This window comes from Hydrogenophaga sp. PML113 (assembly GCF_001777155.1).
Classification (GTDB): domain Bacteria; phylum Pseudomonadota; class Gammaproteobacteria; order Burkholderiales; family Burkholderiaceae_C; genus Hydrogenophaga; species Hydrogenophaga borbori.
The window spans coordinates 1-53152 of record NZ_MIYM01000016.1 but is presented as its reverse complement, the minus strand read 5'-3'; the positions used below and the strand labels follow the sequence as shown (position 1 = coordinate 53152).

Annotated in this window: 63 protein-coding genes (1 of these 63 cut by a window edge); 37 read left to right on the top strand and 26 right to left on the bottom strand. The window is 71.3% G+C overall.

The annotated features are described in order from the left end of the window. Positions 1-271 carry the beginning of an alpha/beta hydrolase gene (locus BHU06_RS20565; protein WP_070401094.1) on the bottom strand. The gene continues 1499 nt to the left of window position 1, outside the view, so only the first 271 of its 1770 coding nucleotides appear in the window; it begins with the start codon at positions 269-271; its stop codon lies beyond the left edge, outside the window. Between the two features lie 168 nt (positions 272-439). On the opposite strand from BHU06_RS20565, the gene BHU06_RS20560 reads away from it, so the two are divergent. The 10 genes from BHU06_RS20560 to BHU06_RS20515 all read left to right on the top strand — a co-directional run bounded on the left by BHU06_RS20560 (position 440) and on the right by BHU06_RS20515 (position 8543). After that, positions 440-1429: a zinc-dependent alcohol dehydrogenase family protein gene (locus tag BHU06_RS20560; RefSeq protein ID WP_070401093.1), complete on the top strand. Its 990-nt coding sequence runs from the start codon at positions 440-442 to the stop codon at positions 1427-1429. Positions 1430-1545: 116 nt separating this feature from the next. Further along, the gene (locus BHU06_RS20555) at positions 1546-1977 is read left to right on the top strand and encodes an Hsp20/alpha crystallin family protein (RefSeq protein WP_070401092.1); all 432 of its coding nucleotides are present in this window, start codon (positions 1546-1548) and stop codon (positions 1975-1977) included. Continuing rightward, positions 1974-3476 carry a bifunctional aminoglycoside phosphotransferase/ATP-binding protein gene (locus BHU06_RS20550; protein WP_070401091.1) on the top strand — a complete coding sequence of 501 codons (1503 nt, stop codon included), beginning with the start codon at positions 1974-1976 and terminating at the stop codon, positions 3474-3476. The genes BHU06_RS20555 and BHU06_RS20550 overlap by 4 nt, the downstream gene beginning before the upstream one ends. Positions 3477-3560: 84 nt before the next feature. Beyond that, on the top strand, positions 3561-3914 hold the full coding sequence (locus BHU06_RS20545; RefSeq protein ID WP_070401090.1) for a hypothetical protein: 354 nt from the start codon (positions 3561-3563) through the stop codon (positions 3912-3914). A gap of 383 nt (positions 3915-4297) precedes the next feature. After that, positions 4298-5308 carry a thiamine pyrophosphate-dependent dehydrogenase E1 component subunit alpha gene (locus BHU06_RS20540; RefSeq protein ID WP_254668209.1) on the top strand — a complete coding sequence of 337 codons (1011 nt, stop codon included), beginning with the start codon at positions 4298-4300 and terminating at the stop codon, positions 5306-5308. Positions 5309-5330: 22 nt separating this feature from the next. Then, complete coding sequence (locus tag BHU06_RS20535) at positions 5331-6389, top strand: alpha-ketoacid dehydrogenase subunit beta (RefSeq protein WP_070401089.1); 1059 nt, start codon at positions 5331-5333, stop codon at positions 6387-6389. After that, on the top strand, positions 6386-6655 hold the full coding sequence (locus BHU06_RS20530; protein ID WP_070401088.1) for a lipoyl domain-containing protein: 270 nt from the start codon (positions 6386-6388) through the stop codon (positions 6653-6655). Before BHU06_RS20535 ends, BHU06_RS20530 begins: the two co-directional genes overlap by 4 nt. A gap of 3 nt (positions 6656-6658) precedes the next feature. Next, positions 6659-7354 carry a hypothetical protein gene (locus BHU06_RS20525; RefSeq protein WP_070401087.1) on the top strand — a complete coding sequence of 232 codons (696 nt, stop codon included), beginning with the start codon at positions 6659-6661 and terminating at the stop codon, positions 7352-7354. Further along, a complete protein-coding gene (locus BHU06_RS20520; protein ID WP_070401086.1) occupies positions 7351-8004 on the top strand; it encodes a BON domain-containing protein in 654 nt (217 codons plus the stop codon). The genes BHU06_RS20525 and BHU06_RS20520 overlap by 4 nt, the downstream gene beginning before the upstream one ends. Before the next feature lie 65 nt (positions 8005-8069). Further along, a complete protein-coding gene (locus BHU06_RS20515) occupies positions 8070-8543 on the top strand; it encodes a phasin family protein (RefSeq protein ID WP_070401085.1) in 474 nt (157 codons plus the stop codon). A 25-nt stretch (positions 8544-8568) separates the two neighbouring features. Here BHU06_RS20515 and BHU06_RS20510 read toward each other — a convergent pair whose 3' ends face one another. The 5 genes from BHU06_RS20510 to BHU06_RS20490 form a co-directional block, all read right to left on the bottom strand. After that, positions 8569-9036 (bottom strand): DNA-binding transcriptional regulator, encoded by a 468-nt coding sequence (locus BHU06_RS20510; protein WP_070401084.1) that lies wholly within the window; start codon positions 9034-9036, stop codon positions 8569-8571. A 91-nt stretch (positions 9037-9127) separates the two neighbouring features. After that, positions 9128-9682, bottom strand: a complete 555-nt coding sequence (locus tag BHU06_RS20505) for a dihydrofolate reductase family protein (protein WP_070401083.1) — start codon at positions 9680-9682, stop codon at positions 9128-9130. 54 nt (positions 9683-9736) lie between these two features. Beyond that, positions 9737-10585 carry a CoA ester lyase gene (locus tag BHU06_RS20500; protein WP_070401082.1) on the bottom strand — a complete coding sequence of 283 codons (849 nt, stop codon included), beginning with the start codon at positions 10583-10585 and terminating at the stop codon, positions 9737-9739. After that, positions 10582-11817 carry a CaiB/BaiF CoA-transferase family protein gene (locus BHU06_RS20495; RefSeq protein WP_070401081.1) on the bottom strand — a complete coding sequence of 412 codons (1236 nt, stop codon included), beginning with the start codon at positions 11815-11817 and terminating at the stop codon, positions 10582-10584. Before BHU06_RS20495 ends, BHU06_RS20500 begins: the two co-directional genes overlap by 4 nt. Beyond that, a complete protein-coding gene (locus BHU06_RS20490; protein ID WP_070401080.1) occupies positions 11810-13189 on the bottom strand; it encodes an amidase in 1380 nt (459 codons plus the stop codon). The genes BHU06_RS20495 and BHU06_RS20490 overlap by 8 nt, the downstream gene beginning before the upstream one ends. A 151-nt stretch (positions 13190-13340) precedes the next feature. Between BHU06_RS20490 and BHU06_RS20485 the strand changes: the two genes are divergently transcribed. The 9 genes from BHU06_RS20485 to BHU06_RS20445 all read left to right on the top strand — a co-directional run bounded on the left by BHU06_RS20485 (position 13341) and on the right by BHU06_RS20445 (position 22887). Further along, positions 13341-14165, top strand: coding sequence for an IclR family transcriptional regulator (locus BHU06_RS20485; RefSeq protein ID WP_070401079.1), 825 nt, complete (start codon positions 13341-13343; stop codon positions 14163-14165). A gap of 61 nt (positions 14166-14226) precedes the next feature. After that, positions 14227-14919, top strand: coding sequence for an HpcH/HpaI aldolase/citrate lyase family protein (locus BHU06_RS20480; protein ID WP_070401078.1), 693 nt, complete (start codon positions 14227-14229; stop codon positions 14917-14919). A gap of 30 nt (positions 14920-14949) precedes the next feature. Further along, positions 14950-15774: a class II aldolase/adducin family protein gene (locus BHU06_RS20475; protein ID WP_070401077.1), complete on the top strand. Its 825-nt coding sequence runs from the start codon at positions 14950-14952 to the stop codon at positions 15772-15774. A gap of 66 nt (positions 15775-15840) precedes the next feature. After that, positions 15841-16920: a TRAP transporter substrate-binding protein DctP gene (gene dctP / locus BHU06_RS20470; RefSeq protein WP_070401076.1), complete on the top strand. Its 1080-nt coding sequence runs from the start codon at positions 15841-15843 to the stop codon at positions 16918-16920. Positions 16921-16978: 58 nt separating this feature from the next. Further along, positions 16979-17521, top strand: a complete 543-nt coding sequence (locus BHU06_RS20465; protein ID WP_070401075.1) for a TRAP transporter small permease subunit — start codon at positions 16979-16981, stop codon at positions 17519-17521. Further along, the gene (locus BHU06_RS20460) at positions 17518-18810 is read left to right on the top strand and encodes a TRAP transporter large permease (RefSeq protein WP_070401074.1); all 1293 of its coding nucleotides are present in this window, start codon (positions 17518-17520) and stop codon (positions 18808-18810) included. Before BHU06_RS20465 ends, BHU06_RS20460 begins: the two co-directional genes overlap by 4 nt. Further along, entirely contained in the window at positions 18810-20210 is a 1401-nt protein-coding gene (locus tag BHU06_RS20455; protein WP_070401073.1) for an amidase, read from the top strand. Before BHU06_RS20460 ends, BHU06_RS20455 begins: the two co-directional genes overlap by 1 nt. A 9-nt stretch (positions 20211-20219) precedes the next feature. Next, the gene (locus tag BHU06_RS20450; RefSeq protein ID WP_070401072.1) at positions 20220-21971 is read left to right on the top strand and encodes a thiamine pyrophosphate-binding protein; all 1752 of its coding nucleotides are present in this window, start codon (positions 20220-20222) and stop codon (positions 21969-21971) included. Then, entirely contained in the window at positions 21964-22887 is a 924-nt protein-coding gene (locus tag BHU06_RS20445; protein WP_083293347.1) for an NAD(P)-dependent oxidoreductase, read from the top strand. Before BHU06_RS20450 ends, BHU06_RS20445 begins: the two co-directional genes overlap by 8 nt. A gap of 63 nt (positions 22888-22950) precedes the next feature. Here the strand turns inward: BHU06_RS20445 and BHU06_RS20440 are convergent, their stop codons facing one another. Further along, positions 22951-23262 (bottom strand): DUF4148 domain-containing protein, encoded by a 312-nt coding sequence (locus BHU06_RS20440; protein WP_070401071.1) that lies wholly within the window; start codon positions 23260-23262, stop codon positions 22951-22953. Positions 23263-23433: 171 nt separating this feature from the next. Between BHU06_RS20440 and BHU06_RS20435 the strand changes: the two genes are divergently transcribed. The 4 genes from BHU06_RS20435 to BHU06_RS20420 all read left to right on the top strand — a co-directional run bounded on the left by BHU06_RS20435 (position 23434) and on the right by BHU06_RS20420 (position 25522). Further along, positions 23434-23622: a hypothetical protein gene (locus tag BHU06_RS20435; protein WP_070401070.1), complete on the top strand. Its 189-nt coding sequence runs from the start codon at positions 23434-23436 to the stop codon at positions 23620-23622. Positions 23623-23652: 30 nt separating this feature from the next. Beyond that, on the top strand, positions 23653-24381 hold the full coding sequence (locus tag BHU06_RS20430; protein ID WP_070401069.1) for a B3/4 domain-containing protein: 729 nt from the start codon (positions 23653-23655) through the stop codon (positions 24379-24381). Between the two features lie 149 nt (positions 24382-24530). After that, positions 24531-25163 carry a 7-carboxy-7-deazaguanine synthase gene (queE, locus tag BHU06_RS20425; RefSeq protein WP_070401068.1) on the top strand — a complete coding sequence of 211 codons (633 nt, stop codon included), beginning with the start codon at positions 24531-24533 and terminating at the stop codon, positions 25161-25163. Then, positions 25160-25522 carry a 6-carboxytetrahydropterin synthase gene (locus tag BHU06_RS20420; protein WP_070401067.1) on the top strand — a complete coding sequence of 121 codons (363 nt, stop codon included), beginning with the start codon at positions 25160-25162 and terminating at the stop codon, positions 25520-25522. The genes queE and BHU06_RS20420 overlap by 4 nt, the downstream gene beginning before the upstream one ends. A gap of 58 nt (positions 25523-25580) precedes the next feature. On the opposite strand, the gene BHU06_RS20415 is transcribed toward BHU06_RS20420, so the two are convergent. The 8 genes from BHU06_RS20415 to BHU06_RS20385 all read right to left on the bottom strand — a co-directional run bounded on the left by BHU06_RS20415 (position 25581) and on the right by BHU06_RS20385 (position 30311). Next, complete coding sequence (locus BHU06_RS20415; RefSeq protein ID WP_070401066.1) at positions 25581-26276, bottom strand: helix-turn-helix transcriptional regulator; 696 nt, start codon at positions 26274-26276, stop codon at positions 25581-25583. A gap of 9 nt (positions 26277-26285) precedes the next feature. Beyond that, positions 26286-26630 carry an antibiotic biosynthesis monooxygenase gene (locus tag BHU06_RS20410; protein ID WP_070401065.1) on the bottom strand — a complete coding sequence of 115 codons (345 nt, stop codon included), beginning with the start codon at positions 26628-26630 and terminating at the stop codon, positions 26286-26288. After that, a complete protein-coding gene (locus BHU06_RS20405; RefSeq protein WP_070401064.1) occupies positions 26627-26965 on the bottom strand; it encodes an NIPSNAP family protein in 339 nt (112 codons plus the stop codon). Before BHU06_RS20405 ends, BHU06_RS20410 begins: the two co-directional genes overlap by 4 nt. 84 nt (positions 26966-27049) lie before the next feature. After that, entirely contained in the window at positions 27050-27808 is a 759-nt protein-coding gene (locus BHU06_RS20400) for an ABC transporter permease (protein WP_070401063.1), read from the bottom strand. Next, entirely contained in the window at positions 27805-28593 is a 789-nt protein-coding gene (locus BHU06_RS20395; RefSeq protein WP_070401062.1) for an ABC transporter permease, read from the bottom strand. The genes BHU06_RS20400 and BHU06_RS20395 overlap by 4 nt, the downstream gene beginning before the upstream one ends. Then, positions 28586-29377, bottom strand: a complete 792-nt coding sequence (locus BHU06_RS20390; RefSeq protein WP_070401061.1) for an ABC transporter ATP-binding protein — start codon at positions 29375-29377, stop codon at positions 28586-28588. Before BHU06_RS20390 ends, BHU06_RS20395 begins: the two co-directional genes overlap by 8 nt. After that, entirely contained in the window at positions 29374-29550 is a 177-nt protein-coding gene (locus tag BHU06_RS23055) for a hypothetical protein (RefSeq protein ID WP_254668208.1), read from the bottom strand. The genes BHU06_RS20390 and BHU06_RS23055 overlap by 4 nt, the downstream gene beginning before the upstream one ends. Beyond that, positions 29535-30311, bottom strand: a complete 777-nt coding sequence (locus tag BHU06_RS20385) for an ABC transporter substrate-binding protein (protein ID WP_254668207.1) — start codon at positions 30309-30311, stop codon at positions 29535-29537. Before BHU06_RS20385 ends, BHU06_RS23055 begins: the two co-directional genes overlap by 16 nt. A gap of 231 nt (positions 30312-30542) precedes the next feature. Here BHU06_RS20385 and BHU06_RS20380 point away from each other — a divergent pair, with 231 nt between their 5' ends. Continuing rightward, positions 30543-30992: an SRPBCC family protein gene (locus BHU06_RS20380; protein ID WP_070401060.1), complete on the top strand. Its 450-nt coding sequence runs from the start codon at positions 30543-30545 to the stop codon at positions 30990-30992. Between the two features lie 22 nt (positions 30993-31014). On the opposite strand, the gene BHU06_RS20375 is transcribed toward BHU06_RS20380, so the two are convergent. Then, positions 31015-31785 carry an SDR family NAD(P)-dependent oxidoreductase gene (locus tag BHU06_RS20375; protein WP_139147147.1) on the bottom strand — a complete coding sequence of 257 codons (771 nt, stop codon included), beginning with the start codon at positions 31783-31785 and terminating at the stop codon, positions 31015-31017. A gap of 108 nt (positions 31786-31893) precedes the next feature. Here BHU06_RS20375 and BHU06_RS20370 point away from each other — a divergent pair, with 108 nt between their 5' ends. After that, positions 31894-32919, top strand: coding sequence for a LysR family transcriptional regulator (locus tag BHU06_RS20370; RefSeq protein WP_083293346.1), 1026 nt, complete (start codon positions 31894-31896; stop codon positions 32917-32919). On the opposite strand, the gene BHU06_RS20365 is transcribed toward BHU06_RS20370, so the two are convergent. Genes BHU06_RS20365 through BHU06_RS20345 form a run of 5 tightly spaced genes read right to left on the bottom strand, consistent with a single transcriptional unit; the run spans position 32832 to position 36982 of the window. Then, positions 32832-33692 carry a shikimate dehydrogenase gene (locus BHU06_RS20365; RefSeq protein ID WP_070401059.1) on the bottom strand — a complete coding sequence of 287 codons (861 nt, stop codon included), beginning with the start codon at positions 33690-33692 and terminating at the stop codon, positions 32832-32834. The two genes, BHU06_RS20370 and BHU06_RS20365, sit on opposite strands and share 88 nt — an antisense overlap. A 19-nt stretch (positions 33693-33711) precedes the next feature. Then, positions 33712-35013 carry a TRAP transporter large permease gene (locus BHU06_RS20360; protein WP_070401058.1) on the bottom strand — a complete coding sequence of 434 codons (1302 nt, stop codon included), beginning with the start codon at positions 35011-35013 and terminating at the stop codon, positions 33712-33714. After that, on the bottom strand, positions 35010-35495 hold the full coding sequence (locus tag BHU06_RS20355; protein WP_070401057.1) for a TRAP transporter small permease: 486 nt from the start codon (positions 35493-35495) through the stop codon (positions 35010-35012). The genes BHU06_RS20360 and BHU06_RS20355 overlap by 4 nt, the downstream gene beginning before the upstream one ends. After that, positions 35495-36484 carry a TRAP transporter substrate-binding protein DctP gene (gene dctP / locus BHU06_RS20350; protein ID WP_070401056.1) on the bottom strand — a complete coding sequence of 330 codons (990 nt, stop codon included), beginning with the start codon at positions 36482-36484 and terminating at the stop codon, positions 35495-35497. The genes BHU06_RS20355 and dctP (BHU06_RS20350) overlap by 1 nt, the downstream gene beginning before the upstream one ends. 45 nt (positions 36485-36529) lie before the next feature. Next, the gene (locus BHU06_RS20345) at positions 36530-36982 is read right to left on the bottom strand and encodes a type II 3-dehydroquinate dehydratase (RefSeq protein ID WP_070401055.1); all 453 of its coding nucleotides are present in this window, start codon (positions 36980-36982) and stop codon (positions 36530-36532) included. Between the two features lie 154 nt (positions 36983-37136). On the opposite strand from BHU06_RS20345, the gene BHU06_RS20340 reads away from it, so the two are divergent. Both BHU06_RS20340 and BHU06_RS20335 read left to right on the top strand, forming a co-directional pair. Next, a complete protein-coding gene (locus tag BHU06_RS20340; RefSeq protein ID WP_070401054.1) occupies positions 37137-37931 on the top strand; it encodes an IclR family transcriptional regulator in 795 nt (264 codons plus the stop codon). 74 nt (positions 37932-38005) lie between these two features. Continuing rightward, the gene (locus BHU06_RS20335; protein WP_070401053.1) at positions 38006-38725 is read left to right on the top strand and encodes an MgtC/SapB family protein; all 720 of its coding nucleotides are present in this window, start codon (positions 38006-38008) and stop codon (positions 38723-38725) included. Positions 38726-38728: 3 nt separating this feature from the next. On the opposite strand, the gene BHU06_RS20330 is transcribed toward BHU06_RS20335, so the two are convergent. Beyond that, a complete protein-coding gene (locus BHU06_RS20330) occupies positions 38729-39151 on the bottom strand; it encodes a VOC family protein (RefSeq protein ID WP_070401052.1) in 423 nt (140 codons plus the stop codon). 97 nt (positions 39152-39248) lie between these two features. Here BHU06_RS20330 and BHU06_RS20325 point away from each other — a divergent pair, with 97 nt between their 5' ends. The 4 genes from BHU06_RS20325 (at position 39249) to BHU06_RS20310 (ending at position 42460) form a co-directional block, all read left to right on the top strand. Beyond that, positions 39249-39830 carry a TetR/AcrR family transcriptional regulator gene (locus BHU06_RS20325; RefSeq protein ID WP_070401051.1) on the top strand — a complete coding sequence of 194 codons (582 nt, stop codon included), beginning with the start codon at positions 39249-39251 and terminating at the stop codon, positions 39828-39830. A 125-nt stretch (positions 39831-39955) separates the two neighbouring features. Then, a complete protein-coding gene (locus BHU06_RS20320; RefSeq protein WP_070401050.1) occupies positions 39956-40579 on the top strand; it encodes a TetR/AcrR family transcriptional regulator in 624 nt (207 codons plus the stop codon). Further along, on the top strand, positions 40576-40929 hold the full coding sequence (locus tag BHU06_RS20315) for a DUF1428 domain-containing protein (protein ID WP_070401049.1): 354 nt from the start codon (positions 40576-40578) through the stop codon (positions 40927-40929). Before BHU06_RS20320 ends, BHU06_RS20315 begins: the two co-directional genes overlap by 4 nt. Continuing rightward, positions 40922-42460, top strand: coding sequence for an MFS transporter (locus tag BHU06_RS20310; RefSeq protein ID WP_070401048.1), 1539 nt, complete (start codon positions 40922-40924; stop codon positions 42458-42460). Before BHU06_RS20315 ends, BHU06_RS20310 begins: the two co-directional genes overlap by 8 nt. A gap of 119 nt (positions 42461-42579) precedes the next feature. Here the strand turns inward: BHU06_RS20310 and BHU06_RS20305 are convergent, their stop codons facing one another. The 4 genes from BHU06_RS20305 to BHU06_RS20290 form a co-directional block, all read right to left on the bottom strand. Next, complete coding sequence (locus BHU06_RS20305) at positions 42580-45732, bottom strand: error-prone DNA polymerase (protein WP_070401047.1); 3153 nt, start codon at positions 45730-45732, stop codon at positions 42580-42582. 58 nt (positions 45733-45790) lie between these two features. Next, positions 45791-47125 carry a DNA polymerase Y family protein gene (locus BHU06_RS20300; RefSeq protein WP_083293345.1) on the bottom strand — a complete coding sequence of 445 codons (1335 nt, stop codon included), beginning with the start codon at positions 47123-47125 and terminating at the stop codon, positions 45791-45793. Further along, positions 47067-47858, bottom strand: coding sequence for a translesion DNA synthesis-associated protein ImuA (gene imuA, locus BHU06_RS20295; RefSeq protein ID WP_070401046.1), 792 nt, complete (start codon positions 47856-47858; stop codon positions 47067-47069). Before imuA ends, BHU06_RS20300 begins: the two co-directional genes overlap by 59 nt. Positions 47859-48026: 168 nt before the next feature. After that, positions 48027-48458, bottom strand: coding sequence for a YciI family protein (locus BHU06_RS20290; protein ID WP_070401045.1), 432 nt, complete (start codon positions 48456-48458; stop codon positions 48027-48029). Between the two features lie 200 nt (positions 48459-48658). On the opposite strand from BHU06_RS20290, the gene BHU06_RS20285 reads away from it, so the two are divergent. From BHU06_RS20285 to BHU06_RS20260, 6 genes are all read left to right on the top strand, one after another. Then, complete coding sequence (locus tag BHU06_RS20285; RefSeq protein ID WP_070401044.1) at positions 48659-49264, top strand: TetR/AcrR family transcriptional regulator; 606 nt, start codon at positions 48659-48661, stop codon at positions 49262-49264. After that, positions 49245-49667: a cobalamin B12-binding domain-containing protein gene (locus BHU06_RS20280; protein WP_070401043.1), complete on the top strand. Its 423-nt coding sequence runs from the start codon at positions 49245-49247 to the stop codon at positions 49665-49667. The genes BHU06_RS20285 and BHU06_RS20280 overlap by 20 nt, the downstream gene beginning before the upstream one ends. Continuing rightward, a complete protein-coding gene (locus BHU06_RS20275; protein ID WP_070401042.1) occupies positions 49664-51346 on the top strand; it encodes a methylmalonyl-CoA mutase in 1683 nt (560 codons plus the stop codon). Before BHU06_RS20280 ends, BHU06_RS20275 begins: the two co-directional genes overlap by 4 nt. Before the next feature lie 5 nt (positions 51347-51351). Then, positions 51352-52545, top strand: a complete 1194-nt coding sequence (gene meaB / locus BHU06_RS22890; RefSeq protein ID WP_204744152.1) for a methylmalonyl Co-A mutase-associated GTPase MeaB — start codon at positions 51352-51354, stop codon at positions 52543-52545. Next, the gene (locus BHU06_RS20265; protein WP_139147146.1) at positions 52542-52868 is read left to right on the top strand and encodes a hypothetical protein; all 327 of its coding nucleotides are present in this window, start codon (positions 52542-52544) and stop codon (positions 52866-52868) included. The genes meaB and BHU06_RS20265 overlap by 4 nt, the downstream gene beginning before the upstream one ends. Before the next feature lie 12 nt (positions 52869-52880). Next, positions 52881-53152, top strand: a 272-nt coding sequence (locus tag BHU06_RS20260; RefSeq protein ID WP_139147145.1) for an AMP-binding protein, incomplete at its 3' end; no start/stop codon positions are given.

Here is a 53152-nt window from a genome sequence, read left to right as displayed (position 1 = left end):
TGTCCTGGGGCGCGGGCGCCACGCAGTTCTCGCACGGGCCCTGGGCGGCGCGCCAGAGGTAGTGCGCCCAGGCCTGCACCTTGTGCAGCGCGCTGGCCGACAGCTGCGCCTGCCGGGTGGGCGACACCAGTAGGTGCAGCCACCAGTCGGCCTGGGCCTGCGCCAGCGCGACCGGCGACAGCCCGTTGGACAGCCGGGCGAGCCACAGCTTGAGCGGCAGGTCCATGGGCGGCGGGCCGGTCGTCGTCGGCGGCGGGTCGTCGGTTCGCATGCCGCCATGATCGGCCCCGGCCGCCGCGTGCGCTTGCGCTATGTCAAGGGCGGCGCGGATCGGGCTTGCGCCGCGCCCGGGGGCGCCTAGCATGGGCCGGACGGGAAGCGCCGCCGCCGGGGCGCGCGCCACACCCCGCGCGGAGCTTGTCCATTGAGCGTTTCGAGCATGCGGGCCATGGCCATCGACGCCGCCACGCGGCGGCTGGTGCCGGTGCGCCGGCCCGTGCCCGTGCCTGGCCCGCGCGAGGTGCTCCTGCGCGTGCGCGCCTGTGGGGTGTGCCGCACCGACCTGCACATCATCGACGGCGAACTGCCGCGGCGCGAGCCGTCGGCCGTGCCGGGCCACGAGGTGGTGGGCGAGGTGGTGGGCCTGGGGCCACAGGCGCGGCGCTTCGCGCCCGGGCAGCGCGTGGGCGTCGGCTGGCTGGGCCGCAGCTGCGGGGCCTGCCCTTTTTGCGCCATGGCGCGCGAGAACCTGTGCGACGCGCCGCTGTTCACCGGCTACGACCGCGACGGCGGCTACGCCGAGTACTGTGTGGCCGACGAACGCTTCTGCTTTGTTCTGCCCGAGGGCGTCGACGACCTGCACGCCGCGCCGCTGCTGTGCGCGGGGCTGATCGGGATGCGCGCCTGGCGGCTGGCGGGCGGGCGCAGGCCGGCGCGGCTGGGCCTGTGGGGCTTTGGCGCCGCGGCGCACATCGTGTGCCAGATCGCGGTCGCGCAGGGACAGCAGGTGCACGCCTTCACGCGGCCCGGCGATGCGGCGGCGCAGGCCTTCGCGCGTCGCCTGGGCGCGCACTGGGCGGGCGCGAGCACCGAGGCGCCCGCGGATGGGCTGGACGCGTCGCTGATCTTCGCGCCCGACGGTGCCCTGGTGCCGGCGGCGCTCGCGGCCGTGCGCAAGGGCGGCGTGGTGGTGTGCGCGGGCATCCACATGAGCACCATCCCGGCCTTCGACTACCGCCTGCTGTGGGGCGAGCGCGAACTGCGGTCGGTGGCCAACCTCACGCGCGACGACGGTGAAGCCTTTTTCCACCTGCTGCGCGAGGTGCCCGTGCACACCCACGTGCAGGCCTTCCCGCTGGAGGAGGCGCAGGCCGCGGTGCAGGCGCTGCGTGAAGGGCGGCTGCAGGGGGCGGCGGTGCTGGTGCCCTGAGCGGCGGGCGGCCGCGCGCAGCTTGCGCCACATCAACAAGCCCCGCGCGGGCGCGGCCTACAGTGAAAGCGCGCCCTGCCGTGCGCAACCGATTCCATTACCTGATGAGGACCACCATGAGCAAACTTCGCCTGCTGGACCCGATGTTCAGCGATTCGTTCGAGAACACCATGCGCCGCTTCTTCTCCCCGGCGACCTTCGACATGGAGCCCGCGCCCCTGCTCAAGATGCGCGTGGACGTGACGGAGAACGACAAGGCCTACGAGGGCAAGGCCGACATTCCCGGCGTGAAGAAGGACGACATCAACGTGCGCATCGATGGCAACGTGGTGCAGATCGACGCCGAGGCGCGCAGCGAGAAGGAAACCAAGGGCAACGGCGACAAGGTGCTGCGCAGCGAGCGCTACCAGGGCACCATCTCGCGCACCTTCAGCCTGGCCAGCGACGTCGACGAGGCCAAGGTGGACGCGCGCTACGCCGATGGCGTGCTCACGCTGACGCTGCCCAAGAAGGCCACCGAAGGCGCGCGCAAGATCGCCATCCAGTGAGCGAGGCCGGTGCCAGCCCGCCCGACGCGCTGGCGCGCAGCGCGGCGCTGGCCCATGCCCTGGCCGCGCGCCTGGGCGCGTCGCTCATCGAGACGCACATCTCCTGGGTTCTGCTCGCGGGAGACCGCGCCTACAAGCTGAAGAAGCCGCTGCGCCTGCCCTTCCTCGACTACTCGACGCTGGCGGCCCGCCGGCGCTGCTGCGAGGAGGAGCTGCGGATCAACCGCCGGCTCGCGCCCTCGCTCTACCTGGACGTGGTGGCGGTCACCGGCGGCGTGGACGCACCCGCAATCGGTGGCGCCGGGCCCGCGATTGACTGGGCCGTGCGCATGCGCCGCTTTCCCGAGGGCGCGCTGTTCGGCGAGCGGCTGCGCGACCGGCGCCTGGGCGAGGCCGAGGTGGACGCCTGCGCGGCCCTGCTGTCGCGCTTTCACCTGGAGGCCTCGGTGGCGCGCGCGAACAGCGGCTTCGCCGGTGCGCCGCACCGCGCGGCGCTCGCCGCCGCCGCGCTGGCGGGGGCGGCGCCGGTGGTGTCGGCCGAGGAAGCGGCGCTGCTGTCGCGCTGGCTGCGCGCGCAGGCGCAGCGGCTCGCGCCGCACTGGGCCGAGCGCCTGCGCACCGGCCACGTGCGCGAGTGCCACGGCGACCTGCACCTGGCCAATCTCATCGTGGTCGATGGCGACGTCAGCGCCTTCGACGGCATCGAGTTCGACCCGGCGCTGCGCTGGATCGACGTCATCGACGACATCGCCTTCCCCGTGATGGACCTGCGCGCGCGCGGGCGGGCCGACCTGGCGTTTCGCCTGCTCAATGCCTGGCTGGACGCCACCGGCGAGCACGCCGGCCTGCCGGGTTTGCGGCACGCCCTGGTGTACCGCGCGCTGGTGCGGGCGCAGGTGGAGTGCCTCAGGGGCCACGAGGCGTCGGCCCGCCGCTACGTCGAGGCCGCCTTGCGCTGGGTGCGCCATGCACCGCCCTGGCTGGCCCTGATGCACGGCCTGCCCGGTTCGGGCAAGAGCTTTGTCTCGCAAGGCCTGCTGCAGGCGCAGGGCGCCATCCGGCTGCGCTCGGACGTGGAGCGCAAGCGCCTGTTCGGTCTGCCGGCCAGCGCCGATTCGCGCGCCAGCGGGCGGGACATCTATGGCGAGGAGGCCACGCGGCGCACCTACGACACGCTGTTCGCGCTGGCGCGCACCGCGCTGGAGGCCGGCTTCCCCGTGATCCTGGACGCGGCCTTCCTGCGCCGCCACGAGCGCGAGGCCGCCGCCGCGCTGGCGCGGCGCGCGCGCGTGCCCTGGCGCATCGTGCACTGCGAGGCGCCCGACGGGGTGCTGCGCGAGCGCCTGCGCGCGCGGCGCGGCGATGCCTCGGAGGCCGACGAGGGCACGCTGGCCGCGCTGCGCGGCGCGCAGGAAGCGCTGGGTGAGGACGAGTGGCTGCGCACCGAGATGGCCTCCCAGGCCCTGGCCCCGCCGACCGCCCCGCCCACCGATTCTTGACGGCGGTCAAGGTTGCCCGCGCCCGGTCTGCCAGACTCGCTTGCCTGGTGGGCGCCAGGGAACGATTCGATTCAAGGAGACCACATGTCCGCCATCGATCCAGCGCGCCGCCTCATCAACGCCGACCTGCGCGCCCTCATGCACCAGCGGCGCGAACGCCTCGTCGCCCGCCTCTGCCGCGAGAACCTGCCGCTCGGGCAGGCCGACGACATCGTCGAAGAAGTGGACCGCCTCGACAGCGCCATGGCCCGCCTGGAAGACCCCGGTCCCGACGCGTGCGCCCGTTGTGGCGACCCGATTTCGATCATGCGCCGGACCCTGTCGCCCGATGGCGACCTGTGCACCGCCTGCTCCCTGGTGCCCGAAAGAACCTCGCGCGGCGGACGCGAAGGCCCGGCCTCGACCTGGGACGCCGAGTTCCTGCCCGAGCTCGGGTAGGTCCGGGCATCGGTTGGGCGCCCCTGGGTGCCCAAGGGTGCTCGACGGTACCCAAGAGACGAGCGGCCGACGAGGCCAACCGCGGTCACCGGCGGGGTGGGCGCCCAACGCTGCCTGCGTCCAGGGGCGGCGAGCGCGGGTCGTGCCGCGACGGCCGGCGGGGGCGCCGGCCGCCTTCACCACCTTCGACAGCCAGGACAGCCGCCCGTGGCGCGGTTGGCGCAGCCACTGTGCGCGTGGCCCGGGCGGCCGTGTTTGCGGCGGATCAAGTTCGCCCGCGCCCCGCGGTCGGGGCAGGGCGGCGGCCTTCTTGCGCCACGTCAACTTTCCTTTCGTCGCCAGGCCTAGATTGATCGCACCCATTCAACAAGCCGGAGACCACCGTGACCAAACTGTCGCCCGACAAGCTGCTCTGGATGTACGAGACCATGCTCGTGATCCGGCGCTACGAAGAGACCCTGGCCCAGGTGTACCTGGAGGGCAAGCTGCCGCCGCATATCCAGCAAGGCCTGGCCTTCGACATTGCGTCGGGCCCCGTGCCCGGCGAGATGCACCTGGCCGCCGGGCAGGAGCCCGTGGCCGTGGGCGTGTGCGCCCACCTGAACGAGGCCGACACCGTGGTCGGCACACACCGGCCGCACCACTTCGCCATCGCCAAGGGCGTGCCGCTGGACCGCATGACGGCCGAGATCTTCGGCAAGGTCACCGGCCTGGGTCGCGGCAAGGGCGGCCACATGCACCTGTTCGATCCGGCGCACCGCTTCAGCTGCAGCGGCATCGTGGGCGCGAGCCTGCCGCCGGCCTGCGGGGCGGCGCTCGCGGCCAAGCTCACCGCCAGCCAGGCGATCGCCGTGGCCTTCTTCGGCGAAGGCGCGGCCAACCAGGGCACCTTCCACGAGGCGCTGAACCTCGCGGGGCTGTGGCGCCTGCCGGTGGTCTTCGTGTGCGAGGACAACCGCTGGGCGATCTCGGTGGCCAAGGACAAGGCCACGGCCATCGCGTCCAACGCCGAGCGCGCCAGTTCGTATGGCATCGCGGGCATCGCGGTGGAGCACAACGACGCCATCGCGGTGTACGAGGCCGCCGCCCAGGCGGTGGAGCGCGCGCGCAGCGGTGGCGGCGCCACCCTCATCGAGGTGAAGACCGACCGCTACTTCGGCCACTTCCAGGGCGACGCCGAGGTCTACCGGCCCAAGACCGAGGTGAGCGAGCTGCGCCAGCACGACCCGATCCCCGCCCTGGCCGCTTCGCTGCGGCGGCGCAAGCTGCTGGACGACACCCTGGACCACAACATCCACCAGCGCGCCGAGGCGCGCGTTGCGGCGGCCTTCGAATTCGCGCGGGGCAGCCTGTATCCGGCCGCTTCGGAGGCCATGGACCACGTATTCGCCTGAGCGGCGAGGAAGGACCCCCACCATGAGCACCCCTGAGAGCGCTGCCGCCAGCGCAGTGCGCACCCTCACCATGGCCCAGGCCATCGCCGAGGCGATCGGCCAGGAAATGGCGCGCGACCCGCGCGTCTTCGCGATGGGCGAAGACATCGGCCGCTACGGTGGCATCTTCAGCGCCACCGGCGGCCTGCTGGACCGCTTCGGCCCCGAGCGCGTCCGCGACACGCCGATCTCGGAGAGCGCCTTCATCGGCGCGGCCACCGGCGCCGCCGCCGCCGGCCTGCGACCGATCGCCGAGCTGATGTTCGTGGACTTCTTCGGCGTCTGCATGGACCAGATCTACAACCACCTGGCCAAGAACCGCTACATGTCGGGCGGGCAGGTGAAGCTGCCGGTGGTGCTGATGACGGCCATTGGCGGCGGCTACGGCGACGCGGCCCAGCACTCGCAGTGCCTGTACGCCACCTTCGCGCACATGCCCGGCCTCAAGGTGGTGGTGCCGTCCAACGCCTACGACGCCAAGGGACTGATGACCCAGGCGATCCGCGACGACAACCCGGTGATGGTCTTCTTCCACAAGGGCATCATGGGCTTGCCCTGGATGCAGTACCACGAAGGCGCCACCACCGCCGTGCCCGAGGAGGCCTACACCCTGCCCTTCGGCCAGGCGGCGGTGGTGCGCGAGGGCCGGCACGTGACGATCGTGACGCTGAGCCAGATGGTGCACAAGGCCCTGCTGGCCGCGCGCACGCTGCACACGCAGGGCATCGAGGCCGAGGTGATCGACCTGCGCACGCTGGTGCCGCTGGACACCGAGACCGTGCTGCAGTCCGTCGGCAAGACCGGGCGGCTGCTGATCGTGGATGAGGACTACCTCAGCTTCGGGCTGTCGGGCGAGATCGCCGCGGTGGTGGCCGAGAACATGGACCGCATCGCGCTCGCCGCGCCGGTGCGCCGGCTGGCGGTGCCCGATGTGCCCATTCCCTACAGCCGACCGCTGGAGCAGGCGGTGATCCCCTCGGTGACGCGCATCGTCGAGGCCTGCTGCGAGCTGGTCGATGCCAAGCTGAAGGCGGCGGCATGACCACCATCGCCCGGGGCCGCGTGGAGCTGGGCCTGCCGGCCGACCACTGGAGCGGCGTGGACGAGGGCGTCCAGGCCCTGCTGGACCGCTGGCTGGTGGCCGAAGGCGCGCGGGTGAGCGCGGGCCAGGCCGTGGCGCGCGCGGTGCTCGTCAAGAGCACGCTGGACATCGTCGCGCCGGCGGACGGCGTGCTCGAGCGCATCCTGGTGCCGTCCGGCGCGAGCTTCGCGCGCGAGCAGGCGATCGGCTGGCTCGCGCGGGGGTGAGCCATGCAGATGCCGATGGCGCTGGCCGGGGTGTCTTCGCACGCGGGCCTCTCGCTGGGGCGCTCGCAGCGCGGCGAAAGCGCCGAGGCCTTGTCGCCCTGCCGTCTGCGCGCCAGCGGTGGCGGCGCGGTGCTGCTGGGGCCCTGGCTGCTGCGCGCCGTGCTGCTGTTGCCGGCGGGTCACCCGCGGCTGCAGCCGGGTCCCGCGGCCGCCGCCCTGTGGTTTGGGGCGCTGCACCGCGACTGGCTGCGCGGCCACGGCATCGACGCCATCTGCCACGAGGGGCCGGTGGTGCCGCACTGGGCCTGCTTCGCGGGGCGCTCGCCCGGCGAGGTGCTGGTGGACGGGCGCAAGCTCACGGGCGTGTCGCAGACCTGGCGGCGCGATCGCGTGCAGCTGTGGTCGGGCACGCTGCTGAGCCCGGTGCCCTGGTCGATGCTGTGCCAGGAGTTGAACCGGCGGGCCGAGCACGCGCAGGTGCTGGCCGCCACCACCACCACGGTGCAGGCCTGCCTGGGCCACCCACCCAACGCGGCGCGCTGGGCGGTCGAGCTGGCCGCCCATCTGCGCGAGGCCGCGGCGCGGGACGCAACTTGCGCCGCATCAATGCAGGGGCCGCGCGCGCGGCCCAGACTGGGGCCTCCCGTCGAGGCCCCCATGGCCGACGGCCCCATTCGACACGAGGAGTTGTTTTCATGAAAACGGACGAGCAACTGAAGCAGGACGTGGCGGCGGAACTCGCCTGGGACCCCGCCATCAACACCACCCAGATCGGCGTGGCCGTGCGCGCGGGCATCGTCACGCTCAACGGCACGCTGGACAGCTACGCGCAGAAGCACGCGGTGGAGCGCGCGGTGCGCCGCGTGGCCGGCGCGCGTGGCATCGCGCTCGACCTGGAGGTGCGCCTGTCCCCCGGGCACGCGCGCACCGACAGCGAGATCGCGCAGGCCGCGGCGCATGCCTTGCGCTGGCATTCGCTGGTGCCCGACGACCGGGTAAAGGTCGAGGTCGAGGAGGGCTGGGTTCGCCTCTCGGGTGAGCTGGACTGGGCCTACCAGCGCGCGAGCGCCGAGCAATCGGTGCGCCCGCTCGTGGGCGTGCGCGGCGTGACGAACGACATCTCGATCAAGGCACGCGCCAACGCCGGCGAGATTTCGCGCGGCATTGCCTCGGCCCTGGAGCGGCATGCCCGGCGCGAAGCCCAGCGCATCGCGGTGGACGTGGAGGGCGGCGTGGTCACCCTCAGCGGCACGGTGGAGTCGTTGGCCGACCGGCAGGCCGCGGTCGGCACCGCCTACGCCGCCCGCGGCGTGTCGCGCGTGGTCGACCACCTCGAGGTCGCCGCCTGAGGCACGCCCCCGCGCGCCCGGCGGCCACCGCCTTTGTGCCCCCTTTGAACGATCAGGAGCCAACCATGGCCACCAAACGCCACACCACCCCCAGCGCCGCGCCGGTCGCGGCAACGCCCGAAGCGGCCTGGAACGCCGCCAGCGACCTGCCGCGCCAGCAATTGAGCCTGGCGACCGAAAGCGCCTGCGCGATGTTCCGCGGCTTCGAGGCGATGCGAAAGATCCAGGAGAGAGCGGCGCACCAGGCGCTGCAGCACTACGCGCGCGCGGCGGAAAAGCTCAAGGAGGCCAGCGAGCCCGCGCAGCTCATGCAGATCCAGGCCGACCTCATGCGCTTCGATCTCGAGAGCGCCACGCAGTACTGGCAGCAGCTGGGCGCCGCGGCCGCGGACATGCAGCGCGAATGGATGGCCTGCTACACCCACTTGGCCGACAACGGGGCCCTGGAGCGCGTGAGTTCGGCCGTGGACGGGTTTTCGGGGCTGGCGAACGGCTTCAACCCGTTCTTCCCCGTGTCTTTGCGCACCGAGGCTTCCTGAGAGGCGCGCCGCGCGCGGCGCGGGTTCAGCCGGCCGCGCCGCCGCTCGATGAGGCCAGCTGCCTGAGCACCTCACGCTTGCCCTGGCTGCGCAGCGCCAGGATGGCCGGCAGGAAGCGCGCGCGCGGCGTCACCTGGCCGGTTTCCCACTTCCACACCGACAGCGTGGAGGTGCCGAGGTAGGCGGCCATTTCCTTTTGCGTGAGGCCCAGGCGTTCGCGCTGGGCCTTCAGGCGCTCGGCGCTGAACACCGCGCGGCGCCCGCGCGGGGGCGCCTCGGCCGGCGCGTCGGGCGCGACGGTGTGCAGGGCCTTGTCGGCGCGCCGGCTGGTCTGGCGCAGCGCCACCTGCAGTTCGCGCACCTGGCGCTTGAGCGCGGCGATCTCGCTGCGGTGGCTGGCGCTGGCCTTGCGCAGAGCGTCCAGCTCCTCGCGCAACTCCTTGCGCGCGACGCGCGCGATTTCCTTCTTCAGCGAGGAAGCAAATGTGGTCATCGTCCCATCCGACGGCATTGGTGCCGAATCGCAGAATAGCGCAGGCCCGAGATGTGACCGGATGTGACGGATGCCTGGGGCGCGGCGGGTGTCAAGCCTTCACCACTTCGTAGCGCAGTTGCGCGAAGCCGGTGCCGAAGGCCTTGGCTTCCAACAGGCGCAGCGGTGGCGTGACGATGCGCCGCGGCAGCAGTGGCGCGCCCGCGCCCAGCGTGACGGAGCCGATGGTGACGATGAGTTCGTCCAGCAGCCCGTGGTCGTGGAACTGGCCGACGAGTTCTCCGCCGCCCATGACCCAGAGGTTGCGCCCGTTCGCGGCGGCGGCCATCTCGGCGTGCACCGCGCGCACGTCGCCGCGCGCGAAGCGGATGTCGGCGCCCGTCACCGTGGGCAGTTCGCGCGAGCTGAACACCCAGCAGGGTTGCGCGTAGGGCCAGGGCTGGGCGTCGGGCTGGCCGGGCTTGACGTGGTGGCGCAGCATCCATTCGTACGTGGACGAGCCCATGGCGAGCGCGCCCACGCCGGCCAGGAAGGTGCCGATGTCGGCGTCCGCCGCCTGGCCCAGCTGGAACAGCCAATCCAGGGAATGTTGGGTGTCGGCGATGAAGCCGTCGAGCGAGCTGGCGACGTAGTACTGGGTTTTCATGGCGGGGTGTGTGCGGGTCGTTGAACGGGCCCGCCATTGTCCGCGCCGCGCGGTTCAGCGGCCCGCCCGCGCCATCAGCCGCCGCGCCCGTTCCACGATGGGCTTGTCCAGCATGCGGCCCTGGTGCTGCACGGCCCCCCGGCCCTCGGACAGGGCGCGCTCGAAGGCGGCCACGATGGCCGCGGCGTCCTGGAGCTCCTGTTCGTTGGCACCGAAGGCCTCGTTGAACACGGGCACCTGCGTCGGGTGGATGGCCAGCGCGCCGGTGAAGCCCGCGTGCCGCGCCGCGCGCGCCATGCGGCCCAGCAACGCCAGGTCGCCGAACTCGGCCAGGCTGCCGACCACGCCCCAGGCCGCGCGGCCGTGGGCGCGCGCGGCCAGCGCCACGGCGTGCGCGGCGTATTGCATGGACTCCATGGTCGGCACCACGCCCAGGGCGTTGGCGTAGTCCTCGCTGCCGAAGACCACGCCGATCACCTCGTCCGGGCAACTGGCCGCGAGCTCGGCCGCGCGCAGCACCGCCGGCGGCGTCTCCAGCAGCAGCACCAGGCCCGCGCCGGCCGGGCGCAGGCGCGCGGCCACGGCGCCCACCTGCGCCGGGTCCTCGGCCTTGGGCAGGAAGACGCCGGCCAGCGGCGTGGCCAGCGCGGCCTCGAGGTCGTCGCCCAGCAGGCCGGGGTCGTTGTTGACCCGCACGAACACCGGCACGCCGTGCGCGGCGATGCGCCGCACCACGCCGGGCAGCGCGCGCCGCGCCTCGGCCTTGGCCTCGGGCGCGATGGCGTCCTCCAGGTCCACGATGATGGCGTCGGCGCCGCGCTGGTGCGCCTTGTCGACGAAGCGCTCCGACAGGGCGGGCACGAAGAGCTGCGTGCGCAGCGCGTGGGCTTGTTCGAGTTTCATGGGGCGATGAGCTTGCTGTCGATGAGTTCCTGGATGGCCGCTTCGCTCAGGCCGGCGCCGCGCAGCAGCTCCAGCGTGTGCTCGCCCAGGCGCGGCGCCGGCCGCGCCAGCCCGCCGGGCGTGCGCGACAGGCGCGGCACGACGGCGTGCATGGGCAGCGAGCCGGTGTCGGCGTCGGGCGCGCGCACCACGATGCCGCGCGCCACCACGTGCGGGTCGGTCACGATCTGGGCGATGTCGTAAACCGGGCCCACGGTGACCTCGCGTTCGCGGAAGAAGGCGAGGTTGTCTTCCAGCGTGCGCTCGCCGATGAAGCCGCCGACCACGGCGTCCAGCGCGTCCACGTGGGCCAGCCGGTCGGCGTTGGTCCGGAAACGCGGATCGTCGATCAGCTCGGCGCGGCCGATGGCGCGCAGCAGGCGCTCGGTCATGCCCTGGGTGGAGGCGGACAGGGCCACCCAGTCGCCGCCCTTGGTGCGGTAGATGTTGCGCGGCGCGGTGATGGAGGTGCGGTTGCCGGTGCGCGCGGGCACCTGGCCGCTGACGTGGTGGGCGGCGGCGTCGGGGCCCATGATGGACAGCAGCGGCTCCAGCAGCGACAGGTCGATGACCTGGCCGGCGCCACCGTTCGTTTCGACCTCGCGCACGGCGGCGGCCACGGCGAAGGCGCCGTACAGGCCGGCCACCATGTCGGCCAGGGCCATGTTGGGCAGCATGGGCGGCGCCTCGGGCGCGCCGTTCTTGGCCGCGAAGCCGGACATGGCCTCCACCAGGCTGCCGAAACCAGGCTGCTGGTGGTAGGGGCCGGTCTGGCCCCAGCCGGTGAGCCGAACGATCACCAGCTTCGGGTTGAGCGCCAGCAGCGCCTCGGGCGCGAAGCCCATCTTCTCCAGCGTGCCGGGCCGGAAGCTCTCGATCAGCACCTGGGCGCCGGCGGCCAGCGTGCGCAGCGCCGCGCGCCCGGGCTCGCTGCGCAGGTCGATGGCCAGGCTCTTCTTGTTGCGCGCGTAGACCTTCCACCAGACCGGCACGCCCTCGGGGTGCTCCGGCCCGCGCTCGCGCCACTGGCGCAGGGTGTCGCCGCCGTCCGGGTCTTCCACCTTGATGACCTCGGCGCCGAAGTCGGCCAGTTGCAGCGACAGCATGTTGCCCGCGACCAGGCGCGAGAGGTCGAGCACGCGCAGGCCGCGCAGCGGGCCGCTGTGGGTGGGGTCGAAGCTGACGTCAAGCATGCAGGACGGGCGCGGCGCGCAGGTGGTGGTCGGTGAGGGACTGGTAGGCGTGCCCCAGGCGCAGGAGGGTGGGCTCGTTGTACCAGCCGGCGGCCAGTTCCAGCGACATGGGCAGGCCTTCGCCGCTCAGCCCGCAGGGCACGGCCAGGCTGGGGATGCCGGCGATGGGCCAGGCGCAGCTGAAGCGCGGGATGCGCCGGATCGCCTGCGCGAAATCCAGGCCCTGTGCGGCGGGCGCGGTGGCCGGCGTGGTGGGCGAGAGGATCGCGTCCACGCGCTGGAACACCCCGCGCAGGCGGTGGCGCCAGCCCTCCATCCAGCGCATGGCCTGCGCGTACTGCTCGCCGCTGACGTTCTCGCCCAGGCGCATGCGCATGAGCACGTCGGCGCCGTAGTCGGCCGCGCGCTCGGCGATGCGCTCGCGGTGCAGGCGCATGGCGTCGGCGGGGATCATGGTGAAGGTGAGCATCTGCTGCGCGTTCTGCACGTCGCCGAGGTCGATGTCCACCAGCTCCACGCCCAGCGAGCGGAACACGTCCAGGGCGCGCTCCATGGCGGCGGCGATGTCGGGGTCGAGGTCCTCGTAGAACCAGCGCCGCTGGATGCCCAGGCGCAGGCCGCGCACCGGCTCGTTGAGCTGGGCCAGGAAGTTCGGCACCGGCACGTCGGCCGACAGGGGGTCGCGCGGGTCGTGGCCGGCGATGGCGGCGAACACGCGCGCCACGTCGCTCACGCGGCGCGCCAGCGGACCCAGGGTGTCGAAGGGCGGGCTCACGGGCAGCGAGCCGGTGGTGGAGATGCGCCCCACCGTGGGCCGCAGGCCGGCCACGCCGTTGAACGAGGCCGGCAGGCGGATGGAGCCGGCCGTGTCGCTGCCGATGGAGGCCACGCACATGCCGGCCGCCACCGAGGCACCCGAGCCGCCGCTGGAGCCGCCGGCGATGTGGCCGGTGTTCCAGGGGTTGCGCACCGGGCCGAAATGCAGGCTCTGGCTGGTCGGGCCGAACACCCATTCGTGCAGGTTGGCCTTGCCCACGATCACCGCGCCGTTGCGCACCAGGCGGTCCACCACGAAGGCGTTGGTGCGCGCGATGTTGTCTTTCAGGATGACCGAGGCCGCGGTGGTGGGCACGCCGGCCAGGTCCACGTTGTCCTTCACGCTGACGGTCATGCCGTGCAGCAGGCCGCGCCATTCGCCGGCGGTCGCCGCGCGGTCCAGCGCCTCGGCCGTGCGCAGTGCGGGCTCGGCGGTGGTGCAGATCATGGCGTTGATCGAGGGGTTCAGCCGCTCAATGCGGTCCAGCGCGCGGCGCGTTTCCTGCACGGCGCTGCCCAGGCTGGACGGGAAAAGGGGGGTCTCGGGATCGGACACGGGCGCTCCTCTTGGGTGGACGTCGGGTGGGGGACCGTCTTTCACTCTATCTCATTTAATGTTGTTGACATACCGTTAAATGGTATGCATAGTCCGCCGCCTGAAATCGAATAAGCTTTCGTTTCATTTAATGAGACGAAAGGACGTCCCAATGCCCGCAGTCGCCGAATCCGACCACGACACCGCCAGCCCGCAGGCCTCGCTCACGCAAAGCCTGGACCGGGCCATTGGCCTGCTGGAAGAGGTGGTGAGCCACGCCGCGTCCGGCGCCGCGCTGGGCGCGCTGGCCGAACGGGCGCGCCTGTCCAAGCCCACGGCGCACCGCCTGCTCAACGGCCTGCGCAAGCTGGGCCTGGTGGACTACGACGAGAAGACGCGCCTGTTCTTCCCCGGCCTCAAGCTCTACCGCATGGGCCTGGCCTCGGCCGCGCGCTTCGACCTGGTGCAGTTGGCCCAGCCCGGCATGGCCCTGCTGGCCGAGGAGACCGGCGACACGGTCTACCTCTCGCTGCGCGCCGGCGACAGCGCGCTGTGCGTGGCGCGTCAGACCGGCTCCTTCCCGATCCGCACGCTCACGCTGGAGGTGGGCGACTACCGCCCGCTGGGCCTGGGCGCCGGCAGCCTGGCCTTGCTGGCCGCGCTGCCCGACGCCGAGGTCGAGCAGGTGATCGCGCGCAACCGCGAGAAGCTCGCGCCGCACGCCAACTTCGACCCGGTCAACCTGCGCGCCATGGTGCGCCAGACGCGCGAGCAGGGCCACTCGCTCAACGACGGCAAGATGCTGCCCGAGATGGCCGCCATCGGCGTCACCGTGCGCGACGTGGCGGGCCGTCCGGCGGCGGCGCTGTCCATTGCCACCATCACCAGCCGCATGCGGCCCGAGCGGCGTGCCTCCGTCGTGGCGCTGCTGATGCGCGAGGCGCGCGCGCTCGAGCAGGCCCTGGGCGTGGCGCCCGCCCCGGAGGCGCCCCGATGAGCGCCGCCGGCCAACTCACCCGGCGCGCAGCCCCGCGGTGCGCCGCGCGGAGGGCCGTCCTGTGAAGGCGGCGCAGCGCTTCAAGCAGGCTTTGCGCGAGGACCGGCCGGTGGCCGTGATCAACGCCGACTACGCCAACGCCGGCCTGGTGGAGTTCCTGGCCCGGCCCGAGCTGGGTGTGGACGCCGTGATGCTGGACGCCGAGCAGGGCAGCCCCGACTTCGAGCGCATCGAGGACATGGCGCGCGCCGCGCGCCTGAGCGGCCTGTGCGTGCTGGTGCGCCTGTTCTCGCCCGAGCCCTGGGTCATCGAGCGCATGCTGCTGCGCGGCATCGACGGCCTCATCGTGCCGCGCCTGGACACCGCCGAGCAGGCGCGCGCCGCGCTGGAGGTGCTGCGCTACTGCCACCCTCACGACGCCGACGACAAGCTGTTCGTGGTGCAGATCGAAAGCGCCGCCGCGCACGCCAACCTGGACGATTTCCTCGCCGTCGACGGCATCGACGCGCACTTCATCGGCCCGGTGGACCTCTCCCGCAGCATGGGCCATCGCGGCGACTACGCCGCGGCGCCCGTGCAGGCGGCGGTCGACGACATCCTGCAGCGCAGCCGCGCGGCCGGGCGCGCCGTCGGGACCATGGTCAAGCCGGGCGATGCCGAGCAATGGGTGGCGCGCGGCGCGCGCTTCCTCTACTTCCACGTCAACGACTGGCTGCGCATCGGCGCGCGCTCGTTCCCGATCGCGCGCGGCTGACGCCGCCCTTCTCTCCACAAGGCCTCCCGCATGGACATGACCCCTCCGACCGCCGCCACCAAGGCGTCCGTTTACCAACCGTCCCAGCAGGGCCTGTACTTTCCGCGGCCGCCGGTCTTCAAGACCCTGGAAGAAGAGCGCCTGCACCGCAAGCAGCGCCTGGCCGCCGTGTGCCGCGTGTTCGCGCGCTACCGCTACGAATACGGCTTCGCCGGCCACGTGACGGTGCGCGACCCGGAGTTCCCCGACCGCTTCTGGACCAACCCCTTCGCCATGGACTTCGGCCGCGTGCGCGTGTCCGACCTGCTGCTGGTCGACCACGACGGCACGGTGCTCGAAGGCGGCTGGGCCGTGAACCAGGCCGGTTTCGTGCTGCACTCGGCCATCCACCGGCAGCACCCGCACGTGCTGGCCTCGTGCCACATGCACACCGCCAACGGCATGGCCTGGGCCGCGCTGGGCCGCCCGCTGGACCCGATCACGCAGACGGCCGCCGGCTTCTACAACGACCACGCGGTCATCACCGAACAGGCCGGCGCCGTGGTGGTGGAGCGCGAGGCCGGCCAGGCCGTGGCCGCCGCCTTCGGCGACAACAAGGCCGTCATCCACCAGAACCACGGCCTGTTCACCGTGGGCCGCGAGAGCGTGGACGAGGCCGCCTGGTGGTTCATCGCCATGGAGCGCGCCTGCGAGATCCAGCTCAAGGCCGAGGCCACCGGCCACCCGCTCAAGCTCATCTCGCCCGAGGCCGCCGCGCACTCGGCCAAGCACCTGGCCACGCCGCTGGCGGCCTGGCTGCATTTCCAGCCGATCTACGACGCCGTCGCGCGCGCCGAGCCCGACCTGTTCGATTGACCGGCTCGACCGATCGCCCCGCTTTCCCTCACCCCTCCCGCAACCCTGACCTGGAAGAAGACCTGCATGAACACCTTCGGACGATTCTTCAAGGGCGCGCTGATCGCCGCCTGCGCCCTCACCGCCCTCGGCGCCGCCGCCCAGCAGCCGCGCAAGCTCACCTACGCCACCTTCTACGGCTCCAGCGAGTTCTATGAGATGTCGGCGAAGTACTTCATGGACGAGGTCACCAAGCGCACCCAGGGCAAGGTCACCTTCCAGCCCTACTACGGCGGCACCCTGCTCAAGACGGCCGAGATGAGCACCGGCCTGGCCAAGGGCGCGGCCGACCTCGGCGCCGCCGTGCCCGCCGCCTTCAACCCGCGCGAGTTCCCGCTCACCGGCGTGGTCATGCCCTTCATCTCGGAGAACCCGATCGCGGTGACCTACGCCTTCAAGGAGCTGATGGACACCACGCCCGAGCTGCAGCAGGAGTACCAGCGCAACAACCAGAAGCTGCTGTGGGCCCTGGCGTCCGGCGAGAACTCGCTGTGGACCAACAAGCCCATCCGCACCGCGGCCGACCTCAAGGGCTCGCGCATCCGCGCCATCATCGGCGTGGCCGACGGCATCAAGGCCCTGGGCGGCACGCCCATCAGCATCCCCTGGGTGGAAGCGCTGGAGCTGGTGCAGCGCGGCGGTGCCGAAGGCGTGAGCGGCACGCCCTTCAACCAGGCCGTCATCACCAAGGTCTACGACATGGCGCCCTACGCGTCCAACGCCGGCCGCATGGGCGTGTACACGCCGGTCACCTGGTCCATCAACCTGGACACCTGGAAATCGCTCGACCCCGCCACGCAGAAGGTGATGGAAGAGGTGGCGGCCGAGGTGCCGGGCAAGTACTTCGCCGCCTACGAAGGCGAGATGAACAAGGCCGTGGAACAGGCGCGCGCCGCCACCAAGATGACCTACGTGCCCATGGACGAGGCCGAGGTCAAGCGCTGGCAGGACGTGGCGCGCCCCGAGGTGCAGAAGAAGTGGGCCGACATGGCGCGCCGCTACTACAAGGAGCCGCAGCAGCTGGTCGACAAGTTCACCGCGCTGACCCGCAAGTACGAAGCGCAGCACCCCTACGTGACCGGCTTCGACCGCCTGAGCAAGAAGTAATTCCCATCCCCTGGTGGCCCTCGCGCGCCCAGCGGCGCGGGGGCCGGGAGACCCCTCCGTGTTCTCAACCCTTTCAGGCGCGATCCGGCGCCTCAGTCTGGCGCTGGGCGTCATCGCCGGCGCGGGCACCGCGCTGCTGATGCTCACCGTGGTGCCCGACCTGTTCTCGCGCAGTTTCCTGGGCGAGGCCGTCTACGGCATGGCCGAGACGGGCATCTTCCTGCTGGTGCTCATCGTCTACCTCGCGCTGGGCTCGGCCCAGGTGCGCAAGGAGCACTTTCACGTCGGCGTGCTCGACACCCTGATCGGCCGCGACGCGCAGCGCTGGGTCTGGGTGCTGCGCTTCGCGCTGTCGGCCCTGGTGTGCGGCGTCTTCACCTGGTACGCCAGCAAGGGCGCGATCGACTCCACCCTGAGCCTGGAGCAGTCCTACGCGGTGATCGAGTACCCGATCTGGCCCGCCAAGATCGTGGTGGCGCTGGGCCTGCTGCTGCTCACCGTGCAGTTCCTCATGGACCTGGTCGATGCCTTGACCACCCCGCAATACCTCCCCGACGGCGGCCACGAAGGCGCGCCCGACCACGCAGGCGAAGCACCATGACCCCCTTGGAAATCGGCTACCTGATGGTGGCCGGCGTGATTGTTCTGCTGGCCCTGGGCATCCCCGTGGCCTTGAGCCTGCTGGCCGTGGGCGCCTCCGGTCTGTTCGCCATCCGCGGCGTGCGCGGCACCGAGTTCCTGCTGGAAAGCCTGCCCTACACCAGCGTGGCCAACCTGGCGCTGATCGTCATTCCGCTGTTCATCCTGATGGGGCACTTCGCGTTCTCCGCCGGGCTCTCGGACAAGGCGTACAAGGCCGCCAAGGCCTGGGTCGGCCACATCGCGGGCGGTCTGCCCATCGCCACCGTGTTCGCCTGCGCGGGCTTCGCCACCGTGTGCGGCTCCAGCGTGGCCACGGCCGCGACCATCTCCAAGGTGACCGTGCCCGAGATGCTGCGCGCCGGCTACAACCAGCGCCTGGCCGCGGGCCCCGTGGCCATCGCGGGCGCGCTGGGCATTTTGATCCCGCCCAGCGGCATCCTGGTGATCTACTCGATCGCGACCAATGTGTCGGTGAGCGACCTGTTCATCGGCGCGCTGATCCCCGGCATCCTCACCGCCATCGTCTACGCCTTCGGCATCTACTTCATGGTGCGGCGCGACCCCGAGCTGGTGAAGCGCACGCGCATTCCCAAGGCCACGTGGGGCGAGCGCGCCAAGGCCACGGCGGCCGCGTGGGAGGTGGTGGTGCTGTTCCTGGTGGTGATCGGCTGCATCTATACCGGCGTGGCCACGGCCACCGAGGCGGCCGGCATCGGCGCCGCGCTGGCGCTGGTCTTCGCGCTGTTGCGCAAGGGGCAGAAGGGCACGATCTGGAAGGGCCTGGTGGAAACCGGCTCCAGCACCGCCTCCATCTTCCTGCTGATGATCGCCTCGGCCGTGTTCAGCGTGGCCCTGGGCACCACGCAGCTGCCCACGGTGCTGGCCGAAGCGGTGACGGGCCTGAACCTGTCGCCGGCCGTGCTCTTGCTGCTGCTGATCATTCCTTACCTGATCCTGGGCTGCCTGATCGACGGCATCTCGATGATCTTCATCACCATGCCGGTGGTGTTCCCCATCATCGAAGCGGCCGGCATCCACCCGGTGCTGTTCGGCATCTTCGTGACCAAGCTGGTGGAGATCGGCGCGGTGACGCCGCCGGTGGGCATCAACGTGTTCGTGGTGCAGGGCTCGGTGCCGGGCCTCAAGCTGGGCGAGATCTTCCGTGGCGTGATCCCCTTCATCCTCATGGAGCTGGGGCTGATCGGCCTGATGATCGCCTTCCCGCAGATCGTGACCGGGGTGCTGTGATGGGCGATCCGCTGCGCCTGGGCGCGACCGAGCTGCGCGCGGCCTACCTGCGCCGCGCGCTGTCGCCGGTGGAGGTGACGCGCGCCTACCTGGACCGCATCGCGGCGCGCAACAGCCACCTGCACGCTTACCTCGAGGTCTACACCGAGGGCGCGCTGGCGCAGGCGCGGGCCAGCGAGCAGCGCCTGTCCAGCGGCCTGCCCGTGGGGCCGCTGGAAGGCGTGCCGCTGGCGCTCAAGGACCTGCTGCACATCGAAGGCCGGCGCACCACGGCCGGCTCCACCGTGTTCGCGGACCGGGCGCCGAGCGAGCTCACCTCCACCGTGGCCGCGCGCCTCATGGGCGCGGGCGCGGTGGTGCTGGGCAAGGCCAACCTGGTGGAATTCGCCTACGGCGGCTGGGGCACCAACCAGGGCCTGCGTTCGCCGGTGAACCCCTGGGACGGCGCGGTTGAGCGCTGCGTCGGCGGCTCCAGCAGCGGCTCGGGCGTGGCGGTGTCGGCCGGCCTCGCGGCCGGTGCCATCGGCACCGACACGGGGGGGTCGGTGCGCATTCCCTCGGCCTTCTGCGGCCTCACCGGCTTGAAGACCACGCAGGGCCGGGTGAGCAACTTCGGCGTCGAGCTGGTGAGCCACACCCTGGACACCGTGGGCCCCATGGCCTGGACGGCCGAGGACGCGGCCCTGCTGTTGCAGGCCATGCACGGCCCCGACCCGCGCGACCCCGCCACGCTCGCGCACGCACCCGAGGACTTCCTGTCGCGCTTGCGCGAGCCCATTGCCGGCCTGCGCATCAGCGTTGCACCGGCCGGCGTGCTCGGTGCCGTCGAGCCCGCCATCGCCCAGGCGGTGGACGAGGCGGTTCGCGTGCTGCTCTCGCTGGGCTGCCTGCGCCGCGACGAGGCCTTCGCCCGCATCGACTTCGTCGCCGACCAGGCCGAGACCGGCGTGATCATCTCCAGCGAGGCCTACGCCGAGCACGGCCACCTGCTCGCCGGCTCGCCGCCGCCGGGCGACGCCGCCGCGCGCGCGCGGCTGCTGAGCGGCGGCGCCATCGCCGCGCCGCGCTACGCCGCCGCGCTGCGCGAGCGCCAGCGCCGCGTGCGCGATTTCGCCCGCGTGTTCGAACACACCGACCTGCTGGTGCTGCCCACGCTGCCCGTCACCGCGCGGCCGCTGGCCACGATCGACGAAGCCGATCTCGCGCCCAGCCGGCTCACGCGCTTCGTCGGCTACCACGGCCTGAGCGCCATCGCGCTGCCCTGCGGCCTCTCGCCCGAGGGTCTGCCGGTGTCGCTGCAGCTCGTGGCGCCCGCCTTCCACGAGGCGCGCCTGCTGCGCGCCGGCGTGGCCTTCCAGTCCGCCACGGCATTCCACCGCGCGCGGCCGTCCACCTTCTGAGTTGTCCGAATGTCCACCGCTTCTTCCGCTTCTCCCGCCACCCTGACGATGTCCGGTGGCGCCGCCATCGCCCGCATGATCCGCGCCTTCGGCGGCGGCCCCATGTTCGGCATGGGTGGCTTCCAGGTGCTGCCGCTCTACGAGGCCGCGCGCGAACTGGGCCTGCCGCACCACCTCATCCACGACGAGCGCAACGCTGTCTTCGTGGCCGACGCCTACGCCAAGGTCAGCGGCCGCGTGGGCCTGGCCGACGCCACCGTGGGCCCCGGCGCCACCAACATGCTCACCGCGCTGGCCGAGGCGCTGAACGCCGGCTCGCCCCTGGTCTGCGTGGTGGGCGATACGCACCGCGACCACTCCTGGAAGAACATGACGCAGGAGAGCCGTCAGGTGGACGCGCTGCGCCCCATGTGCAAGGAGTTGATCCGCGTCGAGTCCATCAAGCGCATCCCCGAGCTGATGCGCCGCGCCTTCGCCGTGGCCACCACCGGCCGCCCCGGTCCCGTGGTGGTGGACGTGCCCGAGGACCTGATGCACGACACCTGCGACTTCAGCGAGGCCGATTTCGTGGTGAACCCGGCCTACGAGGCCGCACCCGCGCTGCGCTCGCGGCCCGACGGCGAGGCGGTGGCGCGCGCGGCCGACCTGCTGGCGAACGCGAAGCAGCCCATCGTGCTGGCCGGTGGCGGCGTTCACCTGTCGGGCGCGGCGCAGGCGCTGACCGACTTCGCGCGGGCCACGAACATCCCGGTGGCGCACACCCTCACCGGCAAGGGCGCCATCCCCTGCGTCGATCCCTTGAGCGCTGGCCTGTTCGGTCGCTACGACCGCATCGCCAACGGCCTGATCGAGCAGAGCGACGTGGTGTTGGTGGTGGGCTGCAAGCTCGGCGAGATCGCCACCAAGCGCTACACCGTGCCCGCGCCGGGCAAGACCGTCATCCACCTCGACATCGTGGCCGAGGAGTTCGGCCGCACCCTGCAGCCCGAGGTGATGCTGTGGGGCGACGTGAAGCTGGGCCTGCAGGACCTGATGGCCGCGCTCGGCGGGCGCGCCGCCGCGCTCAAGGCCCGCCTGCGGCCGCTGGCCGAGAGCGTGCCCGCGCGCATGGCGAAGTGGCGCGAGGAGGTGTCGGGGCGCCTGTATTCCGAAGAGAAACCGATTTCGGTCGCGCGCCTGATCACCGAGATCAACAAGGTGCTGCCGGAGGACGGCATCCTGGTCGCCGACGGCGGTTTCGCCGCGCACTGGGCCGGCCTGCTGTTCGACACCAAGCGCGCCGGCCGCGGCTTCGTGCCCGACCGCGGCTTCGCCTCCATCGGCTATGGCCTGCCGGGCGCCATCGGCGCCGCGCTGGCCGCGCCGGGCCGCCCGGTGTTCAGCCTCACCGGCGACAGCGGCTTCTGCATGGTGCTGGGCGACCTGGAAACCGCCGCCCGCCTGAACCTGGACTTCACCGTCATCGTGGTCAACAACGCCGCGTCCGGCTACGTGAAGGCCTTGCAGCACCTGGTCTACGGCGCGGGCAAGCACATCAGCGCGGACCTGAACGAGGTGAACTTCGCCAAGGTCGCGCAGGCCTTCAACTGCACCGGCATCCGCGTGGAAGAACCCGGCGAGCTGGAAGGTGCGCTGCGCCAGGCCATGGCCACCAAGGGGCCGGTGGTGATCGACGTGATCGTCACGCGCGACCCGGCGAAGATGCTGCCCGGCGTGGACAGCCGCGCCGCGGTGATCAAGAAGGGGGACCGCATTGCCTGACGCCGGCCGGCCGAGCGCCCCGCCCAGCGCCGGCGAGCGCCGCCGCGTGGGCGTCATCGGCCTGGGCATCATGGGCGGCGCCATGGCGGCGCGCCTGCTGGAGGCCGGCCACGCGGTGAGCGGCTTCGACATCGACGCCGCCGCGCTCGCGCGCTTCAGCGAACGCGGTGGCACGGCCTGCGACTCGCCGGCCAGCGCCGCGCAAGGCGCCGAGGTGCTGCTGCTCATGGTGCATGACCAGCAGCAGGTGGAGCGCGTGCTCGAAGGACCCAGCGGCGCCCTCAAGCGCCTGCTGGCGGGCAGCGTGGTCTGGCTGGGCAGCACGGTGCCGCCGGCCTGCGCCGCTGCCTGGGCCGAGCGGCTGGCCGAGCGCGGCATCGGGTTGATCGACGGCCCGGTGAGCGGCGGCGCCACCGGCGCCGAAGGCGGCGAACTGGTGGCGATCTGCGGCGCCAGCGACGAGGCCTTGGCGCGCGCCGGCTTCGCGCTGCGCGCCTGCACCCGCCACGTCTACCACGTGGGCCCGCCCGGCGCGGGCGCCACCGTGAAGATGATCAACCAGTTGCTGGTGGCGGCGCACGCCGCGCTCACGGCCGAGGCCATGGCGCTGGCGCAACGCGCGGGCGTGGAGCCGCTGCAGCTCATCGAGGTGGTGTCGAACAGCGCCGGCCAGTCGCGCATCTTCGACAAGCGCGCGCCGCGCATCGCGGTGGGCGATCACGCGGTGCACGTGTCCATCGACACCTTGCGCAAGGACCTGGGCATCGCCATCGACACCGCGCGTCAATTCGGGCTGGCGCCGCGCCTCGCGCTCGGCGTGCAGGCGCTGCTGGACGAGGCCAGCGGCGCGGGGCAGGGCGCCGACAGCGACACCCGGCTCATCGAACGCTACCTGGTCCCCCCAGGACCGCGCTGAGCCGCCCAAAGAAAAACGGCCCCGAAGGGCCGTTGTCGTGGGGCGAGCGGGTCGCCGCGGGGCTTACGCGCCGGCGGACACCGACGCGATTTCGCCGCGGGCCACCAGGCCCAGGCGCTCGGCTTGCGCGGCTTCGGCGCGCACCTGCGCACGGCTCAGGCCGCTGTCGGCCACCTTGTCTTCCACCGGGAAGACCTCACCGCGGGCCACCAGGCCGGCGCGGTTGGCTTGCACGGCCTCGGCCTGCACTTCGGCGCGGCTCAGGGTGGATTGGAAGTTGAAGACTTCGTTGCCTTCGATGGGGCCTTGGGCGAAAGCGGCACCGGCGCCCAGGGCAAGGGTCAGGGAGAGGGCGATGTTTTTGGCGGCGTTCATGGCAGTTCCTTCAAGATAACGGGTGGTTAACGGGGTTTTGCTTTTCATGCCGCTTGGTGTTCCGGCATGGGATGAACTGTAGGGATTGCCGTCTCGGGAATAAACAACCGGATGCGGAATGAACAGTTGCCGAACCGGAAATAATTCCCGCCTCCGCTAAGCTGTGCCCCCATGCCACGCGACCCCGACGCCCTGTTCAAGACCGTGCTGCAGGTGTTGGCCATCCTGGGCCTCATGGGCCTGCTGGCCATGGTCTTCCACAAGGCCTTCACCGACCTTGCCTTGCTGTGGCAGCAGCACTCGGGCACCGACTTCTGGCCCGCGGTCGTGCGCTACGTGTTCAAAAACCTCGCGGGCTGACGCCGTCGCCCGCCCCTATCGGGCCCCGCCATGACCCCCACCACCCTGCACTACCAGCTCGCGGCCGAGGTGCTCGCCGCCCACCCGGGCTACTGCCGTGGCGTGGTGGTGGTGCGCGGCGCCGACAACACCCGCGCCGCGCCGGCCCTGGCCGCCCTGCTGCGCGAGGCCGAGGCCGGCCTGCGCGAGGCGGTGCGCGGCAACGTGGCCGAACACGAGCGCATCGCCGCCTGGCGCGAGGCCTACCGCCGCTTCGGCGCCAAGCCCTCCGAGCACCGCGCCGCCATCGAGGCCCTGGCGCGGCGGGTGCTCAAGCCCGACCAGTTGCCCTCGATCAACCCGCTGGTCGACATCGGCAACATCGTCTCGCTGCGCCACCTGCTGCCGGCCGGCGTGCACCCTCTGGGCGTGGGCGAGAACCGGCTGGCGCTGCGCCACGCGCGAGCGGGCGATGGTTTCGCGCCGCCCGATGGCGGACCGGCGGAGGCGCTGCCCGGGGGCGAGATCGTGTTCGCCGACGGCGCGCGTGTGCTCACGCGCCGCTGGACCTGGCGCCAGGCCGCCAGCACCCAGACCTTGCCCGAGACCACGCAGGTGTTCTTCAACATCGACGGCTTGCCACCCACGCCGCGCGAGGCCGTGCTGGCCGCCATGGACGACGTGCGGGCGCTGGTGCGCGAGCACACGGGCGGCGAGGTGGTGGCCGCGCAGCTGCTCTCGTCCGAACAGCCCGCCATGGCGTGGGGCCTGGGCGGCTGAAGGCCGGCCACTGGGCGGCCTTTGCGGGGAGCGGCGCGGCCATGCGGCCGGCGCCGTGAAGGGGGCCGTCTCGGCCACAGGGCCGAGGGTATGCGCGGGCCCCGCGCGCGACACTGGCGGTTTTTTCCGGCCCGCCCGGGCCCGCCGCCATGGCCTACAGCGTCAAGGAAATCTTCTACACCCTGCAAGGGGAGGGCATGAACGCCGGACGCCCCGCCGTGTTCTGCCGTTTCGCCGGCTGCAACCTCTGGTCGGGCCGCGAACCGGACCGGGCCGGGGCGGTCTGCCGTTTCTGCGACACCGACTTCGTCGGCACCGATGGTGGCGGCGGGGGGCGCTTCGCCGACGCCGCGTCGCTGGCCGGCGCGGTGGCCCGGGCCTGGACCGCCGGTGCGGCGCGGCGGCTGGTGGTGCTCACCGGCGGCGAGCCCCTGCTGCAGGTGGACCCGGCCCTGATCGAGGCCCTGCACGCGCGGGGGTTCTTCGTCGCGGTGGAAACCAATGGCACGGTGGCCGCGCCCGCGGGCATCGACTGGTTGTGCGTGAGCCCCAAGCAGGGCGCGCCGCTGGTTCAGCGCGAGGGCCAGGAGATCAAGGTGGTGGTGCCGCAGCCCGGCCTGGACCTGGACGCGCTCGCGGCCCTGGCCTTCGAACACCGCCTGCTGCAGCCCATGGACGGGCCCTCGCGCGCGGCCAACGCGCGCCTGGCCGTGGCCTGGTGCCTGCGCGACCCGCGCTGGCGGCTCAGCGTGCAGGCCCACAAGGCGCTGGGCATCCGATGAAGCTGGAACTGACGCAGCGCTTCTTCTTCGACGCCGCGCACACGCTGGAGCGCGCGCACGACAGTGCGCCAAGCCGGCGGGTGCACGGCCACACCTACCACGCGGCGGTGACGGTGAGCGCGCCGGCCGCCGCCGACAGCGGCATGGTGGTGGACCTAGCGCTGCTGCGCCAGGGCATCGCCGCGGTGCGCGAGCGCCTGGACCACCACCTGCTCGACGAGGTGCCGGGCCTGGGGCGGCCCACCCTGGAGAACCTGTGCCGCTTCATCTTCGAGGGCATGGCCAGCGGCCTGTGGGTGGTGGAGCGCGTGGACGTGGAGCGGCCCGCCAGCGGCGACGCCTGCCGGCTCAGCCGATGAGGCGAGCGTGGGTCCGTGGCCGATGGACCGCTGTGATCAGAATGGGCGCGCGCGGCGCTCAGGCGTTCGCCGCCATGTCGTGCAGGCGGGGCAGCCACAGGGTTTGCCCGCGCGGCGTGAGGGCCAGCGCGCGGCCCTCGCCCGGCCGCAGCCAGCCCTGTTCGATGAAATGCCCCAGCAGTTGCTCGGCCAGCTCGCCGGCCAGGTGGTCCACGCCCTCGGACCAGTCGTGGCAGGCGTAGGCGTAGCGGCGGCGCCGGCCCGAGGGCGTGGGCGTGAAGCCGAAGGCGCGCAAGGCCTCGTGCCCGGCGGGCGTGAGCGCCAGGCCCTCGGGCACGGCCTCGAAGGCGCCGCGCCGCATCAGGCCCGAGAACAGCGCCACGCCCAATTCACCGGCCAGGTGCCGGTAGCAGCAGCGCGCGTACTTCAGCCGCGCGCGCGCCGGGTGGCGCCAGGCGGGGCTGGTGGTTTCGCGCTCGGACACCGAGGCCAGCGATTCGAGCAGGCGCGCCACCGATTCGTCGGCCAGCGCGTAGTAGCGGTGCCGCCCACGCGGCTCCACGCGGATGAGCCGGCCGTCGAGCAGCTTGTGCAGGTGGCCGCTGGCCGTGGCCGCCGACACGCCGGCCACGGCGGCCAGGTCGGAGGCGCTGGCCTTGCGCCCGCCCAGCAGGTGCAGCAGCATGCGCGAGCGCGAGGGGTCGGCCAGCAGGCTGGCCACGGCGGTGAGGGCGGGTTCGAACGGGGCGTGCATGCGGGGGCTTCAGTTCAGCGCGGCGCGTGAATCGGGCGGGGCCTGGTCGCGTTCGTGCAGGCCATAGTCCCGGACCACCTGGGCCACACGGATGCGGTAATTCTGGAACACGCCGCCGCGCCCTTGTCGCTGGCCCTCGCGGTGCGCGCCCTGGCCACGCCAGGCGTGCACCGCGGCCTCGTCGCGCCAGAAGCTCAGCGAGAGGAACTTGCCCGGCTGGCTGAGGCTTTCGAAGCGCTCCACCGAGAGAAAGCCGTCGATGTGCGCGAGGTGCGGGCGCAGGTCCTGCGCGATCTGGAAATAGCGCTGCGCGCCGCCCTCGACCGGCTCGACCTCGAAGATCACCGCGATCATGGCTGCACCTGGCGCGGCTGTGCGAGGGTGCCCGGCACGCCGCTGAGCCAGCTGCGCTGCTCGCGCAGGATGAAGCGCTGCGTGCGCGCGCGCTCGAAGTTGGCGCGTCCGGCCTCGTCGGCGCGCAGCCGGGCGCGGTAGCGCTCGTAGGCGGCCAGGTCGTCGAAGCCGATCAGGCCCCAGGCGATGTCGTTCGTGCCTTCGCTGGGCACGAAGTAGCCGATGAGGTGGCCGCCGCAGCGCGGGATGATCTCGCCCCAGTGCCTGGCGTACTCGGCGAAGGCGGGGACCTGGAAGGGGTCGAGCTGGTAGCGGATGAAGCAGACGGTGTTCACGGGGCGTTCTCCTGAATTGGGCCAGGGCCCCACTGTGGCGCGGATCGCGTGTGCCACGCTTCGGCGCGTGGCGAAGCGTGGTGCTCAGGCCCGGCGCCCGCGCAGCAGCCCGTGTTCGGCCAGCACCAGCAGGGCGTGGCCCGCCAGGCCGATCAGGCTCAGCAGCACCAGACAGGCGAACAGCTCGTTCGCGCGGTAGGCGCGCGCGGCCAGCAGGATGGTCAGGCCCAGGCCGTCCTGGGTGGCCAGCATCTCGCCCAGCGTGCAGACGAGCAGCGACACCGTGAGCGACAACCGCAGGCCGGCCAGGATGTCCGGCGCCGCATGCGGCAGGCCCATCTTCCAGAGAAAGGCCGGGCGCGACAGCCGCAGGCAGCGCGCCACGTCGAGCAGGCGCGGCTCGACGCTGGACACGCCATGCACCGTGGCCAGCAGGGTCGGCCAGATGGCGCCGAAAGCGATGACGGCCAGCACCATGGCTGGGGACAGGCCGTACAGCGCGATCGCCAGCGGCATCACCGCCGAGGCGGGCAGCGGCCTCATGAACTCCAGCGTGGGCTGGACCCAGGGGCGCAGGGCGGCCGTGCTGGCGATGGCGGCCCCCAGCACGACGCCCGCCGCGGAGGCCAGCAGCCAGCCGAGCAGCAGGCGCCCGATGGTGTTCAGGGCGGCGTGCAACAAATCACCGCGCAGGCCGTCGATCAGGCTGAGCGCGGTGGCCTCGGGGGTGGGCAGGAAGGCCGGGCTGACCCAGCCGGCCCGGCCGATGGCCCACCACAGCGCGAGCAGCGCGGCAAGCAGGCCGAGCGACGCCGGCCAGTGGCTGGGCTGGGCCTGTTTCATGGCACGGTCACGCCGAGGCGGCGGTTCAGCGCGCGCTGCAGGCGCAGCATGCCGGTGTTGATCAGCACGCCGATGGCGCCGATCCACATGAGCCAGCCGATCATCATGGCCGGCTCCAGGCTTTGCTGGGCCAGCAGCATGGCGAAGCCCATGCCCTGGGGATTGCCGGCGATCTCGACGGTGAGGGCGATGACCAGGGCGAAGCCCGTGCCCATGCGCACGGCCGTGAGCAGGCGCGGTGCGATGGCGGGCAGCACGATGAGGCGGATGCGCCGCGCCGTGGACAGGCCCAGCAGCCGGCCCAGCTCGAGCAGCTGGGGGTCGACCTGCCGCACCGCGCTCTGCACCAGCAAGACCTGGGGCCAGAACGTGCTGAAGGCCACCAGGCTCACTTCCAGGTCGGTGCCGAAGCCGAACAGCAGCATCACCAGGGGCAGCAGCGCCACCGACGGCAGCGGCCGCAGCAGCTCGATGCTCAGGAAGCCGGCGCGCGAGGCGCGCGGCGACAGGCCCAGCCCGATGCCGACCAGCGTGCCGAGGCAGGCGCCGATCAGCAGGCCCAGCGCGGCGGCGCCGAGCGTGAAACCGGTGGCGGGCCACAGCGAGCCGTCCAGGGCCGCGCGCAGCAGCGCGCGCAGCGCGGCGCTGGGCGGCGCCAGCTGCTCGCTGCCCAGGGCGGCCGCGCGCCGGGCGAGCGCTTCGAACAGGCCCAGCAGCAGCAGGGGAAGGGCCGTGGCGCGCAAGGCGCGCCACGGCCCGGGTGCGCGGGCATGCGCTTCAGGCATGGCCCCGTTCGACGTGGTCGAACAACTCGCGGCGCAGGCGCAGGAAGTCGGGGCCTTCGCGGGTGCTGAGCTGGTGGCGCGGGCGCGCGATGGGCACCTCGATCGCGTGCGCCAGGCTGGGCCGCCCGGGCCCGGGGTGGGCGCGCATGGCGATCACGCGGTCGCCGAGGTAGATGGCCTCTTCGAGGTCGTGGGTGACGAACAGGACGGTGAGGCCGTGCTCGCGCGCCAGGCGGGCCAGCTCGTCCTGCAGGCCCTGGCGCGTGAGCGCGTCCAGGGCGCCGAAGGGCTCGTCCAGCAGCATGAGCCGGGGCCGCTGCGCCAGGCAGCGCGCGATCTGCGCGCGCTGTTGCATGCCGCCCGACAGCTGCACCGGGAAGTGCTGGCCATGGTCTTGCAGGCCCACCTTGCGCAGGGCGTCGGCGATGCGGGCGGTCCGTTCGCCGCGCGGCACGCCAGCGGCCTCCAGCGCCAGGCCCACGTTGCCTTCCACCGTGCGCCAGGGCAGCAGGGCGCGGCCGTAGTCCTGGAACACCAGGGCCATTTCGCGCCAGGGCCCGGTGATCGGACGGCCCTCGCAGCGCACCTCGCCTTCGGCCGGGCGCAGCAGGCCGCTGGCCGCGCGCAGCAGCGTGGTCTTGCCGCAGCCACTGGGTCCCACGATGCAGACGAACTCGCCACGCGCGATGTCGAGCCGGTGAATGGAGACGATGTCCTGTCCGCCAAGGCGGATGGCCACCCGGTCGAAGCGGAGGAAAACGTCGGACGGGGCGTCGGGGTTCACTTGGCGATCAGGCGCTGAACGTCCGGGGTGGTTTTCAGCATGTCCTGGTCTTTCATCAGCTCGACCCAGTAGGCGAGTTGGTCCGGGGTCAGCGTGGCGTTGGGCCGGGTGATCGGCACCTTGGCCAGCACCTCGGCGGGCAGCTTGAGAAACGGCTTCAGGGCCGCCCGCACGCGCGGTTCGTTGGCCGGTTGCCGCACGAACTGGCGCCTTCCTGCACCGCTTCGCGGAACGCGTGCACGGCCTCGGGGTTGCGTTGCACCCAGTCGCGCCGCGCCACGTGCAGCACGGTGGGCCGGTTGTCGGGCAGGAAGGTGGTGTAGTAGGAGACGACCTTGGCGAGGCCGCTGTCGACGAGGCGGGTCAGGAAGGGTTCGGCCGTCACCGTCGCGTCGAGGGAGCCGCCGCGCAGCAGATCGGCCTGCAGGATGAAGGGCACCTCGACGAACTGGACCCGCCGGTGGTCCACGCCCTGCTGCTTGAGCCAGGCGCGACAGGTGATGTGCAGAAAGGCGTTGAGGCCCGGGACGCCGATCTTGCGGCCCACGCAGTCCGCGGCGGTGACGATGCCCGCGCCCGGCCGGGCGACCAGGCCGGTGTTGACGATGTCCTTGGCGGTCACACCGCCGCCCGCGACCGCCACCAGGTCCAGGCCGCCTTCCACGGCCTGCAGGAAGCCCGAGGGGGTGGGGCCGCCGATCTGCAGCGCGTCCGATTGCAGCGCCGCCGGAATCGTGGAGTTGACGGGAATGAAGCGGAGCTCGATGTCGAGCTTGCGCCGACGGAAGAAGCCTTCGGTGGCGGCGACGAAGACCGAGGCGAAATCCGTGACGGCGCTGTAGCCGAACTGAATGGGCGCGGCCCCCAGGGCCAGACGGGGAAGGCCCAGGCTGGCCGCGGCGGCCAGCAGCAGGGGGCGTCGTGAGAGTGGCATGCGATGGCTCCTGCAGACGTTGACGGCATCCGCCACCCATGGGTGGGTGCCGGGGGACGCTCCCTGTCTTGTCGGGCCTGGGATCGCGATGCCGATCGCTGTTGATCCGATCAGCGGTTGTCGATCTCCGGGCCTCTGCTCCGTCGAGACAATGCCAGGGCCATGGGTCTTGGGTGGTGTGTCGGCCGGGTGGCCGTCATGATTTGGTTGTTTGTCTTAAAGGAGTCTTACATGCCCACCGGAACCGTCCGCCTCCACCGCGTCCTCAAGGCCCCGCCACAACGGGTCTTCCGTGCCTTCACCGAACCCGCCGCCCTGTGCCGCTGGCTCCCTCCCTACGGTTTCACCGCCGCGGTGCAGCAGATGGACGCCCGCCTGGGTGGCCAGCACCGCATGTCTTTCACCAATTTCGGCACCGGCCAGTCGCACAGCTTCGGCGGCGAGTACCTGGAGTTCGTGCCGGGCGAGCGCCTGCGCTACACCGACAGCTTCGACGACCCGAACCTGCCCGGCACCATGACGGTGAGCGTCACCCTCAAGGCCGTGGTCTGCGGCACCGAACTCCAGGTGGTGCAGGAGGGCATACCCGAGGCGATTCCCGCCGAGATGTGCTACCTGGGCTGGCAGGAATCGCTGGAGCAGCTGGCCAAGCTGGTGGAGCCCGAGATCCCCAGCGAGTGAGGTTCCGCGCCCGGGCACCGGTTCAGAGGAACATGCCGCCCGAGACTTCGATGCGCTGGGCGTTGATCCACCGGTTTTGCGGCAGCAGCAGCGTGGAGATGGCGTCGCCGATGTCGTCGGCCTGGCCCACGCGGCCCAGCGCGGTCTGCGCGGCGATGAACTGGTTGAGGCCCGCGTTGTCGCGCACCGCGCCGCCGCCGAAGTCGGTTTCGATGGCGCCCGGCGCCACCACGTTCACCGCGATGCCGCGTGGCCCGAGTTCCTTGGCCAGGTAGCGCGTCAGCACCTCGACACCGCCCTTCATGGCGGCGTAGGCCGCATGGCCCGGCAACGCGAAGCGCGCCAGCCCGCTGGAGAGGTTGACGATGCGCCCGCCGTCGGCGATCAGGGGCAGCAGCGCCTGCGTCAGGAAGAAGCTGCCCTTGAGGTGGATGTTCATCAGCTCGTCGAACTGCGCCTCGGTCGTCTCGGTGAAGGGCGCGTGGATGCCGATGCCGGCGTTGTTCACCAGGTAGTCGAAGCGCTCGCGCGCCCAGACGCTGGCCAGCCGCTCGCGCACCGCCCGCGCGAAGGCGGGAAAGCCGCGGCTGTCGCCCACGTCCAGCGGCAGCGCCACGGCGCGCGCGCCTAGGCGCTCGATGTCGGCGAGTACCGCCTTCGCCTCGTCGGCGCGGCTGCGGTAGGTGAAGACCACGTCCACGCCGCGCGCGGCGAGCTTGAGCGCGGTGTTGCGGCCCAGGCCGCGGCTGCCACCGGTGATGAGGGCAATGGGGTTCGGGATCGGCGCGTTCATGGTGGGCTCCTGAGAAAAGGGGGATGTAGCCAGTCTATTGATCAGAATAAGATGAATAAACTGTCTACATCTGTTCAATCTGTTCTAAATTTCAAAACAAATAGGCCCATGAACACCCTGGACGCCATGAAGATCTACGCCCGCGTGGCCGAGCTGGGCAGCTTCACGCAGGCGGCCGCTGGCCTGGGCTTGCCCAAGGCCAGCGTGTCCTCGGCCGTGCAGCGGCTCGAGGCGATGCTGGGCACGCGGTTGCTGCAACGCACCACGCGTCGCGTGGCGGTCACGCAGGACGGCCAGCTGTTTCTCGAGCGCTGCCGCGACCTGCTGGACGACGTGGAGGACCTGCGCACCCTGTTCCAGTCCGAAGGCGCCGTGCTGCGGGGCCGCTTGCGCGTGGACCTGCCGCTGGGCGTGGCGCGCCAGATGGTGTTGCCGCGCCTGCCCGAATTCCTGGCCGCGCACCCAGGGCTCGAGCTGGAGCTGAGCAGCACCGACCGCCGCGTGGACCTGGTGCGCGAAGGCTTCGACTGCGTGCTGCGCGTCGGGCCGCCGGGGGATTCCAGCCTGGTGGCGCGCCCCCTCGGCGGCTGCGAGCTGGTCACCGTGGCGAGCGCGACCTATGTGCGCGCCCATGGCAAGCCCACGCGGCTGGAACAGCTCGCGGCGCACCGGCTGGTGCACTACGTGGGCACGCTGGGCGCGCGCTCGCCGGGTTTCGAATACCTTGACGCCAGTGGCCAGGCGCGCCGCGTCACCATGGCGGGCGCGCTCACCGTGGACAACTCCGAGGCCTACATGGGCGCCTGCCTCGCGGGCCTGGGCATCGTGCAGGTGCCGCGCTGGGGCGTGGCCGATCGTCTGCGCGCCGGCGAGCTGGTGGAGCTGCTGCCGCGCCACCGGCCCGCGCCGCTGCCGGTGAACCTGCTGTACGCGCACCGGCGGCACCTGCCGCGGCGCGTGCAGGTGTTCATGCAGTGGATCGCCGGGGTGATGGGGCCGCTGGTGGTGCCTCAGCGCGCCCCGCTCGCGCGCGGCGGTGGTGACGCTCAGGGGGCGGCGGGCGGCCCATCGAGCGCCGCGAGCTCGCGCAGACGTTCGGGCGTGGCCACGGGCAGGCCGAAGAATTCGAGGTAGGCGGGGATCTGCTCGAAGAGCATGTCGGTGCCCACCTGCACGCGGCAGCCGCGCGCCTGCGCGGCCGACAGGAAAGCGGTGACGCGCTCGCGCATCACCACCTCGCCAACGAAGGTGCGCGCGTCGAGTCGGTCCACGTCCAGTGGCAGCGGATCGCCGGGCGCCATGCCCAGTGGCGTGGCGTTGACCACGAGATCGAGGCCCGCCGGGTCGCTTTTGCCGGTGCTGATCTGCAGCAAGGGATAGGCCGCGCGCAGGCGCTGGCTCAGGGTTTCGCTGGCCGTGCCGTTCGTGTCGAACAGCGCCAAATGCGCCACACCGGCCGCCGCCAGCGAGGCGGCGATGGCCGAGCCCACGCCGCCGCTGCCCACCACCAGCGCGCTGGCGCCCTTGAGCACGAGGCCCTTGCGCTGCACGCCGCGCACGAAGCCCTCGCCATCGAACAGGTCGCCGATGAGGCGGCCGTCGGCCGCGCGCTTCACGGCATTGCAGGCGCCGGCCACGCGCGCGGTGCGCGAGACCTCGTCGAGCAGCGCCACCACGCCCACCTTGTGCGGCATGGTGATGAGCGCGCCCAGCACATTGGGCGCGGCCATCAGCGGCGGCAGCAGCGAGTCGAGCGCGCCGGCCGGGCAGTCGATGGGAACCACCACCGCGTTGGTGCCGCTGGCCGCGAACCAGGGGTTGTAGATGAGCGGCGCCTTGAAGCTGTGCGTGGGGTGGCCGAGGTGGGCGATCACCCGGGTGTGGCCGTCGATGCGGGGCACGGTCATGCGCGGCACCCTCGCGGGTTCAACCCGTGTAGCCCGCCAGCCGCGGCAGCAAGAGCACGAAGTCGGGCCAGAAGGTGGTGATGGCCAGCGCGATCACCATCACGCCCAGGAAGGGCAGGGTGGCGCGCACCAGCGCGCCCAGCGAAACGTCGGCGATCTTGGTCATCATGAACAGCAGCAGGCCGTACGGCGGCGTGACCAGGCCGATCATGATGTTGAGCACGGCCACCACGCCGAAGTGCACCGGGTCCACGCCCAGCGCCACGGCCGTGGGCAACAGCACGGGCAGGATCACCAGGATGATGGTCGAGCCTTCGAGGAAGGCGCCCAGCACGAGCAGCAGCAGGTTGGCGAGCAGCAGGAAGGTGAAGGGCGACAGCTCCAGCCCGCGCATCATCGCGCTCAGCGAGGCGGGGATGTTCTCCGAGGTGATGACGAAGTTGAACACCGTGGCGCCCGCGATGAGGATGCCGATGGAGACGCTGGTGCGCGCGCTCTGCTGCAGCGACTGGTAGACGTCGCGCAGGCCCAGGCTGCGGTAGTAGAAGGCCGAGATGAGCAGCGCGTAGGCGGCGGCCACGCCGGCGGCTTCGGTGGGCGTGGTGATGCCGCTGTAGAGGCAACCCAGCAGCAGCACGGGCATCATCAGCGCGGGCAGGGCCTCGCGCGTGATGCCCGGCAGCTCGCGCATCGGCACGGCGTCTTCCACCGGGAAGCGGTGGCGCTTGGCCAGGTAGTGGATCAGCGCCATCTGCACCGCACCCAACAAGAGCCCGGGCAGCACGCCGGCCAGGAAGAGGTAGCCGATGGAGGTGCCCGAGACCAGCGCGTACAACACCAGCGGAATCGACGGCGGCAGGATGGGCCCGATGACCGCCGAGACGGCGGTGAGCGCGGCCGCGAAGGCGGGCGGGTAGCGGCCATCGCGCGTCATCATGGCCTGCATGAGCTTGCCCGAGCCGGCGGCGTCGGCCAGGGCCGAGCCCGACATGCTGGCGAACACCACGCTTTGCAGCACATTGACCTGGGCCAGGCCGCCGGGAAAGCGACCCACCAGCGCGTTGCACCAGCGCAGCAGTCGGTCGAGCACGCTGCCCGAGCTCATGAAGCTGGCGGCCAGGATGAACAGCGGAATGGCCAGCAGCAGGTAGCTGGAGTAGGTGCTGTTGAGCAGCTGCTCGGCCGCGCTGCCCATGTCCATGCCTTTGAGCCAGAGGTACAGGATGGACGCGCCGATCATGGCCTGGCCGATCGGCACGCCCAGCAGGCTCAGCAGGACGATGGCCGCCACGGCCAATGAGAACGGACTCGTCGGATTCACAGGGAACCTATGTGCGTGGGGTCGGCCGACGAGCGTCCGCGCAGGGCGTTCACGATCAGCCACAGGTGGCGCGCGATGACGGCGGCGGCGAACACGAGGTAGATCGAGTACAGCCAGTCGAAGCGGATCTTCAGGTATGAGCTGCTCTCCACCTTCATGAAGCTCACGTAGTCCCAGGTGGCGGGCATGGCCAGTGCGAACAGCGCGACGGTGGCGATGGAACCGATGGACGCCAGCACGCGCTGCCCGCGCGGGCCGAACAGCGCCTTGAGCAGGTCGATACGGATTTCCTCCTCGTCCCTGAGCACGAAGGCCGCGCCCCACAGGATCAGCCAGAGCCAGGCGACGAGCGAGATTTCGGCCGTCCAGCCCACCGGCAGATCGAACAGGTAGCGCAGCGCGATCTGCAGGATGAAGGCGAGGAAGATCACGCCGAGAAGGAGGGCGGCCACGGCCTCGGCCGCCCGCGCGAGCAGGCGCATCACTTGACCGCGGCGATCTTGTCGATGATCCCCGGGGCCCAGGCCTTCGCTTCGTCGGAGGCCAGGTAGATCTTCTGCGCGTGCTCGCGGAAAGCGGTGATGTTGGGCACGTACACGTCCAGCCCCTGGCGCTTGAAGCCCTCGGCCAGCTCGGCCTCGCGCTTGACGTGCTCGTTGGCGCTCCAGGTGATGGCCTTGTCGACCGCCGCCTGGAAGGCCTTCTGCTTGTCCGCCGGCATGGCCTGCCAGGCCTTGAGATTCATGGTGAGCAGATCGAAGGCCACCAGGTGCGAGGTCAGCACGATCTGGCCCATGACCTCGTAGAACTTCATGTTCTGCACGTTGGGCAGCGGGTTGTCCTGGCCGTCCACGGTGCCGGTCTGCAGGCCGGTGTAGGTCTCGGCGTAGGCCAGTGGCGTGGGGTTGGCGCCGAGCGAGCGGCCCAGCAGCTGCCACGCGTCGCCGGCGGGCATGCGCAGTTTCACGCCGGCCAGGTCGGCCGGCACATTGACCTTCTTCTTGCCGCGCAGGCCCACGTGGCGCGTGCCGAAGAAGGTGGGGCCCAGGATCTTCACCTTGAGCTGGTCCTCCACCTGCTTCTTCATCTGCGCGCCCAGTTCACTGGCGAAGAAGGCGTTGAGGTGGTTGGCGTCGCGGAACAGGTAGGCTGAGGTCAGAACCGACCAGGCCGGCACCTGCTTGGAGATGTCCTGCGGCGCGATGTTGCCCATCTCCAGGTTGTCGCGCTGCAGGGCGACCAGCTCCGTGCCCTGGCGAAACAGCGTGGAGTTGAGGTGGGCCTCGATGCTGTGGTCGGGCGCGATGTCGGCGCCCAGGCGCTTGATCATCTCGGCGCGAATGTCGGTGTCCGAGAACACCGCGGCGAAACGCAGCTTGGTTTGCGCGCGGGCCTGCCCGGGCAGCAGCGCCCCAGCGGCCAGGCCGGCGCCGGCGCAGAGGAGGGAGCGACGATCGATGGTGCGGTTCATGGTGCTTGTCTCCAGGGAATGGCGGTTGTTGTGAAGGAAAGCGTGTCAGGCGGTGGTGGCCGCGCGCAGTCGCTGCGCCACCGCGTGCAGCGCGAGCTCGTAGCCGATGGGTCCCAGCCCGCAGATCACGCCGGTGCTGGCCAGCGAGGTGAGCGAGTCTCTGTACGGCGCCTCGCGGCGGTGGATGTTGGTGATGTGGACCTCGATCACGGGCTGATCGAGCATCTTGAGCGCGTCCAGCAGCGGAATGGAGCGGAAGGACAAGCCGGCCGGGTTGATGACCACGGCCGCCCCCTCGGCGCGCGCTTCCTGAACCCAGTCCACGAGCACGCCTTCGTGGTTGGACTGTCGGAACACGCAGCGCAGGCCGAGTTCGGCGGACAGGGCCAGGCATCGGTCCCGCACCTGGGCCAGGGTGGTGTGGCCGTAGAGATGCGGCTCGCGCACGCCCAGCAGGTTCAGGTTGGGGCCGTTGAGGATGTGGACGGTGGCGGTCATGGTGGGGCGGGAATGTGGCGGCGGGCTTGGCCGCCAAGGGCGCCTGGCCTACAGTCGTCTCCTGTTGTCGCTTGGCGGTGAGACGATTTTTGTGCCGCCACAGGAAACACTTTCCAGGCTGGAAACGGCTTCCGCATAACAAAATCCTCGAGACATGAACCTTGCCCTGGACCGCGGCCTCTCGCTGCTCGAGCACCTGTCGCGCCACCCCGACGGCCTGCCCCTGGCCCTCATGGCCGAGGAGCTGGACATTCCGCTGAGCGCCTGCCATCGCCTGCTGGCCGATCTGCAGCAGCGCGGTTATGTGCGCCAGAAGCGCAAGCAGGGCGACTACCAGCTCACCACCAAGGTGGTCTCCATTGGCCTTGGCTACCTCAGCCACGGCGGCATCGTCGATATCGCCGGGCCCCTGCTGGAGCGGCTGGCGCAGCAGTCGGGCGAGCTGGTGCGCCTGTCCCTGGTGGACGACGACCGCCTGACCTTCGTGGCCAAGGCCCAGGGCGTGCGCCAGCAAGGCGTGCGCTACGACCCCGACATGGGCGCGGACGTGTGGCTGTCTTGCTCGGCCTCGGGCCATGCCTGGCTGCACACGCTCAGCGACGAGCGAGCGCTGGAGCTGGTGACGCGACAGGGCTTCGGGCAACCCAAGGACTACGGCCCCAAGGCGCCGACAACGGTCAAGGCGATGTTGGGCTTCCTGCACGCGGCCCGCGTGCGGGGCTACGCCATGATCGACGAGGTGTTCGCGCCGGGCATGAGCGCGATGGCCGCGCCGGTGATGCGTCGCCACGAGGCCATTGGCGTCATCAGCATCGCGGGGCCGCGCACGCGCCTGGGCGTGGCGCGCATGCAGGAGCTGGCGCCCTCGCTGCTGGCCGCGGCCGCCGAGTTGGGGCCGATCAGCAACGCGTCCAGCCTCTTCGGACGGCCACCCCTGGGCAAGGGGTGAGCCCGCGGCGCTAAGGGATTTCACGCCGCGGGGCTTCGCGGGCCTCGGCGTAGCATGGGGCAGGAGGAACCGCGATGGACCCGTTGAAACTGCCCGATCCCGAGACCCTGGCGCTCTACAAGGAAATCGCGCGGCACCTGCTCTTCGCCATGGTGGCCGGCGGCCTGATCGGCCTGGAGCGCAGCTTCCATGGCCGGCCCGCGGGCTTTCGCACCCACACCCTGGTGTGCCTGGCCTCCAGCCTGCTGATGCTGGTGACGCTGTACCAGGGGGTCTGGTTCGAGCAGGACAGCAAGGGCAACGTGACCATGGACCCCACGCGCATGGCCCAGGGCATCATGACCGGCATCGGTTTCCTGGGCGCGGGCGTGATCTTCAAGGAGGGGCTCACGGTGCGCGGCCTCACCACCGCGGCGTCCATCTGGATGACCGCCTCCATCGGCGTGCTCATGGGCATCGGCTTCTACTTCCCGGCGGTGCTCGCCACGGTGCTGACGCTGGCGACATTGGTGCTGCTGCACCGCGTCGAACGCGTGGTGCCGACGCACATCTACGCCCAGCTCAATGTGCGCTTCGACCGCTTCAAGGCCATGCCCGAGGCCGACCTGCGCCAGCTGCTCAAGGCGCACGGCTTCACCATCGCCAACCTGAGCTACCGGCTGGAGGAGGGCGACGCCTTCGAGTACCGCATGATGCTGCGCACCATGCGGGCGAAGAACCTGGGGGCGCTGGCGCGCACCTTGGGCACGCAGAAGGTGGTGGAGCAGTTCCGCCTGTCGCCCACGGGCGACTGAGCCTCAGACCCTGTAGCGGTCCCAGAAGCCGGCCTGCGGCTCGATCTGCTCGACCACGTCCACCCACAGGCCCGAGGGGTCGCGAAAGCCGAAGCGGCGCTGGCCGAAGGCCTCGTCGCGCAAGGACAGGCCCGCCACACCGCCGCGCGCCAGGAAATCCGCGTGCGCGGCGGCCGCGTCGGCCACCTGCAATTCGAAGCACAGCCCCTGGCCGCTGAAGGTTTCGGGCCCGGGCGGGGCCGAGGGGTGGTCGGGCGCCATGAAGGCCAGCGAGGCGCTGCCGTCCTCGGCGCACAGCCACACGAACCAGCTGCTGGCGAAGCCGCATTGCCAGCCCAGGCGCCGCTCCCAGAAGGCCTGGCAGGCGCGGATGTCCGGCGTCACGACGATGGGGTAGCGATCCTGGTAGCGGGCCAGATGGGTCATGGATATCTCCTTAAGAATAGACAGACAGTCGGTTTATTCAATGTAAGATACCGACAGACTGTCTGTCAATGATCTGGATGATCGAAAAGGAGCGCCCATGAAGAACGCCGAACGCGCCAGCGCCACCCGCGCACGCCTCATCGCCGTGGCCCGCCGCATGTTTGGCGAGCAGGGCTACGCCGGCACCGCCACCGAGGCGGTGCTGCAGGAGGCCGGCGTGGCGCGCGGCGCGATGTACCACCACTTCGCCGACAAGGCCGCGCTGTTCGAGGCGGTGTGCCTGGCGGTGTGCGAAGACATCGTGCCCGCCGTGGAGCGGGCGGCCGACGCGCGGCGCGACCCGCTGGACGCCTTGGTGCAGGGCTCCATCCGCTGGATCGAGAAGACCTCGGAGCCCGAGGCGCGCCGCATCCTCATGATCGACGCGCCCACGGTGCTGGGCTGGGCCCGCTGGCAGGCGCTGGACGACCGCCTGAGCCAGGCCTCGCTTGCCGAGGGCATGCAGGCCGCGATCGCGGCCGGGGCGATCCGCCTTGACTGCCGCCTGGAACTGGCGGTGGCCATGATGAATGGCGCGCTCAACGCGCTGGCGCTGCGCGTGAACGCGCCCGAGGCGCCGGTGCCGCCGCGCGAATGGCGGCGCGCGGTGCGCGCCCTGTGGGCCGCGCACGCGGTGTGACGGTCCGCCAGGCGCGCTGCGCGCGCCAGGCTCGCCGTTTGCCGGATGCCACGGCCCGTCGCTTGACGAACATACCAACTGGTCGGTAGTCTTCGCCCCCTTCCCATCAACCCCCGGAAATTGCCATGGCCACCCCCGCGCCCAGCTCCCGCGACCGGCTGCTCGAAGCGGCCATGACCCTGGTTCGCACCAAGGGTTACGCCGCCACCACGGTGGACGAGCTGTGCGCCGCCACGGCCCTCACCAAGGGCGCGTTCTTCCACCACTTCAAGACCAAGGAAGACGTGTTCGCCGCCGCCGCGCAGCGCTTCGGCGAACAGGCCGACGAGCTGTTCCGCCACGCCGGCTACATGGACAAGACCGACCCCTTGCAGCGCCTGCTGGGCTATGTGGACTTTCGCATCGAGTTGCTGCAGGGCGAGATCGCCGAGATCACCTGCGTGCTCGGCACCCTGGTGCAGGAAGTGCACATCACGCACCCCGTCCTGCGGGAGGTTTGCGAGCGCCACATCACGGCCAACGCAGACCTGGTGACCGAGATGGCTGTGGCGGCCAAGCGCCAATACGCGCCGCGTGCGCGCTGGAGCGCCGAAGCCCTGGGTTTGTATGTGCAGGCCGTCATTCAGGGCGCCTTGCTGCTCGTCAAGGCGCGCCAGTCGATCGAGCCCGCGGTCGAGTGCCTGCGCGTGCTGCGCCGCCACCTCGAACTGCAATTCCTTCCCAGCCCCACCAAGGAGACAGTGAAATGAGCTACGTCGATGGATTCATGGCCCCTGTTCCCACCGCCAACCGCGAGGCCTACCTGAAGCACTGCAAGGAGGCTGCGGCGGTCTTCAAGGAGCACGGCGCCACGCGCGTCGTCGAAACCTGGGCCGACGAGGTGCCCGAGGGCAAGCTCACCTCCATGCCGATGGCGGTGAAGCTCGAAAAAGACGAGGTGGTGGTCTTCTCCTGGATCGTCTGGCCCTCGCGCGAGGTGCGCGACGCCGCCTGGGAAAAGGTCATGGCCGACCCCCGCATGCAACCCGACCGCGCCCCCATGCCGTTTGATGGCAAACGCTTGATCTATGGGGGCTTCAAGGTGATCCTCGATGTCTGAACACACTTCATCCGCGCCCGCCAAGGCCACCAGCCGCGAATGGTTGGGATTGGCGGTGATCGCTCTGCCCTGCATGGTCTATGCCATGGACATGACCGTGCTCAACCTCGCGCTGCCCGTGCTCAGCGCCGAGCTGCGGCCCAGCGCCGCGCAGTTGCTGTGGATGGTCGATATCTACAGTTTCCTGGTGGCGGGCTTCCTCATCACCATGGGCAACCTGGGCGATCGCATCGGCCGGCGCAAGCTGCTGCTGATCGGTGCCGCCGCCTTCGGCCTGGCCTCGCTGATGGCCGCCTACTCGACCAGCGCCGAGATGCTGATCGCCATGCGGGCCCTGCTGGGCGTGGCCGGTGCCACGCTCGCGCCGTCCACCATGTCGCTGATCCGGAACATGTTCCACGACGAGGAGCAGCGCCGTTTCGCCATCGGGGTGTGGATCGCGAGCTTCTCCATGGGCGCGGCCATCGGCCCGCTGGTGGGCGGCGCGCTGCTGCAGTGGTTCCACTGGGGCGCGGTCTTCCTGGTGGCGGTGCCGGTGATGGTGCTGCTGCTGGTGCTGGGCCCGCTGCTGCTGCCCGAGTTTCGCGACCCCGAGGCCGGCCCGCTCGACCTGGCGAGCGCCTTGCTGTCCTTGGCCGCGGTGCTGGCGGCGGTCTACGGCATCAAGACCATCGCTACCGATGGCCTGGTGGCGGCCGGGCTGCTGCCGCTGCTGGCGGGCGTGGCCCTGGGCTGGGTGTTCGTGCGCCGCCAGTCGCGCCTGGCGCACCCGCTGCTCGACATCGCGCTGTTCCGCCAGCCGCGCTTCGCCGCCGCGCTGTCGGCCTACGCGCTGTCCTGCCTGGCCATGTTCGGCATCTACATCTTCATCACGCAGTACCTGCAGGTGGTGCGCGCGCTCGACCCGCTGAGCGCGGGCCTGGTCACCTTGCCCTGGGCGCTGGCCTTCGTGGTCGGTTCGCTGGGCGCGCCGCGCCTGGCGAGCTGGTTCGCGCCGGTGCGCATCCTTGTCGGCGGCCAGGTGGCGGCGGCGATCGGTTTCCTGATGCTGCTGATGGTGGACACCGGCACGGGCCTGCCTTGGCTGGTGGCGGGCACGGTGATCATGAGCCTGGGCATGGCGCCGGTGTTCACGCTGGGCAACGAGATCATCATCACCTCGGCACCGCCCGAGCGCGCGGGCGCGGCCTCGGCGCTGTCGGAGACCGCATCCGAGCTGAGCGGCGCGTTGGGCGTGGCCTTGCTGGGCAGCCTGGGCGTGGCCTGGTACCAGGCGCGCGTGGGCGCGGCGATGCCGTCGGCCTTGCCCGCCCCGGCCGCCGACGCGGCGCGCGACACGCTGGCGGGCGCGCTGCACGCGGCCAAGGCGCTGGGCGGATCGGACGGGCCGCTGTTCGCCGCGCTGGCGCGCGGCGCTTTCGTGGAGTCGCTGCACCTGGTCACGCTGGCCGGCGCGGCGGTGATCGCCTTGGCCTGCCTGACGACGGCGCTGCTGCTGATGCGGCGCCCGGCGGTGGCGGCGCCGGGCTGAAGCACGTCGCTCAGGCGGGGCGCGGGAACAAGCAATCGCGCCGCCGGTGCGTTGGATGAACGGGGCGTAAATGAAAAAAATCCGGACGAAGTCAAACAGGACAAGGTCCCGAAATCGAATCAGTGGAAGTCCCGGCTTTCGGTCGCCAGCCGGCCGAGCAGCGGGGTGAGGTCTTCCAGCCGTCCCGCGATCAGGTTGCACAGCGGGCCCTCGCGCTGCCACACGCCGTGCACCGCGAGCAGCCGCGCGTGCAGCAGCTCGGCGCGCTGGCGCTCGCGCACGTGGCGCCAGACGATCACCTGCACCGCGCCGGTCTCGTCCTCCAGCGAAACGAAGATGGTGCCGTTGGCCGTCTGTGGCTGCTGGCGCACGGTGACGATGCCGCAGGCGCGCGCGAAGCGCTTGTCGGGTAGGGCCTTGAGTTCCTCGGCCGTCATCAGGCGCCGCGCGCGCAGCTGCGGCCGCAGCAAGGCCAGCGGGTGGCGGCGCAGCGTCAGGCGCGTGGCCGCGTAGTCCCAGACAATGGCCTCGCCCTCAGGTGCGGGCGGCAGTTCGATGGGCGCCTCGTGCACGGGTGCCTGGCGCAGCAGCGCGGGCGGCGCGCGATGGCCCGCCGCGTCCCACATCTGCAGGCGCCGGTGGCCGGACAGGCCGATCAGCGCGTCGGCCGCGGCCAAGGCCTGCAGCTCGCGCCGGTCCAGGCCCGCGCGCCGCGCGAGGTCTTCGGCGTCCTGGAAAGGCGCGTCGCGGCGCGCGGCGGCGATGCGGTCCGCCGCCGCGCGCGACAGGCCGCCCACCCGGTTCAGGCCCAGGCGCACCACGGGTTCGCGCGGCAGGTCTTCCAGCGTGCAGTCCCGGTCGCTGTGGCACACGTCCACCGGGCGCACCTCCACGCCATGGCGCTGCGCGTCCTGCACCAGCTGGCTGGGCGTGTAGAAGCCCAGCGGTTGGCTGTTGAGCATCGCGGCCAGGAAGGCGGCCGGGTGGTGGCATTTGATCCAGCAGGAGGCGTAGACCAGCAGCGCGAAGCTCGCGGCGTGGCTCTCGGGAAAGCCGTAGTCCGAGAAGCCGTGGATCTGCTGGTAGATGCGCTCGGCGAACTCGGCCGAGTAGCCGTTGCCGGTCATGCCCTTGACGATCTTCTCGTGGTACTTGTGCAGGCCGCCCTTGCGCTTCCACGCGGCCATGGCGCGGCGCAGCTCGTCGGCTTCGCCGGGCGTGAAGCCGGCGGCGATGATGGCCAGCTGCATCACCTGCTCCTGGAACACGGGCACGCCCAGGGTGCGCTCGAGCGCGGGCTTGAGTTCGTCTTTCTCGAAGTGCACCGGCTCCTTGCCCTGCCGCCGGTTCAGGTAGGGGTGCACCATGCCGCCCTGGATGGGGCCGGGCCGCACGATGGCGACCTCGATCACCAGGTCGTAGAAGGTGCGGGGGCGCAGGCGCGGCAGCATGCTCTGCTGCGCGCGCGATTCGATCTGGAACACGCCGATGGTGTCGGCCTCGCAGATCATGTCGTAGGTGGGATCGTCGCCGTCGGGGATGTCCTGCAGCGCGAAGGGCCGGCCGCGTTGCTGGCCGATGAAGACCAGGGCCTTGCGCAGCGCGGTGAGCATGCCCAGCGCGAGCACGTCCACCTTGAGCAGGCCCAGGGCGTCGAGGTCGTCCTTGTCCCACTCGATCACGGTGCGGCCTTCCATGGCCGCGTTCTCCACCGGCACCAGGCGCGTGAGCGGGTCCTGCGTGAGCACGAAGCCGCCTACGTGCTGCGAGAGGTGGCGCGGAAAGCCCGTGAACACGTCGCCCGCCTTGTCCTCCTCTTGGTCGGAGGCCTCGCCCGTGAGCACGCCGACCAGGTCGATGAGCTGGCGCACGGCCAGGTCGTCGGGCCGCAGTCCCACGGCCAGCAGGCGCTCGGCCGAAGGCGTCCGGCCGTCGAACCACTGCTGCTCCTTGGCCAGGCGGTCGATCGCCTCGGCGTCGAAACCCAGGGCCTTGCCCACGTCGCGGATGGCGCTGCGCCGGTGGTAGGTGATGACGGTGGCGGTGAGCGCGGCGCGCTCGCGACCGTACTTGCGGTAGAGGTACTGGATCACCTCCTCGCGCCGCTCGTGCTCGAAGTCGACGTCGATGTCGGGCGGCTCGTTGCGCTCCTTGCTGAGGAAGCGTTCGAACAGCACGGTCTGGCGCTGCGGATCGACCTCGGTCACGCCCAGGCAGTAGCAGACCACCGAGTTGGCCGCGCTGCCGCGGCCCTGGCACAGGATCTTTTCCCCGCGCGCGAAGCGCACGATGTCGGCCACGGTGAGGAAGTAGTGCTCGTAGCGCAGCTCGGCGATGAGCGCGAGTTCGTGTTCGATCTGCGCGCGCACCTTGTCGGGCGTGCCCGCGGGCCAGCGCCGCGCCGCGCCCCGTTCCGTGAGTTCGCGCAGGTAGGACGCGGGCGTTCGCCCTTGGGGCACCACCTCGGCCGGGTACTGGTAGCGCAGCTCGTCGAGCGAGAAGGCGCAGCGCTCGGCCACGCGCAAGGTTTCGGCCAACAGATCGGACGGGTAGGTGGTGGACAGGCGCAGCCGCGAGCGCAGGTGGCGCTCGGCGTTGGGCTGCAGCTGTTGGCCGCAGTCGGTGAGCGGCCGGCCCAGGCGCGTGGCGCTGAGCACGTCCTGCAGGGCCTGGCGCGAGCGCCGGTGCATCAGCACGTCGCCCGTGGCCACCAGCGGGATGGCGCTGAGTTCGCCGGCTTCGCGCAGGCGCGCGAGCCAGGCCTCGTCGTCGAGCTGGCGCAGCAGCGTGACCGCGAACCAGCAGCGCCCGCTGAAGCCGGTGAGCAGCCAGCGCGCCAGTTCGATCAGGCGCGGCAGCGGCGTGCCGCGCTCGGGCGCGGCGAGCACCAGGCAATCGGCCAGCGCCGTGGGGTCGATGTCGGCCAGGCGCAGGCGGTACTCGCCTTTGGTCGGGCTGGCGCGGCGCAGCCGCGAGATCAGCTCGCACAGGTTGCCATAGCCGTTTCGGTTCTGCGCCAACGCGACCAGTGTGAAGGGCGCGTCGTCCACGCGGAACTGCGCGCCGATGATCAGCGGCAGGCCGCGCGCCTTGGCCTCCACGTGCGCGCGCACCACGCCGGCCATGGAGCATTCGTCGGCGATGGCCAGCGCGGCATAGCCCAGTTGCACCGCGCGCCGCACCAGTTCCTTGGGGTGGCTGGCGCCGCGCAGAAAGGTGAAGTTGCTGAGGCAGTGCAGCTCGGCGTAGGCGGGCAGTGCGGGCGTGTTCATTCGGAAACTTCCGTGCCGCGCACCGCGGTGCGAACCCCTTCGGGCGGCCGAGCGGGGTTCATGCAAACACCCCGTGCAGGTACCAGGCGCCGCCCTCGTCGGCCAGGCGTTCCTGGAACACCCAGAGCACGCCGGCCCGAGCGTCGAACGCGACGAAGTAGTCGCGCTGCGCGTGGCGGTGCTGGATGCCGTCGGGCGCGCGGTCCCACCAGCCGCCTTCCACGCGGTGTGGCCCGGCGATGAGTTGCAGCGTTTCGCGGTACACGGGCCGGTGGTCACGCACCGGCAGCCGCAAGGGCTGGGGCAGCACCCAGCTCGGCTGCGGCGTGCGGTCGGCGGCGCAGGGCGCGGGACGGGCGCGCGGCAGGGGCTCGCCCACAGGCTGCCAGCGCTGCATGTGCTCGAGCCGGTGGTCGTCCAGCGGCACGGGCCGCAGCACGCGCGCCGCGCCCAGCCGCGCCGCGAGGCGCTCCAGGGTGTCGTCCAGCGCGGCGTCGCTCGCGCCGTCGTCGGGCAGGAGCGAGGCGCTGGGCGGCGCCAGCGGCTGCGTGTCCAGGGCCTCCAGTTCCAGCTCACCCACCGGCGCCAGCAATTCGGTGCGCGCCAGGTGTTCGGCGAGCAGGCGCGCCAGGTGCTCGACGCGGCGCGTGGGCGTGCGCGTGCGCAGCACCAGTTCGCCGCCTTCGCCCGCGGCGCGCGCGCGCAGGGTGTCGTGCGCCCAGCGCAGCGCGAAGGCCGTGACGCCGCGGTGCCGCGCGCCCAGCCAGCCGCCCAGGCGCAGCAGCAGGCGGTGCGCGCCGTGCATGAGCGAGGGCGCGTCTTCCACGCGCGACATCATTTCCAGCCGCGCGCGAAAGGTCTCGGGGGGCGCGAGCCAGCCGTGCGTCTCGGGGCGTTGGCCATGGGCTTGGTCCAGCGCCTCCAGCAGCGCGGCGTCGAAGCGTCGGCCGAGGCCCGCGCGCGGCAGGCGGCGCAGGTCGCCCAGCGTGCGGCAGCCCAGGCGCGCGAGCGTGCCGCGGTGCGGGGCCACGGCCCCAAGCGTGTCCATCGGCAAGCGGTCCAGCGCGCGCGCCAGCGGTACACCAGGGTCGACGCCCTCGACACCCGCGCGCGCGAAGGCCAGCGCGGCCAGGCCGGTCGGGGCCCAGCCGATGCGGTGGATGCCGAACTCGGCCGCGGCCGCCTCGCGCACGCGCTCGCGCAGCGCCGCCTGGCCGCCGAACAGGCGTTGGCTGGCCTCCAGTTCCATGAGCGTGGCGCCCTCGACCAGGGCCACCCGCGGCGTGAACTGCAAGGCCCAGGTGCCCAGTTCGGCGAGGCGCCACCCTGGCGCTTCAGGCGCGCTGCCGCTGCCGCCGCTCGCTTCGGGAAGGATCAGTGCGGCCCACCACATCGGCGGCCTCCTCGTTTTCAGGGGTCCGTCGGCCCAGCGCGCGCAGACGCGGGGTGAGCAGGGCGTCCAGCGCGCCCGGCACCGAGGGCAGGCGCAATTCGCTGTCGTGCGGCGGGCCGCGGCGCTTGAGCAGGCGCACGCGCAGGGCCCAGTCGGGGCTGTGCTGCACCAGCAGGCGCAGCGGCGCGGGCGAGGCCTGGTGCCGCGCGGCCTGCGGGCGAAACAGCAGCACCAGGCCGTCGTTGCCTTGCGCGCTCACCTGCAGGCGGCGCAGGGCCTCGGGGCTGGCCTGCGGCAGCCAGGCCAGCAGCGCGCCGCAGGCGTTGGCGCGGATGAGTTGCTCGCTCGCCCACAGGCGCTCGGCCTCGCTGTCGGCTTGCACCCAGATCAGCTGGCGCGCCGGCAGTCCCAGCTGCTGCAGCCCTGGCCCATGCGGCACCCAGGGCGGTCCCACCAGGGCCAGGCTGCGCCCTGCGCTGGCCAGGCGCGGCAGGCAGGGCGCGAGCAGGCGCCACTCATGGGCGCCGGCGCGGGCCTGCAAGACCTCGGTGAGCGCGCGGCAGGGCCAGCCGCCGCCGGGCAGCTCGCGGTCCAGCGCGTCCCAGCCCGAGGGGTGCACGCGCGCCAGCGGCGCGCCGATTTCATGGCCGCGCCAGAGGGCGTCGGCCACGCGGCGCGGCCAGGGCGCCGCGGACGGGGGGAGGGCCGAAGGCTCGGCCGAGGGGGAGAGCATGGCATCTAGATACTGTATTTATGTACAGTATCACATGTGATGCTTGCCTGAAGGATTCAGGCGATGAACCGATGGCTGGCGCCCGGGCGCCTGCCCGCACGCACCTCACCAGGCGCTGCGTGGGGCCAAGGGCTTGCGTCCCCTCGGCCAGGAGACGGACCCGCTGTCTCAGCGCTTGTGCTGCGCGATCAGCTGTTCGCGCAGCCGCTCCTCCTGCTCACGCAGCTCGGGCGTGAAGGCCTCGCCGAAGTCCTCGGCCTCGAAGACGCGGCGGATCTCGATCTCCGATTCGCCGCGCATGGGGTTGGGGCAGCGCTTGACCCAGTCGATGGCTTCTTGCAGCGAGGCGCATTGCCAGATCCAGAAGCCGGCGACGAGCTCCTTGGTCTCGGCGAAGGGGCCGTCGATCACGCTGCGCTGCTGGCCCGAGAAGCGCACGCGCGCGCCCTGCGAACTCGGGTGCAAGCCTTCGCCCGAGACCATCACGCCGGCCTTCACCAGTTCTTCGTTGAAGCGGCCCATCTCGGCCAGTTCCTGTTCGGTGGGCATCACGCCCGCTTCGCTGTCGGCCGTGGCCTTGACCATCACGATGAATCGCATGGGGTTCTCCTGTGTGTTGAGTGATCGCAATAGGGCATTGCATCACCACGACGGCCCAGCCCGCGCGGCATCGACATCCCGGCCGGTGGCGCGGCCCACAAGCCGATGAACGGCAGATCCAAGAAAACCCTGGGTGGGGGCCGGTTGACATCGGCCGAATCTGGAATCACACTTAAACCTAACGAACGATTGCTTATTATATGCCGGCCGCCACCAAGACCTCTCGGGGTCCACGCTCCGACAACCGCCTGCCCGATCTGCTCGACGCAGCCGCGCGGTTGTTCGCGCTGCACGGCTACGCGGGTACGTCCATGCGCGACATCGCGGTGGAGGCCAAGATGCTCGCGGGCTCGGTCTACTACCACTTCCCTTCGAAGGACGAGCTGCTGCTGGCCGTGTACGCCACCGGCGTGCAGGCGCTTGAAACCGCCTCCGCCACCGCCGTGGCGCGCGAGGCCGATCCCTGGCAGCGGCTCGAGGCCCTGTGCCGCGCCCACCTGGAGACCGTGCTGCGCGACAGCGACTACGCGCAGGTGCTGATCCGCGTGCTGCCCGACGACATTCCCCGCATCGCCGATCGCCTGCGCGATCTGCGCGGCAACCACGAGCGCTACTTCCGCGAAGCCATCGCCGGCCTGCCCCTGGCGCCCGGCATCGACCGCCGCTCGATGCGACTGATGCTCATGGGTGCCCTGAACTGGGCGCCTTTCTGGTTCGACCCCCAAGGACGCGATACCCCACGCGCCCTGGCGCGGAAATTCGTGGGGCTGGTCAAGGAGAAGCAGGATGTTGAAACGTCCGCCTAGGGTGATCGTCACCAAGATAGGGTTTGATGGCCACGACCGTGGCAGCCGCGTGATCGCGGCCTGCCTGCGCGACGCGGGCATGGAAGTGATCTACACGCCGCCGTGGCAGGAGATTCCCACCGTGGTGAAGCTTGCGCTGGAAGAGGACGCCGACGTGATCGGCATCTCCTCGCTGGCCACCGACCACCTCATCGTGCCCCGGCTCATGGCCGCGCTGCGCGAGGCCGGCCTGGGCGACGTGCAGGTGATCGTCGGCGGCATCGTGCCGCACAAGGACGAAGGTGTGTTGCTCGAGAGCGGCGTGGCTCGGGTGTTCCACCCGGGCACCTCGCTCGACGAGGTGGTCGAGCACGTGAAGGCGCTCACGACCAAGCGCCGCGAACTGCAAGGAGCGCAAGCATGAACGCCGTCGACAAGCACCTGCACGCCGCGTCCGTGCCCGAAGGTGAGCAGCGCTGGGCCGATGAGTTCGCCAAGGCGGTGCCGGGCGATGCCACCGTGCACAACCGATCGGGCATTCCGGTCAAGCCGCTGTACACGCCCAGCGACCGGCGCACCGAGTCCTACGCGGAAAGCCTGGGCTATCCCGGCCAGTACCCGTTCACGCGCGGCATCTACTCCACCATGTACCGGGGGCGCAGCTGGTCGCAGCGCCAGCTCATCGGCCTGGGCGTGCCCGAGGATTACAACGTCCGCGTCAAGGAGATCCTGGGCCTGGGCGCCTCGGCGCTGTCGCTGATTCCCTGCAACTCGGTCTTCCGCGGCTACGACGCCGACGAGGTGCCGGCCGAGCTGCTCGGCACCTGTGGCACCGTGGTCAACAACGCCGACGACATGCAGGTCGCGCTCGATGGTGTGCCCATCGACAGCATCTCCACCGCGATGAACGATCCATCGCCGTTCACCCTGCTGGCCTTCGAGCTGGCGGTGGCGCGCCGCCGCGGCATTCCGTGGACGCGCATCACCGGCACCTCGAACCAGAGCGACTGCATCTCGCACTTCGTGGCCAACCACATGTTCTTCCGCCTCGCGCTGCAGGGCGCGCGCCGGGTCATCGTGGACCACATCCGCTTCTGCAACGCGCAGGTGCCCCACTGGAACCCGCTGTCCATCGTTGGCCAGCACATGCAGCAGGCCGGCGCCACGCCCGCCGAAGCCATGGCCTTCACGCTGTGCTCGGGCATCCAATACGCCGAGGACTGCATCGCCGCCGGCATGGACCCCGACCAGTTCCTGCCGCGCTTCACCTTCTTCTTCGACATCTCGATCAGCTTCTTCGAGGAAGTGGCCAAGTTCCGCGCCGGTCGCCGGGTCTGGGCTCGCCTGTGCCGCGAGCGCTTCGGCGCCAAGGACCCGCGCTCCTGGCGCTTCAAGTTCCACGGCCAGACCTCGGGCGTGGACCTCACGCGCCAGCAGCCGCTCAACAACATCGCGCGCGTCACCACGCAGGCCATGGCGGGCATCTTCGGCGGCCTGCAGTCGCTGCACACCGACGCCTACGACGAGGTGCTGTCCACGCCCAAGACCGAGGCCGCGCGCATCGCCGTGGCCACGCAGAACATCCTGCGCGAGGAGGCCCACCTCACCGACGTGATCGACCCGCTGGGTGGCTCGTACTACATCGAGTCGCTCACCGACCAGATGGAGCAGCGCATCAACGCCATCATCGACATGATCGACGAGGCCGGTGGCATGTACCAGGCGGTCGAGAAGGGCATCGTGCAGCAGATGATCGGCGAGTCCGCGCTGGCGTTCCAGAAGCGGGTCGACACGGGCGAGCAGACCATCGTGGGCGTCAACGCCTACCAGGTCGAGGAAGACCCGGCCACCTACCCCTCGCTCGAGTACCCGGCGCCCGAGCGCATGCGCGCCTACGTGGAACGCCTCGGCGCCTACAAGAAAAACCGCTCGAACGCCGAGGTCGACAAGGCCATCGCCGCGCTCGCGCGCTCGGCCAACGACCGCGAGCAGAACGTGTTCGAGCACGTGGTCCGGGCGGCCGAGGCCGGTGCCACCCACGGCGAGATCTGCGGCACGCTGCGCAAGGAACTCGGCTTCGGTCAACCCTTGACGATGGTGTGATCGCCTTGATCAATACCCTCAGCGAACGCATCGCCTGCGGCGACCGCCTGACCCTCGCGCGGGCCATCAGCAGCCTGGAAAGCAACGACGAGCGCGCGCACGACGTGCGCCAGGCGGTGGCCGGGCGCACGGGCCGCGCGCACGTCATCGGCGTCACCGGGCCACCGGGCGCGGGCAAGTCCACGCTGGTGTCCGCGCTCATCGTGGGCCTGCGCCAGCGCGGCCGCACCGTGGCCGTGGTGGCGGTCGATCCGTCCAGCCCCTTCACCGGCGGTGCCGTGCTGGGCGACCGCATCCGCATGGGCGAGCGCCAGTCCGACGAGGGCGTCTTCATCCGTTCGCTCGCCTCGCGCGGCCACCTGGGTGGCCTGGCCGCCGCGGCCGGCGACGTGATCGACGTCTTCGACGCCGCCGGCTTCGACGTGGTGATCGTCGAGACGGTGGGCGCGGGCCAGTCCGAGGTGGAGATCACGCGCTACGCCGACACGCGCGTCGTGGCCTGCCCGCCGGGCCTGGGCGACGACGTGCAGGCGATCAAGGCCGGCGTGCTTGAAATCGCCGACATCTTTGTCGTCACCAAGGCCGACCTGCCCGACGCGCGCCGCACCGAGTCGGACCTGAACGCCATGATCGGCCTGCGCCGCCACGCCGACTGGACGCCGGTGGTGACGAAGGTGTCTGCGCCGTCGGGCGAGGGCATGGACGCGCTGGTGGAATGGCTGGAGCAGCGACCGCAGCGCGGCCTGCGCCACGCCCCCGGTGGCGCGCAGCAGGCCCGAGCCCTGGTGACGCGCTGTCTGGGCGCCGACGGCTTCGGCCAGGCCATGGGCATGCAGTTGTTGTACGCCGCGCCCGGTGAAGTGAAGCTGCGCATGCGCGTGCAGCGCATGCACATCAACTTCAACAAGCGGTGCCACGGTGGCGCGATCTTCTCGCTTGGCGACATGGCGCTCGGCCTGGCCTGCAACACCTACGGCAGCATCGCCACGCTGGTCGACTCCCAGATGAGCATCTCCACCGCGGTGGAAGAGGGCGAGTGGCTGATCGCGCACGCCACCGAGGTGGCGCGCTCGCGAAAGATCGGCACCTACCAGGTGCGGGTTTCGCGCGCGCGCGACGACGCGCACGTCGCGCTGCTCAATGGCGTGGTGTACGTGATCGACAAGCCGGTCGAGGTGGCCGGGGACGGACCGGCATGAGACCGTCGCCGCCTTCGCCGCCCGCGCGTGGCGGGCGCCAGCAGTTGCGCACGCTCAAGCGCCAGGCCCGCCGCGGCGCCGCGCCCGGCGCCTCGCCCGTGCAGCGCGAGCAGGGCCGGCGCATCGCGCTCGACCTGCTGGAACGCAGCATGCGCTTCGGCCACGGCCGCCTGGCCGTGCAGCGCCTGTGCGAGGCCGCGAGCCTGGGGGCTCCGCTGAGCCTCGAGCACTGGTCCTATGGCGAAGGCGTGGTGGCGGGCTCCAACGACCGCCTGCTCAAGGACCGCTTCCTGGCCGCGCGCCGACAACACGTCCCTCTCTGAGAAAGCCATTCCGTGGACACCACTTTCCCCCGCCAACTGAAACGGCAGGCCGCCCGATACCCCAACCGACCCGCGATGCGAGAGAAGGCGTACGGGATCTGGCAGACGACGAGCTGGGGCGAGATGCTGCGGCTGGTGAGGTGTCTGGCGTGTGGTTTGCACGAGGCGGGCTTGAGGCGTGGGGAGCACCTGGTGGTGATAGGGGCGAACCGGCCGAGGCTGTACGCGACGATGCTGGCGGCGCAGTCGCTGGGGGCGATCGCGGTGCCGCTGTACCAGGACGC

Bases quoted from the DNA above. Each gene is read 5' to 3' on its own strand.
- BHU06_RS20560 (WP_070401093.1), top strand. From the start codon at position 440: ATGCGGGCCATGGCCATCGACGCCGCCACGCGGCGGCTGGTGCCGGTG.
- BHU06_RS20555 (WP_070401092.1), top strand. From the start codon at position 1,546: ATGAGCAAACTTCGCCTGCTGGACCCGATGTTCAGCGATTCGTTCGAG.
- BHU06_RS20545 (WP_070401090.1), top strand. From the start codon at position 3,561: ATGTCCGCCATCGATCCAGCGCGCCGCCTCATCAACGCCGACCTGCGC.
- BHU06_RS20535 (WP_070401089.1), top strand. From the start codon at position 5,331: ATGAGCACCCCTGAGAGCGCTGCCGCCAGCGCAGTGCGCACCCTCACC.
- BHU06_RS20530 (WP_070401088.1), top strand. From the start codon at position 6,386: ATGACCACCATCGCCCGGGGCCGCGTGGAGCTGGGCCTGCCGGCCGAC.
- BHU06_RS20525 (WP_070401087.1), top strand. From the start codon at position 6,659: ATGCAGATGCCGATGGCGCTGGCCGGGGTGTCTTCGCACGCGGGCCTC.
- BHU06_RS20520 (WP_070401086.1), top strand. From the start codon at position 7,351: ATGAAAACGGACGAGCAACTGAAGCAGGACGTGGCGGCGGAACTCGCC.
- BHU06_RS20515 (WP_070401085.1), top strand. From the start codon at position 8,070: ATGGCCACCAAACGCCACACCACCCCCAGCGCCGCGCCGGTCGCGGCA.
- BHU06_RS20510 (WP_070401084.1), bottom strand. From the start codon at position 9,036: ATGACCACATTTGCTTCCTCGCTGAAGAAGGAAATCGCGCGCGTCGCG.
- BHU06_RS20505 (WP_070401083.1), bottom strand. From the start codon at position 9,682: ATGAAAACCCAGTACTACGTCGCCAGCTCGCTCGACGGCTTCATCGCC.
- BHU06_RS20500 (WP_070401082.1), bottom strand. From the start codon at position 10,585: ATGAAACTCGAACAAGCCCACGCGCTGCGCACGCAGCTCTTCGTGCCC.
- BHU06_RS20495 (WP_070401081.1), bottom strand. From the start codon at position 11,817: ATGCTTGACGTCAGCTTCGACCCCACCCACAGCGGCCCGCTGCGCGGC.
- BHU06_RS20485 (WP_070401079.1), top strand. From the start codon at position 13,341: ATGCCCGCAGTCGCCGAATCCGACCACGACACCGCCAGCCCGCAGGCC.
- BHU06_RS20475 (WP_070401077.1), top strand. From the start codon at position 14,950: ATGGACATGACCCCTCCGACCGCCGCCACCAAGGCGTCCGTTTACCAA.
- dctP (WP_070401076.1), top strand. From the start codon at position 15,841: ATGAACACCTTCGGACGATTCTTCAAGGGCGCGCTGATCGCCGCCTGC.
- BHU06_RS20460 (WP_070401074.1), top strand. From the start codon at position 17,518: ATGACCCCCTTGGAAATCGGCTACCTGATGGTGGCCGGCGTGATTGTT.
- BHU06_RS20455 (WP_070401073.1), top strand. From the start codon at position 18,810: ATGGGCGATCCGCTGCGCCTGGGCGCGACCGAGCTGCGCGCGGCCTAC.
- BHU06_RS20450 (WP_070401072.1), top strand. From the start codon at position 20,220: ATGTCCACCGCTTCTTCCGCTTCTCCCGCCACCCTGACGATGTCCGGT.
- BHU06_RS20440 (WP_070401071.1), bottom strand. From the start codon at position 23,262: ATGAACGCCGCCAAAAACATCGCCCTCTCCCTGACCCTTGCCCTGGGC.
- BHU06_RS20435 (WP_070401070.1), top strand. From the start codon at position 23,434: ATGCCACGCGACCCCGACGCCCTGTTCAAGACCGTGCTGCAGGTGTTG.
- BHU06_RS20430 (WP_070401069.1), top strand. From the start codon at position 23,653: ATGACCCCCACCACCCTGCACTACCAGCTCGCGGCCGAGGTGCTCGCC.
- queE (WP_070401068.1), top strand. From the start codon at position 24,531: ATGGCCTACAGCGTCAAGGAAATCTTCTACACCCTGCAAGGGGAGGGC.
- BHU06_RS20420 (WP_070401067.1), top strand. From the start codon at position 25,160: ATGAAGCTGGAACTGACGCAGCGCTTCTTCTTCGACGCCGCGCACACG.
- BHU06_RS20415 (WP_070401066.1), bottom strand. From the start codon at position 26,276: ATGCACGCCCCGTTCGAACCCGCCCTCACCGCCGTGGCCAGCCTGCTG.
- BHU06_RS20410 (WP_070401065.1), bottom strand. From the start codon at position 26,630: ATGATCGCGGTGATCTTCGAGGTCGAGCCGGTCGAGGGCGGCGCGCAG.
- BHU06_RS20400 (WP_070401063.1), bottom strand. From the start codon at position 27,808: ATGAAACAGGCCCAGCCCAGCCACTGGCCGGCGTCGCTCGGCCTGCTT.
- BHU06_RS20395 (WP_070401062.1), bottom strand. From the start codon at position 28,593: ATGCCTGAAGCGCATGCCCGCGCACCCGGGCCGTGGCGCGCCTTGCGC.
- BHU06_RS20385 (WP_254668207.1), bottom strand. From the start codon at position 30,311: ATGCCACTCTCACGACGCCCCCTGCTGCTGGCCGCCGCGGCCAGCCTG.
- BHU06_RS20380 (WP_070401060.1), top strand. From the start codon at position 30,543: ATGCCCACCGGAACCGTCCGCCTCCACCGCGTCCTCAAGGCCCCGCCA.
- BHU06_RS20375 (WP_139147147.1), bottom strand. From the start codon at position 31,785: ATGAACGCGCCGATCCCGAACCCCATTGCCCTCATCACCGGTGGCAGC.
- BHU06_RS20370 (WP_083293346.1), top strand. From the start codon at position 31,894: ATGAACACCCTGGACGCCATGAAGATCTACGCCCGCGTGGCCGAGCTG.
- BHU06_RS20365 (WP_070401059.1), bottom strand. From the start codon at position 33,692: ATGACCGTGCCCCGCATCGACGGCCACACCCGGGTGATCGCCCACCTC.
- BHU06_RS20355 (WP_070401057.1), bottom strand. From the start codon at position 35,495: ATGCGCCTGCTCGCGCGGGCGGCCGAGGCCGTGGCCGCCCTCCTTCTC.
- dctP (WP_070401056.1), bottom strand. From the start codon at position 36,484: ATGAACCGCACCATCGATCGTCGCTCCCTCCTCTGCGCCGGCGCCGGC.
- BHU06_RS20345 (WP_070401055.1), bottom strand. From the start codon at position 36,982: ATGACCGCCACCGTCCACATCCTCAACGGCCCCAACCTGAACCTGCTG.
- BHU06_RS20340 (WP_070401054.1), top strand. From the start codon at position 37,137: ATGAACCTTGCCCTGGACCGCGGCCTCTCGCTGCTCGAGCACCTGTCG.
- BHU06_RS20335 (WP_070401053.1), top strand. From the start codon at position 38,006: ATGGACCCGTTGAAACTGCCCGATCCCGAGACCCTGGCGCTCTACAAG.
- BHU06_RS20330 (WP_070401052.1), bottom strand. From the start codon at position 39,151: ATGACCCATCTGGCCCGCTACCAGGATCGCTACCCCATCGTCGTGACG.
- BHU06_RS20325 (WP_070401051.1), top strand. From the start codon at position 39,249: ATGAAGAACGCCGAACGCGCCAGCGCCACCCGCGCACGCCTCATCGCC.
- BHU06_RS20320 (WP_070401050.1), top strand. From the start codon at position 39,956: ATGGCCACCCCCGCGCCCAGCTCCCGCGACCGGCTGCTCGAAGCGGCC.
- BHU06_RS20315 (WP_070401049.1), top strand. From the start codon at position 40,576: ATGAGCTACGTCGATGGATTCATGGCCCCTGTTCCCACCGCCAACCGC.
- BHU06_RS20310 (WP_070401048.1), top strand. From the start codon at position 40,922: ATGTCTGAACACACTTCATCCGCGCCCGCCAAGGCCACCAGCCGCGAA.
- BHU06_RS20305 (WP_070401047.1), bottom strand. From the start codon at position 45,732: ATGAACACGCCCGCACTGCCCGCCTACGCCGAGCTGCACTGCCTCAGC.
- BHU06_RS20300 (WP_083293345.1), bottom strand. From the start codon at position 47,125: ATGTGGTGGGCCGCACTGATCCTTCCCGAAGCGAGCGGCGGCAGCGGC.
- imuA (WP_070401046.1), bottom strand. From the start codon at position 47,858: ATGCTCTCCCCCTCGGCCGAGCCTTCGGCCCTCCCCCCGTCCGCGGCG.
- BHU06_RS20290 (WP_070401045.1), bottom strand. From the start codon at position 48,458: ATGCGATTCATCGTGATGGTCAAGGCCACGGCCGACAGCGAAGCGGGC.
- BHU06_RS20285 (WP_070401044.1), top strand. From the start codon at position 48,659: ATGCCGGCCGCCACCAAGACCTCTCGGGGTCCACGCTCCGACAACCGC.
- BHU06_RS20280 (WP_070401043.1), top strand. From the start codon at position 49,245: ATGTTGAAACGTCCGCCTAGGGTGATCGTCACCAAGATAGGGTTTGAT.
- BHU06_RS20275 (WP_070401042.1), top strand. From the start codon at position 49,664: ATGAACGCCGTCGACAAGCACCTGCACGCCGCGTCCGTGCCCGAAGGT.
- BHU06_RS20265 (WP_139147146.1), top strand. From the start codon at position 52,542: ATGAGACCGTCGCCGCCTTCGCCGCCCGCGCGTGGCGGGCGCCAGCAG.